We start from the raw sequence: 57,671 nt of genomic DNA, 5'->3' as shown, positions 1-57,671 counted from the left end.
GAACCGATGGCTCGGGCCCGACACCCCGGAGAGCTCCCCATGAAGATCTACGTGACCAGCGTCTTCGTCGAAGACCAGGAGAAGGCGCTGCGCTTCTACACCGACGTGCTGGGCTTCGTGAAGAAGAACGACGTGCCGCTCGGCGGCGAGGCCAGATGGCTGACGGTGGTCTCGCCCGAGGCGCCCGAGGGGACCGAGCTGCTGCTCGAACCCTCCGGGCACCCCGCGGTCGGCCCGTACAAGGCGGCGCTGGTCCAGGACGGCATCCCGGCCGCCTCCTTCGCCGTGGACGACGTGGCCGCCGAGTTCGAGCGGCTCACCGGGCTCGGCGTGGAGTTCACCCAGCAGCCGCTGGAGATGGGGCCGGTCACCACGGCGGTCCTGGACGACACCTGCGGCAACCTGATCCAGATCGTCCACAACGCCGCCGCGTAGCCCGGCCCCGAAGGACCGCTACCGGTACTGGGACGCGTCGGCGTCCTTCCCGCCCTGGACAACCTCCATGATGTACGCGATCGCGTCCGGCTGGGAGCCGTCCGCGTCGGTGAAGCCGTACTCGCGGGCCAGCTGGCCGCTGGAGAGCGACTGGCCGTTCCAGCGGGCCACGTCCGGGTCGCTGGCGAGGGCGGCGGCCGCGCGGCCGATGAGCGTCGGGGACTCGGAGATCGCGAAGTGCCGGTCCTGCCTGATCCCGTCCCGCCAGTTCTCCTCGGTCACCTTGAAGTGGGTGTCGAGCATCGCCTCGGAACGCAGCCAGCCAGGGGTCAGCGAGACGGCGGTGCAGCCCAGCTCCCGCAGCTCCTCACCCAGCGCGTACGCCATCCGGATCGGCGCGGCCTTCGCCAGGTCGTAGAAGAAGCTCTCCCGGTAGCGGCGGTTGAACTCCCTGGTCCCGTCCGTCACCTCGATCACCAGGCCACCTGGCCGCCGCGTCAGCAGCGGCAGCGCGTGGTGGGCGGTGACGATGTGGGTCTCGACGCCGAGCCGCAGCATCCGCAGCCCGCCCTCCAGGTCGAGGTCCCACATCTTGGTGGCGAACGCCAGGTCGAGCAGGTGGTCGCCGCCCCAGACGTCGTTCACCAGCACGTCGAGCCGCCCGCGCTCCCGGTCGATCCGTTCGACCAGGGCCCTGACCTGCTCCACCTCCAGGTGGTCGGTCGGCACCGCGACGCCCTCGCCGCCGGCCGCGGTGACCAGCTCGGCGGTCTCCTCGATGGTCTCGGTGGCCCGGCCCACCTCACTGACCGTCGTCCTGGTCGTACGGCCGGTCACGTAGACGGTGGCCCCGGCCACGCCGAGCTCGACCGCCATGGCGCGCCCGGCACCCCTGGTCGCCCCCGCCACCAGCGCGATCCTGCCGGTCAACGGCCCGCTCGACGGCATGGTCTGCTGCTTCACGCACGTTCCTCTCACGTCCTGGTCCGAACGGATCCCACACTCACAGGGAAACCCGACACCTCCTGTCCGGCTTTTTCGGCGTGCGTCCGGACGCCGTAACCGGGATCCTGTTGTCGTGATGGACGAAACGGGCTTCTGGGAGATCATCGACAGCACCCGGGTCGCCGCGGGCGGCGATCCCGAGGCGCACGCCGACCTGCTCGTCGAGCGGCTCGCCGAACTCGACCCCGAGGCCGTCACCGACTACGCCAGGCACTTCGAGTCGCGCTTCGGCCGCGCCTACCGCTGGGACGTGTGGGGCGCCGCCTGGGTGCTGCTCGGCGACGCGGGGGACGCCGCCTTCGAGAACTTCCGCTGCTGGCTGATCAGCCAGGGCAGACACGTCTTCGAGGGCACCCTGCACGAGCCCGACGCGCTCGCCGAACTGCTCGGCGCCGAGGGCTTCGACCGGCGGGCCGACGGCGACGCCGAGGACGTCGGGTACGCCGCCTACGACGCGTACGACCGGCTGACCGGCGCCGAACTGCCCGACCTCGGCCTGCCGGATCCGCCGCGCGATCCCGAGGGCGTGCCGGTGGACTTCGCGGACGCCGAGGCGATGGCCGCCGCCTACCCCCGGCTGTGGGCCCTGGCGCGGCCCGCCCCTGGCGGCCGGGTCGACGCGTGATCACCTGATCGACGAGGATGGGGCCATGCGGGATGAGGCCAGCGGGGAACGTTTTGCCGTCACCGGCTCTTCGGGGCTGATCGGCTCGGCGCTGGTCGCCGCGCTGCGGGCCGACGGAGTGGACGTGGTCCGGCTGGTGCGCCGGCCGCCGCGCACGGCGGACGAGGAGCGCTGGGACCCGTTGGGCCAGGAGCCCGAGGTCAACCGGGCGGCGCTGGACGGCTGCACCGCCGTCGTCCACCTGGCGGGCGCCGGCGTCGCCGACCACCGGTGGACCGCCCGCTACAAGGCGGTGCTCCGCGACAGCCGGGTCGTCGGCACGGCGTCCCTGGCCCGGGCGATCGCCTCGCTCGACCGGCCGCCGCGCGTCCTGGTCTCCGGCAGCGCCATCGGCTACTACGGCTACACGGGCGACCGCCCGGTGGACGAGCACGAGCCGGCGGGCACCGGCTTCCTCGCCGACCTCTCGGTGGCCTGGGAGGCGGCGGCCGGGCCGGCGGAACAGGCCGGGGTGCGCGTCGCGTTCGCCCGCACCGGCCTGGTGGTGGCCCGCTCTGGCGGGGCCTGGGGCCGGCTGTTCCCGATCTTCCGCGCCGGGATCGGCGGCCGGCTCGGCAGCGGCCGGCAGTACTGGAGCGCCATCTCGCTCCACGACCACATCGCCGCCCTCCGCTTCCTGCTCGACGACCGGCCGGCGCTCTCAGGACCGGTCAACCTCACAGGGCCCGAGCCGCTGACCAACCGCGAGGTGACCCGGGTGATGGGCCGGGTGCTGCACCGGCCGACGCTGTGCGCGGTGCCGGCGCCCGCGCTGCGCCTGGTGCTCGGCGAGTTCGCGCAGGACGTGCTCGGCAGCCAGCGGGTGGTGCCGCGCCGGCTGCTCGACGCCGGCTTCGCCTTCGCCCACCCGACCGTCGAGGAACAGGTCAGGGCCGCCGTGGCCGGCGCCTGAACACGGCGAACTCGACGGCGCCGGCCCACCGCGGGTGCGGCGGCGCCGATGGCGCGTGCCGCCCGGGGACCGGCGACAGATCGGCGACGGATCGGCGACAGTCGCCCGCGCCAGGATGGCCGGGCGGGGGCCACGCACGAGTGGGGTCGAGCCTCCTTCCCCACCGGCCCGCGGTGGGGCGTGCATGGGCTGGGCATGCACGTCCCATGCGGGCGTGCTCCATGGTGTCCACCGGTCCTTTCGACGATTGGCTGGTGCGATGGAGATCCGACTGCTCGGCTCGGTGCGGCTGCGGGTGGGTCCGGTGGGGGTGGACCTGGCGTCGGAGCGGGTGCGTTCGCTGCTGGCCGCGTTGGCGTGGCGGCCCGACGAGTTCGTCTCCGACGAGTTGGTGATCGACCAGATCTGGGGCGACGAGCTGCCACGGCATCCCAGGGCGGCGCTGTACACCTGCGCCAACCGGCTCCGGCGGTCGCTACCTGCCGGGCACGCCCTGGTGCTGCGGCGGCGCGGCGGCTATCTGCTCGCGGTCGACGCCGCCGCCGTCGACCTGCACCGGTTCCGCCGGCTCGTGGCCCAGGCGCGGGACGCGGCGCGGGGGCGGGACGAGCCGTCCGCGCTCGACCTGTTCGACCGGGCACTCGCGCTCTGGGGCGGCCGCCCGATGTCCGATCTGACCTCGGCGTGGGCGGCGAGCGCCCGGGTGACGCTGGAGCGGGAGCTGCTGACCGCCAGGATCGGCCGCGCCGAGCTCGGCCTGCGTCTCGAGCGGCACGCCGAGGAGACCCCGTTCCTCCACCAGCTCGCGGAACAGCATCCGCTGGACGAGACGATCGCCGGCCTGCTGATGCTGGCGCTCCACCGGAGCGGGCGGCAGGGTGAGGCGCTGGCGTCATACGACGGGATCCGCCGGCGTCTGGTGGATCAGCTGGGGGACGAACCGGGGCCGGCGCTGCGGGAGTTGCACGCCCGGATCCTGCGCCGGGACGCGGCGCCCGCCGAGGTGTGGCCGGCCGGTCAGCCCAGCAGGGTGGCCACCTCCGCGCTCTCCGGCGCCGTGCTGTCCCCGAGCCGGGCGCGCGCCGCCCGCCACGCGGAGCGCGCCCCGCGCTCGTCGCCCTGACGGCGGCGGGCGCGGCCCAGCAGCAGCAGGACGCGGCCGTGCACCAGCCGCTGCCCCGAGCCGCGGCAGAACTCCAGCGCCCTGGCGCAGTGTTCGACGGCACGCTCGGCGTCGCCGAGGTCGAGGTGGAGGGCGGCGAGCAGCGCGTGCGCCTTGCCGAGCGCGAGCCGGTTCCGCTCGCGGGCCAGCGCCAGGGCCCCGGTGGCGTGGTCGAGGCCGGTGCGGTGGGCGCCGCGGAGCAGCGCGGCCTCGGCGAGACCGAGCAGCGTCTCGGAGCGGCCGGCGGCGTACTCGGTTCGCTCGGTGATCTCCAGGGCGGCGGCGAGCCGCGACTCGCCGCGGTCGGGATCGCCCTCGCGCAGCAGGGCGACGCCGATCCCGGTCAGGCAGTCGGCCTCGCAGTTGCGGTTCTCGACCTCCCTGGCGATCTCCAGGGCCCGGCTGAAGGCGGCGATCGCCGCCCGGTGGCGGCCTGCGTCGAGGTGGACCCGGCCCGCGGTCTCCTCGACGACGGCCTCGGCGTAGCGGGAGCCGGCGTCGGTGGCCATCCCGCGGGCCCGGTCGAGCAGCGTCAGGGCCTCGTCGAAGGCGCCCTGTTCCTGCCTGACCAGGCCGCGGTTGACGAGGACGAGCGCGGCGACGGTGGGGTTCGCGGCGTCGAGCAGCGGCCACACGGCGCCCAACGCCTCGTCGGCCGCGGCCAGTTGTCCGAGGGTCAGCCGGGCGGAGGCGAGGTTCATCAGGCAGGTCAGCTCGCCCCGGGGGTCCTGGAGCCGCCGGTGGATGTCGAGTGCCCGCTGGTACTGCCGGACGGCGTGCCTGACCCGGCCGAGTTGTTTGGCCACGACGGCGGCGCCGATCAGCGCCCGGGCCTCGCCCGACGGCCAGCCGGCGCGGCCGGCCAGCTCCCCGGCCCGCCGGAAGTGCCGGCCCGCGGTCCGCAGGTCGGTCATCCGCCAGTGGATGTTGCCCAGGTTGAGGTGGGTGACGGCCAGCCACCGGGGGTCGCCGACCCGGCCCGCGGCCGCCAGGCCGAGCTCCGAGAGGCGCAGCGACTCGGAGGGCGGCCTGAGCATCAGGAAGGGGTGGGCGACCGCCACCAGCCGCCCGACGGTCTCGTGCGGGCCGTGCGCGGCCGCCCGTTCCATGGCGGCGGCCACGCCGTCCCACTCCGCGTCGACCCAGCCGGCGGCGGCCGCGCGGTCGGGGAACGTCTCGGGCGACACGTCGGGCCCGGCCGGCTCGTCGGGGGGCAGCAGGACGTCGAAGCGGTGGGCCCGCGCGGCGGCGAGCATCGAGTGCAGGTAGTAGTCGAGGAGCCGCGCGTCGGCCCGCCGTGGCTCGCCCGGGTCCTCGGCCTCGTCGGCGAGTCGGCCGGCGTACTCACGCAGCAGGTCGTGCAGCGCGTACCGGCCGCCGCCGGTCTCGGTGGCGAGGTGCACGCGGGTGATGGCCGCCAGGGCGCGCTCCGCGGCCGGCCGGGCCACGCCGGCCAGCGCGGCGGCGGCGGGGAGCGTGACGTCGGTGCCTGGCGCGCGGCCGAGCAGCCGGAACAGGTCGCGGGCCTCGGGTGGCAGCGCGGCGTGCGAGAGGTCGAGGGCGGCGCGCACCATGGCGCGTTCGTCGTCGTCCACCCGCAGCCCGGTGAGCGGCCCCCTGGCGAGGAGGTCGGCGACGTGCTCGGCGACGCCGCGCCGCGGCCGGTCGGCGAGTTGGGCGCCGGCGACGCAGAGCGCCAGCGGCAGGTGGCCGCAGACGTCGGCGAGGCGGGCCATCGCCGCGGGCTCGGCGGCGGCCAGGTCGGCGCCGGCCCGGTGCGCGATCAGCGCCACCGCGTCCCGCCGCCCCATCGCCTCGACGGTGTGGCGGCGGGCGCCGTCGAAGGCGACCAGGCCGCCGAGCCGGTGCCGGCTGGTGACCAGCAGCAGGCAGCCGGGCTCGCCTGGCACCAGGGGCCGCACCTGGGCGGGCTCGGCCACGTTGTCCAGCACGATCAGCACCCGGCGGCCGGCGAGCAGCGTGCGGTAGCGGGCGGTCTGGTCGTCCTCGCCGGCCGGCACCCGCTCGGCCTGGCAGCCGAGCGCGACCAGCAGCCTGGGCAGCGCCTCGGCCGCGGTCATGGCCCGTCCCGGCGCGAAGCCCCGCATGTCGAGGAAGAGTTGGCCGTCGGGGAAGAGGGGGGCGGCCCGGTGGGCCGCGTGCACCGCAAGGGCGGTCTTGCCGACGCCCGCCGGGCCGACCAGCAGCCCGACGCCGCCCTCGTGCAGCCCGGCCAGCCACCCGATCTCCCGCTCGCGGCCGACGAACCGGTCGACGTCCCTGGGGAGTTGGCGAGGCACCGGCGACCGGTCGCGTGGCGCCCTGGCGGCCTGGGCGGGGTTCTCGTCCCCACTCGCGGTGATCCGCCGGTGCAGCGCCCGCAGTTCGGGGCCGGGTTCGACGGCGAGTTCGGCGGCCAGCCGGTCCCTGAAGTCGCGGTACGCGCCTAACGCCTCGGACCGCCGGCCGCTCCGCCACAGGCTCGACACCAGCTGTGCGCAGAGGCGTTCGCGCAGCGGGTCCTCGGCCAGCGCGCGGCCGGCCTCGGCGGCGGCCCACTCGTGGTTGCCGAGCGCGATCAGGGCGTCCGCGCGGTGCTCCACGGCCAGCCGCCGCCGTTCGGTGAGCGCGGCGGCCTCGGCGGCGGCGAACGCGCCCCCGACGTCGGCGAGCGGGGCGCCCCGCCACAGGCCGACCGCCCGGTCGTACAGCTCGAACGCCTTCTCCTGGTCGCCGCACGCCGCGGCCCGCGCCGCCCGCCCGGTGAGCTCGTCGAACGCCTGGACGTCGGTCTGCCCTGGCAGCACCCGCAGCAGGTAGCCGGGCGGCCTGGTGACGATCATCCCCTCCGGGCCGCCGGCCCTGCGCACCTCGGAGACCAGCGCCCTGATCCGGGCGGCGGGGGCGGCCGGTTGGCGCTCGCCCCAGAGCGCGTCGGCCAGCCGGTCGACCGAGACGACGCGGTTGGCGTCGAGCAGCAGCACCGCGAGCAGCTCACGCTGGCGGGCCGTCAGCGGGGCGCGGCGACCGCCGAGGCTGAGCTCCAGCGGGCCGAGCAGCAGGAATTCGACGTCGGCCGGCGGCATGGCGGCCATGCTAGGGCCTGTCTTCCGGATCTTCGTGGGGCCGCGACGCCAGCTACGGCACCTCGCCGCGTTACCCCACGCCGCGGAGCGGCATGTCAGGCGCCGCGCGCGAATACGGCCAAGTATGAGCTGCGCCGCGGTCGATGTGCGGCTCCGCCGCGTGGGGCGCCTTGCGCGAAGCGAATGGGGGCACTCCCCCAAGCACTCCGTGCAGGGGGCACCCCCACCCGGACGAAGTCTGGGGGAGCACCGCATCTGGGGGTACTCCCCCAAGCACTCCGTGCAGGGGGCACCCCCACCCAGGCCGCCAGGCCTGGAGGAGCCAAGGCCTGATCCACGAAGACCCAAAAGACAGGCCCTAGGCCCTGACCGGGCGGTCTTGCCGGGCCCGCGGCTCCCCTGGGCCTGGCGGCCCGGGGAGCCATGGCCTGATCCGACAAGACCGACAGGACGGGACCTCACCGCGCCGTCCGAGCACCGCGCAGCGGCCGGCACGCGACCTTCGTGCCCCCGTGCCCTGGTCCGTGCGCTCTGACGCGATACGCCCGGCGTGAGAGGGTCGCATCCGGTTCGGGCATTGCTCGCGCCCCCAGCGGGCATCAGCACCGACGGACCCACACCCAGGGGTCCCAGGGCATCGACACCGCGGCAGGTCAGCCTCGTCGACAGCGTCGTCACGGGGGCGTGGTCCGCGCCGACCGACCGCCCCGCGGGCGTCCGATCCCGCCGCTCTCACGCACCGACCCCTCACCAGGAGGACACGTGCTTCAGCGCCGACCGCATCGCGACCCATCCGACGTCGTCATCATCGGCGCGGGCCCCGCCGGGCTCGCCGCCGCGTACCACCTGAGCACCGCGGGACTCACCGTGACCGTCCTGGAAGCGGCCGAGCGCGTCGGCGGGCGCATGGCCACCGAGGACCTCGACGGCTTCCGCCTCGACCGCGCCGCCCACCTCGCCCTGCCCGGCTACCCCGCGAGGGCCCAGCTTCCGGGCCCTCTGCCGACCCGCCGGCTGACCGGCGGCATCGTGCTCAAGGGCGCGACGCAGCAGCACCGGGTCGGCGAGGCCGCCGACCACGCGGTCGCCGGTTCCGGCGGCCGCTCGCTGACCTCCGCGTTCGACCAGATCTGGCTGCGGGCCAACCTGGCCAGGCTCGGCCGGCTGCCGGACGCCAGGCTGCGGGCCCGCCCCGAGCTGACGGCGGCCGCCGCCCTGAGCACCCGCGGCATACCGGCGCGCATAGCCGAGGGCGCGCTGCGCCCGCTGCTCGCCGCCCTGTTGCACGATCCCGAGCTGGCCACCTCGAGCCGGCTCGGCGACCAGGCCCTGCGGGCCTTCGCGCGCCGCGGCCTCGGCCTGCCGGTCGGCGGCGCCTCGGCGCTGCCTGAACTGCTCGCCGGGGCGCTGCCCGAGGGCTCGGTCGTGACCGGGGCGCGGGCCGTCTCGGTGTCCACGACGGCGGTGGAGACCCGGGAGCACGGCACGTTCCGCTGCCGGGCGGTGGTGCTGGCCACCGGCGCGACCGAGGCCGCCGGCCTGCTGCCAGGACTGCGGGTGCCGGACTTCCGCCCGGTGACGGTGCTGCACCACGCGGCGCCGGCCGCCTCGCCCGCCGGCCCCGCGCTGATCGTGGACGCGGCGGCGCGCGGCCCGGTCTCGCACACCGTGGACGCCTCCGCCGTCGACCCGTCGCGCGCGCCGGCCGGCCGGACGCTGATCAGCTCCGTGGTCCTCGGGCCGCCGGCGGCCGAGTCGCCAGAACTGCTCGACAAGGCGGCCAGGGCGCAGCTCGCCGAGCGGCACGGCGTGCCGGCCGACGACTGGCGGCTGCTGGCCGTGCGGCACGATCCGCGGGCGGTGCCGGTGTTCGAGCCGCCCTACCCGGGTGCCAGGTCGGCCCGGCTGCTCGACGGCCTCTACGTCTGCGGCGACCACCGCGACCTGCCAGGACCGACCGGCGACCTCGCCTCCGCCGCCCGGGCGGCGGCCGCGCTGCTGACCGACCTGGGCTTGGCCCCGGCGGCCCCGACGGTCGCCGCCGAGGCGGTCTGACGCGGGCCGCGCGGCGGGGCGTCGGTCAGTCGGCCGTGTGCGTGAGGACGGCGGCGGCCAGCTCCTCGTGGACCTCGGGGGGCAGCGTGTGCCCCATGCCCGGCACGATCAGCAGCCTGGCCCCCGGGATCCGTTCGGCGATGAGCGCGCCGTGGCCCGGCTTGGCCGGCTCGTGGCTGCCCTCGACGACCAGCGTGCGCGCCGTCACCCGGTGCAGCACGCCCACCGGCTCGAAGTCCGGCCCTGCCATCGCGGCCAGCCGGTGGTTGGCCACCGCCGACAGGTCACGGGCCCGGTCGTGGATCCGCTCCTGAAGCCGACGCGCCGCGTCCTCGTCGAACGGCAGCCCGGTACCGTGCAGCAGCCGCTGCTCGGCGATCATGCCGTCGATCCTGGCCCGCCGGTCCGCCGGCGGCGGGGCGGCCAGCAGCGACTGGTAGAAGGCCACGAACTCCGGCGTCGGTTCCGGCAGACTCCCCTCCGGCTGCGGCTCCCCCGTCAGGGCCCGCATGATCACCCGGCCCTCGCCGCCGCCGAGCGGCGAGGAACCGATGACGGTCAGCGAACGCACCCGCTCCGGCCGCTCCACCGCCACGAACTGGCCGAGCAGCCCGCCGGCCGAGTGGCAGACCAGGTGCGCGCTCACCAGGCCGTGGGCGTCCAGCACCCGGTACACGTCGTCCTTGATGTCGTCCCACGTGTAAGGGTCGGCCGCGAAGTCGACGGTGTCCGACCTGCCGGTGTCACGGTGGTCGTACCTGATCACCCGGCGGCCGCCGGCGACGAGGCGCCCGACGAACTCGTCGGGCCACAGGACGCCCTGCGACATCGACCCCATGACCAACAGGATCGGCGCGTCCGTCGCCGCGCCGAACTCCTCGCTCCAGATCTTCACTTCACCCATGACTTCACTGGTGGCTTCGCTCGTGGCTTCACTCATGGCTCAGAGCCTGCCGGGCTCCGCCACCGGTGGCTTCCGTAGAACTACCAGTCGCGCCAGTTCCGTACGGGAGCCGATGCCCAGCTTCGGATAGATCTTGTACAGGTGGTACTCGACGGTGCGCGGGCTCAGGAAGAGCCGGGCCGCGATCTCCTTGCTCGACAGGCCGTCGGCGACCAGCCCCGCGATCCGCAGCTCCTGCGGGGTCAGCGCGTCGAGCACGGCGGACGGCGGCGGCTGCCCGCTCTCGCCCGCCGCCCGCAGCTCGTCCTGCGCCCGCCTCGCCCACGGCCGCGCGCCCGCCCGCTCGAACGTCTCCCACGCCGTCCGCAGCTGCGCCCGCGCCTCGCCTGGCCGCTGCGCCCGGCGCAGCCGCTCGCCGAGCAGCAGCGCCGTCCTGGCCGCCTCGAACGGGTTGGTGTGCAGCCGCAGCGCCTCGCGGAGCGCGTCGTCCGACGATTCGGCGAGACCCCGGCAACGGGCGAGCAGCGCCCGCGACTCGGGCGTCGCGGCGTTCGCGGACCACCGGCGGTACGCGTCGAGCGCCGCCCGCGCGGCCGACTCATCGGCCGCGCCCTCGGCGGCCTCGACCCGGTCGGGCGTCGACCGCCACGCCACGGTGGGGTGGCCGGCGCCCGGGCCCGCCGCTGCGAGGGCCGTGAAGCGGTCGTGCGCCGCCGCGTGGCGCCCCAGGCAGAGGTCGAGCATTCCCAGCCCGTAGGCGGCGGTCCCCGCGCGCAGCCCCACCCGGTGCGGCACGGCGATGGCCAGCGCCTCCCGGGCCCGCCGTGCGCACTCCTCCTCGTCGCCGCGCAACGCCGCGAGCACCGCGAGATTGGCCAGGTGGGCGGCCTCGGTGTTCCGGTACCCGGCCTCGCGGGCCAGTTCGAGGCCCTCGTCGGAGACGGCCCGGCTGCTCGCCAGCCGGCCGGCGATCCGCTCGGCCGTGGCCACGAACTCCAGCACGACCGGCAGTTGCCCCGTCATGCCTGACACCCTGGCCACCCGGCCGGCCCGGTCGACCAGCTCGGTCGCCACGTCCGACTCGCCCAGATAGCTGGCCGCGGCCGTTGCCCACAGGTACTCGGCCGCGTGCCGCAGCTCGCCGACCCGCGCCAGCGCCCGCCGCAGCAGGCCAGGGCCGGCCGGGTCGCCGTCGAGCACCAGGCCGATCCCGGCCACGGTGTCCCGCAGGAACCCCTCGGGGTGCGCCGCCGCCCGCCGGCCGAGCGCGACGATGGCCGCCGGGTCGCCGACGTACGAGGCGGCCTCCGCGGCGTCGGCCAGCGTCTCGAGGTCGTCGCCGGCGGCCAGGATCCGTACGGCCTCGGCGGCGTTGCCGGAGTTCAGCTCGAACCGGCCGCGGAGCCTGGCGATCCGCCGGCTGAGGTCGGCGTCCCCGCCGGCCAGGTCGCGGGCCTCGGCCAGCAGCGACTCCGCCCTCCCCGGGCGGCCGCCGAGCCAGGCCGCGACGGCGGCGTCCATCAGCCGGACGGCACGGGCGCGCGGCTCGGGCGTCAGCTCGGCGGCCCTGGCCAGCGCGCCGGCGGCGGTGCCGTACCCGCCGCGGTCCCGCGCCCGCTCCGCGGCGGCCACCAGCTCGGCGGCGACCCGCTCGTCCTGGCCGGTGGCGGCTCCGGCCAGGTGCCAGGCCCGGCTGTCCCCCTCGGTCAGCTCCGCGAGCACGGCGTGCGCCCGGCGGACGTCCTCGGCTGAGGCCGCCTCGTGCACCGCCGAGCGGACCAGCGGATGGCGGAAGCGCACGCGCGTGCCCGCGAGCTCGGCCAGCCCCGACTCCTCGAGCTCGGCCAGCGCCAGCCCGTCGCTGGCGCGCGGCACCGGGTCGGCGTCGGCCGCCACGGCGGCGACCAGGGCGAGCCGCCGGGCGGCGGGCGACAACGCCGCCACCCGCTCGCCGAAGAGCCGGGCGCCACCTGGCAGCGGATCGGGCAGCGGCTCCCGCCCGGCGAGCTGCGCGGGGGTCAGGCGGGCGGCGATCTCACCCAGGGCGAGCGGGTTCGCGCGGGTCAGCGTGACGAGTTCCCGTGCCACGCCGGGGGCCACACCGTGGCGGGACGCCAGCAGCTCGGCCGCCGCGGCCGCGGGCAGTCCCGGCACGTCCACCGTGGCCGTGACGCCCCTGACCCGGGCGTCCCCGCGGACGGCGAACAGCATCGCGATCCGCTCCGTCGCCAGCCGCCTGGCGGCGAACAGCAACGCGTCGGCCGAGGCCGGATCCACCCACTGGAGGTCGTCGACCACGCAGATCAGCCCGCCGGGCGCGGCGGCCTCGGCCAGCAGCGACAGCACGCCGGCCCCCAGCAGATACCGGTCGCCGTGCCCGCCGGCGGTGAGCCCGAGGGCCGCCCGCACCGCGTCGCACTGCGGCTCGGGCAGCGCGTCGAGCGAGCCGACCACCGGCCACAACACCTGGTGCAGCGCCGCGAACGCGAGGTCGGACTCGGGCTCGACCCCGGTGGTCCGCAGCACCCGCATCGCACCGCCGCGCGCGGTCACCTCGTCGAGCAGCGCGGTCTTCCCCGCCCCCGCCTCCCCCCGCAACACCACGGCACCACCGAAGCCGTCACGAGCCCGCCCGATCACCTCGTCGAGCGCGCCGACCTCCACCGATCTGCCGTAGAGCACGAGGCCCCACCCTAAGCGCTCCCCGGACAGCAACCCGCGGGCCCACCGTGGCCGCCCCAGGGGGCGGCGCAGCCGCCCAGCACCGCCAACCACCGGGCGGCGCCCCGTGCACACGGCCGCGCCGCGGGGCGGCACGACCCGCCGCCTCGCGGGCGGCGCCCCGCGAACGCGGCCCCGGCGGTCGCCGGCCAGGCCGCCACAGCCGTGCCACCCACGGCGGCCAGAACCGCACACCCAGCAACGGGGCTTCGCCCCGCACGGCACCGCGAAGCAGTCTGACCGGCCCGCCGGCGGGGTGACGCGGCCCACCACGGCGGCCAGAACCGTACGCACGGCAGCGGGGCATCGCCCCACGGCGCCGTGGGGCAGGCTGCGCCCGCCATGGGTGGCACCCCGCGTACCCGGCCCGGCGAACGCCGGCCAAGTCGCCCCGGGGCACCGCGAAGCGGTCTGACCGTGCCGCGCTCGTGAACGGTGCCCCGCACTCACGGCCCCGGCTGAACGCCGGCCAGCCCCGGCCCGCCCCCGGAGAGTGGCGCCGCGCACACGGCCCCGGCGCCACGGTCGGCGCGGCCGCGGCGCTGGCCGCCCAGGGCATCGCCCGCGCACGCGCCGCGAAGCGGCCCGCGAGCCCGACGCCGGCGAACGGCGGCCGGGCGCGCCCGGCCGGGCAGCGGCCTGCGGCACCCAGCCAGCCCACTCCCCCGCACACCTCGCCACGGCGGGCGGCGACGTCGGCCCACCCGGATCGCCAGGCGGCCAGGCCCCGCCTGGGGACACGTACCGATGAGGCGCCGGACCACCCGCACCACCGTTCGCCGGAAAAGGGCGGGTGGGTGGGCAAAACCCCACCGCCCTACGTCAGCGCAGCGACCCGCTCCCGATAGCTCCGCACCGGCGCCGCGTCCCTGAACGGTTCGAGGCGGCGGTCGAAGTCCTGGATGTACTCGTGCGCCCTGGCCGACCGCATCTCCATGGCCTGCTGCGCCGCCTCCGCGGCCAGCCCGCACGCCTGCTCCACGTCGCCGAGGCCGAGCCTGGCGCTGGCCAGCACGACGCGGCAGAAGAGCCGGCTGCGGGCGAAGTTGGTCGGCCGCAGCTGGAGTGACCGCTCCGCGTGCCGCGCCGCGGCGCGGTACTGCTGGAGGTCGCGGTGGCAGTGGGCGAACTCGTCGGCCAGCTGCGCCTCGTCGAAGAAGCGGGCCCAGGCCGGGACGTCCTCGCCTGGCCGGGCGGACTCCAGGGCGCGCTCGGCCCTGGCCAGCGCCGCGGTGCAGCTGCGCACCTCGCCGAGCAGTCCGTGGCCGCGCGCCTCGACGGCGTGCAGCAGGGCCTGGACGACCGGGGCGACCGAGCTGGCCATGCCCTGCTGGGCGACCCTGGCGAGCTGGACCGCCTCGCGGCCGTGGCCGAGGTAGACGGCCTGCCTGCTCATCGAGACCAGCACGTAGCTGCCGTAGCTGCGGTCGCCCGCCGCCTGGGCGAGGCGCAGGGCCTGGACGAAGTACCGCTGGGCCAGGCCGTGGGCGGCGATGTCGTAGGCGGTCCAGCCGGCGAGCCGGGTCAGGTCGGCGGCGGCCGAGAACAGCCGGCGGCCGGTCTGCTCGCCGTAGCTGCCGCGGAGCATCGGCTCCAGCTCGTGCTCCAGGTAGCGGACCAGGGCCTGCCTGGCGTGCCCACCGCCGTACGTCTGGTCGAGTTCGCGGAAGAGGTTGGCGACCGAGCGGAGGGCCGCGATGTCGCCGGCGGTGACCCGCTGCCCGGGGCCGCGTTCGACGCGGTCGAGCGGGCCCTGCCGCTCGGGGCGGACCGGCCGGCCAGCGGCGACCTGGGGGAAGCGCACGGCGCCGGCCGCCGGCGGGTGGTGCGGGCCGTGGGGGGCGTGCGGCGGGTGCGCGCCGGCCAGCCGGTCGGGGCGTTGTGGGCCCGGCGGCCCCGAGGGGCGGACCGCCGCGCGGCCCTGCTCGGGCACCCGCACCAGCGGCCCGGACGTCTGCGTGCCGGCCGCCGGTTCGGCGGGAGCCGGCTCGCCGCGGGCCACCCGCTCGTCGGGGCGGCCGATGAGCCAGTCGCGGCTCGGCACGACGAGGCCGGCCGGCGTGAAGGCGATCTTGCGGAGCTCGGCGTAGCTGCCCGAGTCCTTGCGCCAGAGGCCGGCGACGATGTCGACGGCCTCGGCCGGGCTGGCGGCGAACTCCAGGCCGGCGTAGACGGGGGCGCAGGCTTCGAGGCCCAGGTCCTGCGCGGAGAGGCGGCGGCCGAGCCGGCGGGTGAAGACCTCGGCGATCAGGGCCGGGGTGGTGCCCCGCGGCCGCTGGCCGCGCAGCCAGCGGGTCACGGACGTCTTGTCATAGCGGAGATCGAGGCCGTGTTCGAGGCCGAGCTGGTCGACTCGTCGGGCCAACCCGGCATGGGAGAACCCGGCCTCGGCGATCAGGGCGGCGAGCTGGCGGTTCGGCGTGCGCGGTGGCGTGGACTGTGAGGAGGGCGGGCCTCCGGGTCGTTCCGTGGACATCGGCGGTGCGGTCTCCTGCCTTACGGCTGTGCGGCTGGAACGGCGCGAATGTAACGGTCCCTACCGGTTTCATCGGCTTCTGGAGCGAGGATTCATCCATATGTGTGAGCCATGGGGCGGCCCGCGCATGCCGTCGAGGCGGGCTTACAGTTGATTCGAAGCGCCCACTGGCGCCGGTACGAATGTGCGAAGGGAAAGCCGCGTGAGCGAGCTGCGCTTTGTCCATCTGGGCTTCGGATCGGAGGCCGTGGAGTATCACGCGGCCTGGCAGGAGCAGCGGCGGGTCCACACCGCACGGTTCTCGGACGAGATCCCCGACACCGTGCTGTTGCTCGAGCACCCCGCGGTCTACACGGCGGGCCGGCGCACGGCGGACAACGAGCGGCCGCTGGACGGCACGCCCGTGGTGGACGTCGACCGGGGCGGGAAGATCACCTGGCACGGTCCAGGGCAGCTGGTCGGCTATCCGATCCTGAAGCTGCCGCGCCCGGTCGACGTGGTCGCGCACGTGCGGCGGCTCGAGGAGGCCGTGATCCGGCTGTGCGCCGACTTCGGCGTGGAGACCTCCCGGGTGGAGGGCCGCAGCGGGGTGTGGGTGCTCGGCGAGGCGCAGCGGGGCGAGCACGGGGCGGCGCGGCTCGGCGGGCTCTCGCTCGACTTCGACCCGCGGCTGCACGACGAGGAGTTCGACCCGCGGCTGCACGGGCCCGAGTACGCGCCGTCCAACGCGGGTCAGCGGGGCGAGGACCGCAAGCTCTGTTCGATCGGGATCCGGGTGGCCAAGGGGGTCACCATGCACGGTTTCGCGCTCAACTGCGACCCGGACATCACGTCGTTCGACCGGATCGTGCCGTGCGGCATCAGGGACGCGGGCACCACGTCGCTCTCGCGGGAGCTCGGCAGGCCGGTGCCGGTGGCCGAGGTCGTGCCGGCGCTGGAGAAGCGTCTGCGCGAGGTGCTGGGGACCACGGTCCCGCTGCCCCGCGCGGTCTGACGGTGGAGGCGGTGGGGATGGTGGGGGCGGTGGCCGTCGGGACGGAATGTGGCCCGCCTCACCGCGTCACCCGCACAAGCCAAGGCGTAGGCTGGGATACGCCGAAGAATCGAAAGTGGTAGGGAGCCGGACGTGTCCGCTGTCGCACCCGACGGGCGCAAGATGCTGCGCCTGGAGGTTCGGAACAGCCAGACCCCCATCGAGCGCAAGCCCGAGTGGATCAAGACCCGGGCCCGCCTGGGGCCCGAGTACCAGGCGCTGCACGGCCTGGTGAAGCGCGAGGGGCTGCACACCGTCTGCCAGGAGGCCGGCTGCCCGAACATCTTCGAGTGCTGGGAGGACCGGGAGGCCACCTTCCTCGTCGGCGGCGAGCAGTGCACCAGGCGCTGCGACTTCTGCCTGATCGACACCGGCAAGCCCACCGAGGTCGACCGGGACGAGCCGCGCCGGGTCGCCGAGTCGGTGAAGCAGATGGAGCTGCGGTACGCCACGATCACCGGGGTGGCGCGGGACGACCTGCCGGACGGCGGCGCCTGGATCTACGCCGAGACGGTCCGCCAGATCCACGGCCTGATGCCGGACACCGGCGTCGAGTTGCTGATCCCGGACTTCAACGCCGTGCCCGAGCAGCTGGCCGAGGTCTTCGGCTCCCGCCCCGAGGTGCTGGCCCACAACGTGGAGACGGTGCCGCGGATCTTCAAGCGGATCAGGCCCGCGTTCCGCTACGACCGCTCGCTGCGGGTGCTGACGCTGGCCCGCGAGGACGGCCTGGTCACCAAGTCGAACCTGATCCTCGGCATGGGCGAGACCCGGGACGAGATCAGCCAGGCGCTGCGCGACCTGCACGAGGCGGGCTGCGAGCTGATCACCATCACCCAGTACCTGCGGCCGACCCCGCGCCACCACCCGGTGGAGCGCTGGGTGAAGCCCGAGGAGTTCGTCGAGCTGCGGCAGGAGGCCGAGGAGATCGGCTTCGCCGGCGTGATGTCGGGGCCGATGGTGCGCTCGTCCTACCGGGCCGGCCGCCTCTACCAGCAGGCGATCGCCCGTCGCGGGGAGACCCGGGCGGCCTGAGTCGTGCCCCGGGGTTCACCGCCGGGTCATGGCAGCGAAACACCGTTCGATAACAATAGGGGGAGTTGTGACCGACCTGCCCGGGGAGGGACTGGTCATGCGGTATGTCAGCCCGGCGCGACCGTCAGTGACGGGAACGCTGCGTCTGCTGGAGGAACGGCTGCTGCGCGGCGGCCGGCGCACCGCCCTGCGGAACGCCTGGGCCGCCGTCCAGGAGGACCGGGAGCGGGCCGCGGCCCGCTCCGAGGCGGAGCGGGTGCTCGAGGCCGTGCGGAGCCGGCCTGCCGGCCTGAGTGGTCCGAAGGGCCCCATGACCCTGCGCTGACACCGGACCGTGACCGGCCCGCCGGCCTGAGCGGCCCCGAGAACCCCTTGCCCGTGCGTTCGCGCGGGGCGTGGCCCCGTAGACTGGCGGGCATGGCGCGGAAGGACAAGGAACAGGATTCCGAAAACCCGGGGCGGCTCAAGCAGATCGCCCTGACATACAGGATGACCCGGCGGGCCGACCGCTGGATCGGTTGGGTCATCTCAGCGGTGGGCCTCGGCACCTTCGGTGTCGTCCTGGCCATTGGTTTCCTGATCGGCCACCCGATCTATCTCGGCATCCTCGGCCTCCTGGTCGCGCTGCTGACCACGGCGATCGTCTTCGGACGGCGGGCCGAGCGGGCCGCGTTCGGCCAGATGGAGGGCCAGCCGGGCGCCGCGGCCGCGGTGTTGGAGAACATGCGGCGCGGCGTGAACTTCACGCCGGCCGTCGCGATCAACCGCAACCAGGACGTGGTGCACCGCGCGGTCGGCAAGTTCGGCGTGGTGCTGGTCGGCGAGGGCAACCCGAACCGGCTCAAGACCCTGATCGCGGCCGAGAAGCGGCGGATGAACCGGGCGATCTCCGAGGTGCCGGTGCACGACGTGATCGTCGGCAACGCCGAGGGCCAGGTGGAGCTGAAGAAGCTGCGCTCCACGATCCTCAAGTTCCCGCGGGTGCTGGCCGGCCCGCGCGTCACCGAGGTCAACGACCGGCTGCGCGCCATGGGCGACCTGATGAGCAACATGCCGCTGCCGAAGGGGCCGATGCCGAAGGGCATGCGGCTGCCGAAGGGCGGCCAGCAGCGCCGGGGGCGCTGACCCCGCCCGACACGACGACGACACGGCGATGGCCCTGGTCCCCCCGAGCGGGACCAGGGCCATCGCCGTGTCGTCGTCGCCGGCCGGTCAGGCGCGGATCTGGACCGCGTGGGCGAGCTTGTCGTGGAGGCCGCGGGTGTCGCGGTCCCAGACCAGGGCGGGGATGGCCAGGGCCAGCAGCACCGTCCGCAGGGCGGCGCGGGGGAAGCTCAGCCGGCCGCCGCTCACGTGGACGACCCGCAGCCCGAGCAGCCGCTTGCCCGGCGTGCGGCCGAGGGTGCCCACCAGCAGGATCGACATCACGACGAAGACCGGCAGCGTCCAGCTGTTGGCGGCCCGCGGCTGACCGTCGGCGAGCAGACCGTATGCGATCAGCCCACAAAGCGCCCAGTCGACAAAGATGGCCGCCAGCCGGCGCCCCGTCGAAGCGAGGGATCCGGGGCCCTCCCTCGGCAGCCCGAGACGCTCCCCGCGGTACCCGAAGTCGACGCCCATGTCGTCGGCGGCCGCACGCGGTCCCGAAGGCCGCGAGCCCGTTGCCTGACTCTTGTCCACCACTCCACCGTAGCGCGCGTGCCCACCGGACCCGTCACCGGTATCAGGGGAGAAGTCCGGTTAACATCGGCGAAACGAATGAGTCATGCCCGAGAAATGGCACGTCCTTAGGGTCGACCCCGGCAGGCCCACGTACCGGGCCATTCCCCGAGCTGCACACTCCCCGACCCCGCAGGGCCGGGGGTAGGAGGACACCGGATGTTCCAGAACGCCGACGAGATCAACAAGTACCTCGCGGAAAAGGACGTCAAGTTCATCGACGTCCGCTTCTGCGACCTGCCGGGCATCATGCAGCACGTGACCGTTCCGGTCGGCAGCTTCGACCCGAACGAGAGCCTGATGTTCGACGGATCGTCGATCCGAGGCTTCCAGGCCATCCACGAGTCCGACATGGCGCTGGTCCCCGACCTGACCACGGCGCGGGTCGACCCGTTCCGCAAGGACCTGACGGTCAACATCAACTTCTTCATCCACGACCCGATCACGGGTGAGGCGTACAGCCGCGACCCGCGGAACGTGGCGAAGAAGGCCGAGGCGTACCTGGCCTCCTCCGGCATCGCGGACACCGCCTTCTTCGGCCCCGAGGCCGAGTTCTACGTGTTCGACGACGTCCGCTTCGAGACCAAGTCGAACGCCGGCTACTACTACATCGACTCCGTGGCCGGCGCCTGGAACACCGGCGCCATCGAGGAGGGCGGCAACCGCGGCTACAAGGTCCGCTACAAGGGCGGCTACTTCCCGGCCCCGCCGGTCGACCACTTCGCCGACCTGCGCGCCGAGATCTCCCTCGAACTGATCAAGGCCGGCCTGGAGGTCGAGCGCCAGCACCACGAGGTGGGCACCGCGGGCCAGGCCGAGATCAACTACAAGTACAACACGCTGCTCGCCGCCGCCGACGACCTGATGCTGTTCAAGTACATCGTCAAGAACGTCGCCTGGCGCAACAACAAGACCGCCACCTTCATGCCCAAGCCGATCTTCGGCGACAACGGCTCCGGCATGCACGTCCACCAGTCCCTGTGGGCCGGCGGCAACCCGCTGTTCTACGACGAGCAGGGCTACGCGGGCCTCTCGGACACCGCCCGCTACTACATCGGCGGCATCCTCAAGCACGCCCCGTCGCTGCTCGCCTTCACCAACCCGACGGTGAACTCCTACCACCGCCTGGTCCCGGGCTTCGAGGCGCCGGTCAACCTGGTCTACTCGCAGCGGAACCGCTCCGCCGCGATGCGGATCCCGATCACCGGCTCCAACCCCAAGGCGAAGCGCGTCGAGTTCCGCGCCCCCGACCCGTCGTCCAACCCGTACCTGGCGTTCTCGGCGCTGCTGCTCGCCGGCCTCGACGGCATCAAGAACAAGATCGAGCCGGCCGAGCCGATCGACAAGGACCTGTACGAGCTGGCCCCCGAGGAGCACGCCGAGCTCCCCCAGGTCCCGACCTCGCTGCCCGCGGTCCTGGAGGCCCTGGAGGCCGACAACGAGTACCTACAGGCCGGCGGCGTCTTCACGGCCGACCTGATCGAGACCTGGATCGACTTCAAGCGCGAGAAGGAGATCGCCCCGATGCAGCTCCGGCCGCACCCGCACGAGTTCGAGCTCTACTTCGACGTGTAGGTCGACGTGTTGCTCGACGTGTAGGGCGCGAGCCTTCAGGCACGCGAGAAGGGCCCGGTCCTCGCCCCCTTCGGGGGCGGCGGCCGGGCCCGTCGCGTGTGGTGGCTCAGGGGGCGCAGAGCTCGTCGGCCACCTCGTCCATGTGCCGGGATCCTGGCGGATGGCCGGTGGCGGTGAGGGCCGCGAGGAAGTGCTCAGGGTGCCGTAACAGGCGGCGGCGGTGGGGGTGGGTGGCGGCGGTGGCGAGCAGCCAGCCGGCGAGGGCGTGGCGGTCGTCCGGGGTGCCGCGTAACTGTGCGGCGTAGCCGGCAGTGGCGGCATGGGGGTGGCCGGTGGTCAGGAACTCGTCTGGGGTCGTCGGGGCGCGGGGTGGCTCGCGGTAGAGCCGGAGGCGGTCGTCGGCCCAGCCGACCGGCGCCACATCGCCTGATATTCGCGGGTGGAGGTTGCGCAGCCGCCACTCGACGGCGTGGCTGACGGCGGCCGCGGCTGCCCGGTGCGCGGCCGGGTGCGGCACGGGCTCCCTGCGCCATGCGCGTAGCGTGCCGGCGAGGCCGTCGACCAGCCGGCGGCCGACGGGGGTAAGCCGGGCCCGGCCGCGGAGGGTGTATACGGCCCGGCTGCTCTGGGCGCGGTAGAGGGCGAACTGGAAGGCCGCGAAGTCCCGTGCTGGACCGGGTGATTGGGCCATCCGGTCGCGCCAGAAGCCGGTGACGCCGACGAAGGCGTAGGCGCCGTGCAGCAGTCCGGTGAGCGGGCGCGGGTCGGGGCGCCAGGGTGCGTAGTGGACCTCGGCCTGGTCGTCGTCGAGCAGCGGGAAGAGGTGCGAAAGGGCGTCGAGCTTGCTGTGCTGGAACTCGTGCACCATGGCCTCGGCGAGGGCCACGCCGTCGCTCGGTCGGGAGATGACCATGGAGCCGAAGGCGTCGGCGGTGGTGGCGCTGAGCACCCCGGCACGCGGCCGGTCCGTTCCGCCTGGCCAGGGGACGATGCGGCGGACGTCCTCGGCACGCAGCCGCCCGGGCCCGGGACGCGCGGACCGCAGGTTGGCCGTGGCTTCCCCGAACAGCCTTCGCCAGGCGTCGACTTCGGCCTCGTCGAGGCGCGCGGGGGCGACGGGGTCCGCCAGGTCGCGATAGGGGTCGATGTCGTCGAGCACGGCGCCCCCGGCACCCAGCCGGCGGAGTGGCTGCCAGTCGGTCGTCTCCCGGTCGTCGAGCGGTTGGACGGTGACGGTGCGGCCGTGGGGTTGGGTGAGCGTCAGCTCGCCGCCACGCAGCCGGGCCGTGGCGGCCGCGAACTCGGGGCCGTAGCCCGGCTTTTCGAGCCGGGCCAGGCCGAGTGTGGGCAACACGACGGCGCCGTCGATGACGGGGACGGTGAGCTCGGCGTCGAGCCCGGCCAGGGCGCGGGCGGCCAGGCAGACAGCGAACAGGTGGCCGATGTCCACCCAGAGCGGCGGCCCGCCGACCACGCCCCGCAGGCGGCGCAGCAGATGGGCCGTCCAGCAACCGACCTGCGGGCTCAGCAGCAACGCCTCGACAGGCGCGGCGCGTTGGCCGGCCGCATCGGTGATCAGCCGCCAGGCAGCTTGGATCCGCTCCGCTTCGGCACCTGGCTCCTGCCACTCCTCGACGCGGTCGAGCACTTCGACAAGCAACATCAGGGCACGCGTGCGTTCCCCGTTGGCGAGAAAGCCGAGCGCCTCGGGGGATCCGCCCCCGGCGGCGAGTTCGTCGAACCACTGGACCGGCATGCGCAACCGCTGACTTGGCTGGTCCACCGCGGCTCTCCCGCCTTGTTACGGTCAGTTCTCGCCAGGGGGTTCACCGGGCTCCGGACTGCCACCACCGCCCAGGGCCTGGCTCCTGCCCCGCCGTACCTCGTCCAGCAGACGCCGGGACCGCGTGGAGGCTGGGACGCCGCGCAGCCCGGCGAGGGTCACCTCAGTCAGGTCAACCACATCGGATGCGATGTGTGCCATCGCCGGCTCGTCCAATCCGGGAAACCCCCTTCACCCACGGCTGACAGGGTGCCTAAACGGATCCGGGCCTACCGGATCTCTTTCCATGATGACGAACCGGGGGCATGCTGGGAAGCCCGTATCACGTCCGAGTCGATCAGGCGCGCGGCCCCGCGAGATCCCGAATCGCCGTCGCGAGTGCGACGGCCCGGGTCTCGTCGTTGTCGAGCACCGTGACCGCGTCGTGAAGCGACCAGAGTTCGGCGGGGCGACGGCGCAGTTCGGTGACGATCGCGACCAGGTCCGCGCGCGGTAGGGAATGTCTCCGCATGCGCTCCACGCTCTGCGCGGGCAGCAGGGTGACCATGGTCTGCCGCTCGGCCGGGTCGATCATGAAGGGATAGTCGAGCAGCACCTTGATCAGCGGGGCTGTAGGGAGGCCCGGCCCTGGCAGTGCCTGCGAAGGTGGCGCAGGCGGATCCTGGTGGATGTCGATCCGCCCTCGCAGGGTGAGGGTGGGAAGCTGGTCCGTCATGCCCTGGGCCCGCAGCGGGACGAGGCGGGCCTCCACCTCCCGGTAGAGGGCCTCACCGTCCGGGGGCCACGGCTGGTCAGGCGTGCCGTCGAGGACGTCGAGGAGCAGGTCGGAGAAGATGCCGGCGCGGCGCAGTGGGTCGTTGGCGGCGCGCTGGCCCCGGGTGGCGGCGAGCAGTTGGAGCTGCTCGTGCACGGAGGTGCGCCGGCCGGAGGGCAGGGTCTCGGTGGGGAGAGTGTTGCGAAAGCGATGCTCCTCGACGAAGGTGCGGCAGGAGTCGATCAGCCAGAGCTGCCGGGTGCGGCCGGGCAGCAGATCGCTGGCCAGGGTGGCGCGCGCCGACTCCAGGTGCAGGTTGCGCTTGTCGGCGACGGTCGCGTCGGAGCAGAACAGCCGATTGTTCTCCTGCTCGTCGAGCACGCCGTGGCCGCCCCACCAGATCCACAGCGTCTCGGGCTCCAGGGCTCGGAGTTCGGTGAGCAGCGCGTGCCTGATGGCCGCCAGGGTGGCCGGCCGGTGGGCGACGGCGGGCTCTTCGCCCGGCTCCGTGGCGAGGTGCAGGAGGATATTGCGCTCGGGCACGCCGACGCGAAGCAACCAGGAGCGGAACCGGACCGCGTCGCGGGCGGGTCCCGGCAGCCGCCAGTCGGGGCCGGCGGCGTAGCGCTCGATGCCGACCACAAGGGCGGCGGTGCGCTCGGGAGTCATGGGCCTCCTGGTGGTCGCCTTGGCGCACCGTCACCGTTACCGAGGGGGGGCATGCCATGGCCGGGGCTGGGGCGCGAACGCCCCGCGCATCCCGGCCGGTTGGCGCCGCGACGAGCGCCAAGCGCTACAGCGGCATGGGCGCGATGTCGCACTCGATCCGCTGGTGCAGCCGGGCGGCGATCAGCCACGGGTGATCGGGGCTGAGGGTGGCGGAGAAGCCGTCCACCGCCCGGGAGTTGTGGGCGTCCGCCTCCTCGATCCGGCCGAGGCCGCGCAGGTCGAGGGCCAGGTTGGCGCGGCAGAGGTGGGTGACGGGGTGGTTGGGCCCCGACACCTCCTCGAGCGTGGCGAGGGTGGGCTCGTCCAGGGCCAGGGCCCGGGCGAAGTCGAGCCGGGCGTAGTGGCTATTGGCCTGGCCAATAGCGGCGACGAGTGACGAGGGATGCCGGTCGCCGAGAACCTCGTGGAACAGCGGGGTCGCCGCGGTGTGCAGCCGGTCGGCCCCGGCCAGGTCCCCCTGGGCGCGCAGCGTCGCCGCGTGGTTGATCATGGCGACCAGGGCATAGGTGTGCCGCTCGCCGATCGTCCTCCGATAACGGGCCAGCACGCGCTCGCCGAGCTCGTGAGCGCCCGTGAGGTCCCCACGCAGCCGGCGGTCGATGCTCGCCTGCATCGCGGCGTTCATCACCTCCGGGTAGTCGGCGCCGTAGCGGCTGACGAACCGCTCCAGGGTCTCCTCCATCAGGGCGCTCGCGTCGGCATAGAGACCGTCCCTGCGCCGGCAGACGGCCAGGTTGCGGGCGGCCAGGATGGTGCCCGCGTTGTCCTCGCCGAAGACGTTGCGGTAGATGCGGTAGATCTCCTCCTGCAACTCCCGCGCCTCGCCGTAGTCACCGGACTCCCGAATGTCGATGGCCAGCGCGCTCATGGTGTTGAGCGTCCGCGCGTTGGCCGGGCCGTACAGCAGCTCCCACTGCCTGACCGTCTCCTCGTCGAGCTCGCGGGCCGCCGCGAAGTTTCCGAGCAGTCGCAGGGAGACACCCAGGCTCTGGGCCGCCGAAAGGGTCGCGGGGTCGTCGGGGCCGAACAGGTCGCGGGCGCGGTCGTATGCCTCGGAGTCCAGTGCCAGGGCCTCCTGGAACGCGGCGCGATACCGCAGCGAGCCGGCCATCTGCCCCATGGTGTCGATGAGTTCCTCGTCGGGCACGCTGGTCTGGCGGCAGATCTCCAGAGCCCGGCTGTTCAGCGCGAACGCCTCCTCCGTCTGCCCGAGCAGGCGCAGCACGAAAGCCAGCCACTTGGACATCTGGATGACGGCCAGGTTCTCCTCGCCGGACTGCGCCTGCCAGGTGGTCCACGCCTCGCGGGCCATCTCGGCCGAGGCGTCGTGCGCGCCCCAGTAGTAGAGATAGCGCACGCAGCCGTCCACCAGCTGCCGCACCCAGGGGTCCGAGCTGCGCACCGCGCCGGAGGCGATCACGTGGGGCAGCAGCGCCTGGTAGGCGGGCCACTGGTCCGCGTTTTGCGAGGCGCCCGGCTTGGCGCTGGCCAGCAGCACCTGGGCGGCGGTCAGCCGCTTCTCGGCCTCGGCGGGGGTGAGACCGGCCAGCAGCACGGCCTGCATCAGGCGGTGCAGTTGCAGGGTGCGGTTCTTGTGGTCGAGCTTGATCAGCGAGAGCTTGCTGAGGTCCCTGGTGGCCCTGGCGACCAACACCGGGTCGCGGAGGATGGGATCGAGCTCGGGCGTGATCTCAACGTTGCGACTGCCGCGGAAGATGCTCAGCGGAATCGGCTCCGGCGCCATGCAGGCGCAGACCTCGAGGAGTTGGCGGGCGGCCGGGTTGCCTTCGGAGAGCCGGTCGAGCGAGATGTTCCAGGCGGCGGCGACCGACACGGGGTAGTCGGGCGAGGGGTCGAGCTCCAGGATGCCGGGGCTGCGTTCGTTGAGCAGGGTGAGGTACTCGGCCACCGGCATGCCGGTGGCCGCGTGCCAGGCACCGGCCTGCTCGATGGCCAGCGGCAGGTCGCCAAGGGCCTCGGCCAGTTCGTTGGCCTCCTCGGCGCTCAGGTCACGCGAGCGACGCTGGAGGAGCGCGACGCTCTCGTGGCGCTCGAAGACGTTCACCGTGAGGGGGTTGGCGACGCGCTCCCAGTCCCGGTTGCGCGAGGTGACGATGATCTTGCCGGGCCCGCCGGTGGGGAAGTAGCCGCGGACGGTCTCGATGTCCTCGGCGTTATCGAAGACCAGCAGCCAGTTGTCGTAGGGCTTGCCGCTGCGCAGCGCCTCCCGGACGGCCGGCACGGCGGTGTTGGCCTGGGGTCCGACGTCCAGGTTGAGGGCGCGGGCCAGGTCGGCGAGGGCACCGAGGATCAGGCTGTCCTGCTCGGCGGGGATCCACCAGATGACGTTGTACTCGTGGCTGTGCCGGTAGACGTACTCGATGGCGATCTGCGACTTGCCGACGCCCCCCATGCCGTGCAGCGCGTGTGGCAGCACCGCGGCCGTCTCGTCGCTGCGCAGCTGCTGCTCAACCGCGGTCAACAGGCCCTCGCGCCCGGTGAAGTTGGGGTTCTTCGGCGGCACGTTACCCATGATCCTCGGCTGACCGATGCGGGGATAACGGGTTGCTGACGTGTTGGGCGCCATGTTCTGGTCGGCCTTCCGAGCTGTGGTTTCCTGAGTAACGGGCGGGGCGGAGGAATGTCGCTGTTCTTCCCCCAGTAGCTTTATGCCCGGATTCGCCTCGTCGCTACCGTAGGGAGCGGGATCCGCACTTCGCGTGGGCTCACCGCTGGCGAGTCCTGCGACCCGGGCGGCGCGCCGGGCATAGGGTCCGGAGAGCGCCTTCAGCACGGCGATCTCGATGGGCAGCCAGGTCCGGTTCTCCTCGGTCAGCTCGGGCAGCGCGGCGCCCTCCGGGTCTCTGAGGGCCGCCTTGAGGCTGGCGCCGCGGCCCCTGCCGCCGCTCAGCTCGGCGAAGAGGCTGACGGTCCTGGCGAGTTGGGTGCGGCTGCTGGTGGCGAGCAGGGCCTCGCGGATGCCGGTCACGAAGTCGGGGGCGCCGCCCCGCTTGGGGCGGCTCCAGTCGAGCAGCCCACCCATCATGATCTCGGCGACATGGACCGGCCCCGCCTCCGGGAACGCGCGCTGGCGCAGCTCCTCGATCAGGTCGAACTCAAAGGGGATCGCCGCGAGTTGGGACACCAGTCGGCGGGCGGTCGGGCTGGCGAGCGAGCCGAACCTGGCGACGGCGGCCGCCGCGGTGCGCGGGCTGGTGACGCGCGGGGCGCGCAGCCCGGGAGTTGGCGTGCCCTGGGCCAGGGTGCCGACCAGCACGAAGGGCAGGGCCCGCCGGACACCGCTCTCGCCGGCGACCACCTCGGCCCAGGCGGTGAAGGACTCGGGCTTGAGGCTGAGCACCGGGATGGGCACCGGGTCGCCGGACGGCGTGGGCAGCGGCCGTAACGGGTCGGTTCCCGCCGGCGTGGGGCGGTGGCCGACCCGGCCGTTGGGCGCGGCGAAGCCGCCGGCGGCCAGCTCGGCGCGGAAGGGGTTGAGCGAGGTGCGGTGCCACAGGTAGGTGGGCAGCAGGTGGACGAGCGCGGTGGGGCCGCCGGCGGCGAGGCGGCCGAGCAGGGCGTCGGCGGCGGGGTCCGCCCAGCCGTGGCCGAGGCCGTCGGTGACGACGAGGTGGATCCGGTTGCCGCGGGCGTCGATCAGCTCGGCCGGGTCCCCGGCGCGGCCGCCCGGCCACCGCAGGGTGGCCTCACCCTGACGTGGTAACGCGAGGCGCACCACGCGCACGTCGCGAAAGGCGCCGCTGCGCTCGGCCTCGGTGGCGAGCCGGGCCACCGTGTCGTCCCAGATCCGCATGGTCGGGCCGTCGTCGGCGAGCACCACCAGGTCGAGGGCGGTCTCGCCGGCCGGTCGCAGATAGGGGATCCACAGGTCGTCGGTGACGCCGTGCCGGGCGGTGCGCTCCTCGTCGAGGACGACGCGGCTGTGGGACGGCACCCGGCGACGCAGCCCGTGCAGGGCCTTGGCGAGGCGGACGGGCGCGGCGGACGGTGACCCGGCTGACCTCGGCGGCGGGCCAGGCACGCCAGCGGGCTCGACCGGCAGCTCGGCGGTCAACTGGGGCGCGTCGGGGGCGCGTCGGAGCACGCCGGTGGCGGGCTCGCCCGGCTGCGCGGGGGCGCCGACGTGCCCGGCCGGTGGCTCGGCCGAGCTGGGGGCGGTGTTCGAACTGTCGGGAGCGTCTGCTGAGGGGTCGGCCATGGTCGGCGTGTCGGGCGCCATACGCGGATGGCCGGTCACGCGCTGGTGGCGTGCTGGCCGGTCACCGCCTGGTTCCGCCTCGGCAGCCAGCCGGACTGCCGCAAGCCAGGCCGCGTCGGCGATCTCCCGCCAGTCCGGATCGCCTGCGGGGGTCTCCCGCGCCTGATCGCGGTCGGCAGGTGCACGCTCCCGGGGAAAGCCGTTCATCAGCGGCCTTTCGCGAGATCGCGGAGGAGCATCTCGATCAGCTTACGCCCGTCGTCATCCCTCTGGAAACCACCCGCTGTGGTCAATTGGACCGCGTTGAGCAACTGGTCCACCGACTGGGTTCCCCCGTCCCGCACCCGCCGCTCAAAATCGTCGACGAGGGCGCTGACGCCCTCGGGGCGGCGGCGCAGGTGGCTGGCGACGATGGCGAGCAGCTGCTCGCGGCTGGGTGGCAGCATCTCGAGCGGGAGGCAGCGGCGGCGGAACGCGGCGGGGAACTCGCGTTCGCCGTTGCTGGTGATGACGACCAGCGGGAACTCGCGGCACTCGACGCGGCCGCCGACGATCTCGGCGCGCCGCTGGGGGTCGTCGGTGAAGACGCTGGCGGTGGGCAGGGCGCCACGGATCAGCTCCGGGACGTCGTAGCTGCCGTTCTCCAGGGCGTGCAGGAGGTCGTTGGGAAGGTCGATGTCGCTCTTGTCGAGCTCGTCGATCAGCAGCACCCGGGGCCGCGCGTAGCCGAGCAGGGCGGTGCCCAGCGGGCCGAGGGTGATGAAGTCCCCCAGATAGGGCGGCTGTTCGGCAGGGGTGCCATCGGGTTCAGCGAGGCCGCCGGCCCGCCAGGCCGCGATCGCCTGGGCCCGGCCGATGGAGTCGTACTCGTAGAGGCCGTCGCGCAGCGTGGTACGGCTGACGATGCTCCACTGGAGGACACGGCCGAGGCCGAGTTCGCGAGCGGCCAGGTAGGCGAGAGTCGACTTGCCGACCCCGGGCGGCCCGGTGACCAGGAGCGGGCGGCGCAGGAGCAGGGCCGCGTTGACCGTGTCGATCTCCTCGTCGCGCAGGTTGGGTCTGGCGATCTCGGCGCCGCCGAGCCGACGTCGGGTGGCCCGGTCGTCCTCGGGGGGTGCCGGTTGCAGCGGCTCGCCGCTGAACTCGCGCCAGGGCGGGGGGCCCGGGATGGCAGCCGGACCTTCCTGGGGGGTCACGCCGGTGCCGTGGAAGATCCGCCAGGAGTGGCGGCCTTCCGGGCCGGTCGCGTCGTGTGCCGCTGCGGCTTCGGGCTCCGTCACCCCGGGACCTCCCTAGCAGTTGATGGGTCGGGAGGGATCATCCCAGAAGAACGCGATGTGGCGGCCCACTTGGAGAAGACCGTCGCCGTCATGTTCGGCTTCGCTACGCAATTTACGGACGGCAGCCGGCAGTTGGGTGTGGGCGTGGGGCCAGGCAACCAGCATGCGCAGGAGCTCCCGAGACCCCGAGTCGCGCTGGGGCCTGCGGTCCCAGAGAGCGAGGCCGATGCCTTCGGCGATGGCGGCCTTCAGCGCCTCGAGGCCCTGCCCCTCGACGGCCGGCGCGTCCATGGTGACCGCGGTCAACCGGGGGTTCTGGATCAGCTCGTGGCGCCAGCGCGGCAGTTCGGCCAGATCCCTGGCCGGCCAGTGGTGGGCCTCCGTGACCTGGCCTTCGCGGAAGGTCTTCCAGCGGTCGCGCCAACGGTCGTGGAGCTCCCTGGCCCGCATCCGCTCAAGGCTGCGCAGGTGGACGAGGAAGCTGGAGCCGATGGGTATCGAATCGCCGAAGTCCGCGTCCGATTCGAGCCGCGCCACGTCATGGTTGAGGAGAGAGAACGGCAGCACGAACTCCACGTGGGCGTCGGTGCCGTCCTGTTCCGGCGTGCCGGCCCACAGCCGCCTGCTCTGCCTGATGGCGCGCCGCACAGCGTCCGACAGACCGTCCATGGTGGTGGTCTCGGGATCGCGAGGTTCAGGGGCCCAGCGCCCGGCGAGCGCGTTGATCCAGTGCCGGACGACGACGTCAGGTGAGCCGTCGTCGGCCGGATCGATCACGACGACCAGGCACTTCGGAATCGAGGGATCGAGCGCCTCGGGCGCGGCGGCGATGTGCCGTCGGCGCTCACGCAGCGCGTCGAGGGCGCCGACGCCACGGGCCCAGTCCTCGCACCAGACACGCAGTCGCTCGGCCTGTTCGGAAACCGCGGCGAGTCGGGCGGCGCATTCCAGCAGCAGCACGGCGGGTGGCAGGCCGTCCGGTTGGTCCGCGATGGTCAGCACATGGTCGAACAGGGCGCCGGACGACAGGTCTTGAGGCAGTTCCAGCGGGTTGAGTTCACGGGTGACGGCTGAGTGGAGCGCCTGGTCGGGAACGGCCGCGGCCCGCAGCAGGTCGCGGGCCACTCTCATGTCCCGCTCGGGCAGCGCGGGAGCCAGCCCCTGGTCGCCGTCCTCCTCGGGGAACGCGGCGTCAAGCAGTCGCTCGACGCTGTGCTGGATCCGCGCCGCGTCCTCTCTGCCTCCGTGTAGCTCCACCGCGTAGATGACGGCCTCGACGCCCCGACCGCGCTGGGGCAGGGCGACGTTCACCAGATCGACCATGTCACTCCGCGCGTCCCTGCCGCGCAGGTCCACACGTCTGCCAAGGGATTCACTGACGGTCTGGCCGAAGCCGAAGCGCTGCATTGGGTCCAGGACGCAATCCACCCCGCAGAGCATGTCGACCAACACGAGCTTCAGTCGCAGGTACGCATGATGGTGCGGCCCCCGTGGCGTTCCCATGATCACCGACCAATCCCCCAGAAAGCCGGTTCACCTACCAGATAACGTTGCGTGAAGTTACCACGTAGTTTTACCTGCTTCCAGGGCCACATGAAACACCGCCAGGCATACACCGACCGGGGAGGACGGAATCCGACGACCCGTCGCTCCCCGGCCGGGACCCCCGTGGTGACCCGCCGTCAGGCCCGCCGTGCCGCGGCCGCCTCCCGCCGGCCGCGCCCCCGCTTCAGCAGCCCGATTCCGGCGCTGGCCAGCCCGAGCAGGAGGATCACGGACCCGACCACGATGTTGCTGATCATCATGCCCGCGTCAGGATGTCTGCCGACGGCCCACGGGGAAATGGCGAGCCATATGCCGATTCCGGCGATGGCCAGGCTGAGCCCGCGCATGTTCTCGGCCCGGCTGAGACCCAACGCGAGCACCGCGACGGCGATGCCCGCGATGAGGTTGTTGGTCGCCAACGACGACGCGGTGGTGTTGAAGTGGAGCGTGTATGCCGACACCGCGGCATAGAGCCCGGCCAGCACCAACGGGGCGTCCACGAGGGCCACGTCCCGCCCACCCATTACCCGGTTATACCGCTGCCGCATTTCCCGCTCGTCGGGGTGTCCCGTGAGGTCCCCCCGGTGGCGGCGTGAGACGTCGGACATTGCGACGCGCCTCCTTCGTTCGTCCTCTTCCGCCCTTCTCAGGCATGTCCAGTATGACCTGAATGGCCGATTTGAGGTAATCGAGCGAGCGCATTGGCGACAAGACCACGTCACCCGACTGGCGCACAGCCGGCCAGCTGAGTAACGTTGATTACATGATTACGGAGAAGGGGCGGCAGGAGCTGCGCGGCTGGATCGCGGGGCGGCTGCCCGAGGGGTGGTTCACGGAGCTCGCCGAGATCACGGTCGACCGCGAGGAGATCACGGTCATCGGCCGGATAACGGAGCCCGAGCTGGCGCCCGGCGTGCCGGAGGCGGAGTACGAGGCGGCGATCGAGGGGCGGATCACGGAGTTCCGTGAGCGCACCAGGATGAGCAGGGTGGAGATCGCCAGGGAGGCCAACGTCAGGTTCCGCAGGCAGCTCTCCTGGGGCGTGCGCTGCGGCGACGACCTGACGATGTTCACCCACCTGTCGGCGCCGGTGATGAGCCGGCTGCGGCAGTCGGAGCGGATGGTGCTCGACACGCTGATCGCCAGCGGGGTGGCGCGCAGCCGGAGCGACGCGCTGTCCTGGTGCGTGCGGCTGGTCGCCCAGAACACCGACGAATGGCTGACGGACCTGCGGAGTTCGCTGATCGAGGTGCAGCGGGTGCGGGAGGCCGGGCCCGACGCGGGGCTCCATGCGACGTCCGACCTCACGCTCGAACTCCAGCTGGAGGACCAGAAGTAGCGGAGCGGCGGCAGCCGAGCGGAGGTGGCGGAGCCGACGGAGCGACGGCGGGCCCCGGGCGGGGCCCCTGATCCCGCGCCCGGCGCCCGCCGCCGCCCGCCGCCGCTGGGCAACCGCTCGCTGGCCGAATGCGGCGAGTGCCCGGATCCCGCCCCGGCAAACCCGGCCCGCCCGTGTCGGCCGGCCGCCACCGGGTACCCGGAGCGCCCCGAGGCTAGGAGGTACAGCCATGCAGCAACGGGGCAGCAACCGTCTCAACGTCATCCGTGACGACCTGATGAAGCACGACCTCCAGGGCCTGCTGCGCTCCGAGCACCCCACCAGGGCCGAGGAGTGGCGGGACCAGGAGCCGGCGGCCGAGGACGACCCCGCGCTGCTGGACGGCCCGGTCCCGCGCACGAGCGCGGGCGGCCCGCAGGAGGCCGAGGACGAGGCGTTCCGTTTCGAGCTTGCCCGCCATCTGCGGCGCAGCGAGTTCCCGGCCGACCGCCGGGCGCTGCTGCGGACGCTCGCCGAGACGTACGCCCCCGACGATCTGGTGGAGACGGTGCGGCGGCTGCCGACCGATCGGACCTTCGTCAACGTGCAGGAGGTCACCGCGGCCCTGGGTCGGCGTCCGGCTGCTTGAATGCCCATCATCCGACGGCCCGCGCGCAGGCGCGCGGGCCGTCTTTGGCGTACCGACCCGCCGGCGCGGTCAGCCGGGCGGCAGCACCGGTTGGTAGCCGCGGTCGAGCAGCCGTGGCAGGCAGGCGCGGAGCGCGGCGACGGTCTGTTCGCGGTCGCCGCCGGCGTCGTGGGCCAACATGACGGCGCCCGGGTGGGCCCCGTCGAGCAGGGTGGCCGCGATCCGGCCGGCGCCCGGCCGGGTCCAGTCGTCGCTGTCCACGGACCAGCCGAGCGGCCGCATCCCGAGTTCGGCGCAGACCCGCAGGCTGCGCTCGTCCCAGACCCCGTAGGGGGCGCGGGCCAGCCGCGGGGCGCGGCCGACGGCGCGGGCCACCACGTCACTCGTACGGCCCAGTTCGTCGCGGACCTCGGCCTCGCTCAGCAGGTCGAGCTGCCGGTGGCTCCAGGTGTGGTTGGCGATCAGGTGCCCCTCGTCCCTGACGGCCCGCAGCAGGTCGGGCTGCCACTCCGCGTTCTCGCCGCAGACGAAGAAGGTGGCCGGCGCGTGGTGTTCGCGCAGCACCCGGAGGATCTTGGGGGTGTACGTGGGGTCGGGGCCGTCGTCGAAGGTGAGCGCGATCCGGCGGCCGACGCCGGCCAGTGTGCGGGGGACGTCGGCGACGCGCCGGGGCGTGGCGGGTGCCGGGGCGGCGGCGCCGGTGAACGGCCGCAGGCGGGAGGCGGAGCCCTCGGCGTCCGCGGCGGCGCCGGCCGCGTCGCCCGCCTCGGGCCGGGAGGCGGGGGCGTCCTCGGAGTGGAGCAGCATCCGGTTGAGGGCGATCAGACCGACGCCGGCGGCCAGCCCGATCACGGTGCGGCGCGGAACCCGGGACCACCCACCACCCGACTTATCAGATGAATATGATGAATCTGATGACATGATCAACTGTTCTCACGGTCCACCGCTCCGGCCGGCCGGCCACACCGGATCCCCGGCAAGCGACACCCGTTCACCGCACCCGGCACACCACCGTTGACGCGGCACGCCGGCTTACGTTTGACTGAGTCAATGATCGAGTCAAAGACCGGTTCGGCGGACACCTCGCCGACGACCGAAGTCGTCCGGCGCATCAGGGAGTTCAACCGCGACTACGTCAAGCTCGTCGGCGCCTACGACTACGCGCACCGCCTCGGCACCCCCCACTCGCTGCCCGAGGCCCGCGTCATCTGGGAGCTGGCCGGCCGCGAGCACACCCGGGTCACCGACCTCAGGCGAGCGGTCGACATGGACGCCGGCCAGCTGAGCCGGCTGCTCACCCAGGCCGAGGCCACCGGGCTCGTCGAACGCCAGCGCGACCCGGCGGACTCGCGGCGCCAGCTGATCCGGCTCACCCCCGCCGGCCGGGACGCCGTCGCCCTGCTCGACACCCGCTCCAACTCGGTGATCGGCGAGCAGATCCACCGGCTGACCACCGCCGAACGCGAGCGGCTGCTCGCCGCGCTCGACACCGTCGCCCGGCTGCTCGGCCTGGACCACGGCCGGCCGGCCGAGCCCGGCTTCCTGCTGCGCCCGCCGAGGACCGGCGAGTTCGGCTGGGTCGTCCAGCGCCACGCCGTCCGCTACGCCGAGGGCTACGGCTGGCACACCGGATTCGAGGCGCTGGTCGCGCGGGCCGTCGGCCGGTTCGCCGCCGAACACGACCCGGCGCGGGAGTCCTGCTGGATCGCCGAGCACGCCGGCGAACCCGTCGGCTCCGTGTTCTGCGTGGACGAGGGCGACACGGTGGCCGGGCTGCCCGCCGCCCGGCTGCGGCTGCTCCTCGTCGAGCCGGCCGCCCGCGGCCTGGGCATCGGCGGGGCGCTGGTCGCCGAGGCCGTGCGGTTCGCCCGCGAGGCCGGCCACCACGGGATGGTGCTGTGGACCAACGACGTCCTCACCAGCGCCCGCCGCATCTACCGGGCCGCCGGCTTCACCCTGGTGGCCACCACCCCGCACACCAGGTTCGGCCCCCCGGCCAACGGCGAGGACTGGGAACTGCGGTTCTGAGGCGCCCGGGCCGAAGCAGTGCCTACCGGTGCTGCGGGGGAAGCTTCGCCTCGACGGCGGCCAGGATCTCCGTGACCCGCAGCCCGAAGGCGGCGTCGCACGGGTGCGGCACGCCGGTCCTGGCCGACTCGACGAGCGCGTCGACCGCCCGCAGGAACGGCCGCACGGCGCCGCCGTCCGCGCGCTCCGGCAGCGTGGTCACGCCGGCCGCGCCGCGCAGCTCGGCGGTGACCGCGGACGCCTGCGGCGGCACGGTGTGCGAGAGGGTCAGCGTGCTGGAGGCGCCCGAGACGTGCCGCAGCGCTACGTGCACCATGTCCCCCGGGCCGCGCGCCGCCACCACGCCCTCGGGTCCCACGATGTCGCCGAGCGGCGGCAGCAGCAGCGAGAGGGCGTGCGGGCCGACGTCCCACAGCGCGCCGCGCTCCTTGCGCCACGCCGAGTCCGAGTAGGGCGTGTCGGCGCCGCCGAAGACCGGCGAGAACCAGTCGACGCGCCCGGTCAGCCAGCCGTCGGCGCCGCTCTGCGCGGCCACCCAGGCCGCCGTCTCGGGCGCGAACCGCAGCGTGAAGAACACCACCGAGGCCACCCCGGCCGCCCGGGTCGCGGCCGCCAGCTCGCGCGCCGCCTCGACCGTGGTGGCCACCGGCTTGTCGAGCAGCAGGTGGCAGCCGGCCGCCGCGGCTCGCACCGCGAGCGGCGCCTGCACGTCGGGCGGCAGCGCGATGGCCACCGCCTCGCAGTCCGCGAGGAGTTCGTCGGCACTGTCGTAGGCGCGGGTGCCGAGCCGGCCGGCGAGCTCGGCCGCCGCCTGCGGCCTGCGGCCCCAGACCCCCACCAGCTCCGCCTCCGGGTGCTCCGCGAGCGCTGGCCCCTGGGTCAGCCTCGCCCAGGGCCCGGTACCGAGCAGTCCGATTCTCATGGCGGTGCCTCTCTTCCGATCGCGACGGCGATCAGCGTAGGCGGCCCGGGGATCACACGGTGCCGGTATTCCCGCCGAAACGTAGTTCACAGCTCCTTAACAGTCGGGCAACTGGCGGGAAATGCCAGGTGGTGAGGGTTTGACCGAGCGCCGTGCGAAGTCCGGTGCGGTACCCGGGCCCCGCCGGCCCGCCGTCGACCGGCCGTGTTTCCCGCGGAGCGCTCAGCGCTGTGACGCACCCGCGATGACCTCCCGGAGGAGCACGAAACCGTGAGCTACAAGGCCGAGTACATCTGGATCGACGGCACCTCGCCGACCGCCAAGCTGCGCTCGAAGACCAAGATCGTGGCCGACGGTGTCGAGCCGCCGGAGTGGGGCTTCGACGGGTCCAGCACCAACCAGGCCGAGGGTCACGCCTCCGACTGCATCCTCAAGCCCGTCGCCAGCTACCCGGACCCGATCCGCGGCGGCGACCACGTGCTGGTGCTCAACGAGGTCTACAACGTCGCCGACGGCGCCCCGCACGTCTCCAACACCCGCGCCCAACTGCGCCCGCTCGCCGAGCGGTTCGCCGCCCAGGAGCCGATCTTCGGCATCGAGCAGGAGTACACCTTCTTCAAGGGCTCCCGCCCGCTCGGCTTCCCGGAGAACGGCTTCCCCGCCCCGCAGGGCGGCTACTACTGCGGCGTCGGCGCGGACGAGATCTACGGCCGCGACATCGTCGAGGCGCACCTGGAGAACTGCCTCAAGGCCGGCCTCGGGATCTCCGGCATCAACGCCGAGGTCATGCCGGGCCAGTGGGAGTTCCAGGTCGGCCCGCTCTCCCCGCTGGAGGTCTCCGACCAGCTGTGGATCGCGCGCTGGCTGCTCTACCGCACCGCCGAGGACTTCGGCGTCTCCGCCACCCTCGACCCGAAGCCGGCCAAGGGCGACTGGAACGGCGCGGGCGCGCACACCAACTTCTCCACCAAGGCCATGCGCGAGGGCTACGACGCGATCATCGCCGCCTGCGAGTCGCTGGGCAAGGACGGCAAGCCGCTCGAGCACATCAAGAACTACGGCGTCGGCGTCGAGGACCGCCTCACCGGCGCCCACGAGACGGCCCCCTGGGACCAGTACAGCTACGGCGTCTCCAACCGCGGCGCCTCGGTCCGCATCCCGTGGCAGGTCGAGCGGGACAAGAAGGGCTACATCGAGGACCGCCGCCCCAACGCCAACTGCGACCCCTACGTGGTGACCAGGCTGCTGGTCGACACCGCCTGCACCGAGCTGGCGGCCGCCGGCCTGGTCTGAGGCAGGCCCGGAGCCCACGGGCTCCCCAAGACGCCTCCCCGGCCCACGGCCAGCAGCTCGGGCGCGGGTCCGGGGAGGCACCACACACGAGGGCGCGCCCGCCGACTCCCGGCGGGCGCGCCCTCGGCCGTTCCCACCGCCGGGTGTATCCAGGTACACCCAGGGGTCGGGCGGCTGCCCCCCGTGACGCGTGCCGGGCCCGACCAGCAGACTGTGATCACGGACGACACGGGCACGGAAGAGGTCGAAGAAACACATGGACAGGCGACGGCTGCGCGAAGCCCTGCTGGCGAGCGCTCAGGGGCTGCTCCTCATCCCGCTGACGATCATGGCGTCCACGCTGCTGTTCGTGCTCTTCGCGGTCTCGGTCGCGCTGATCCCGATCGGCGTCGGCGTCCTCACCACCCCGCTGGTCGTCGACGCCGTCCGCGCCCACGCCAACCACCGCCGGCGGCTGGCCGCCGACTGGTTCGGGATCACCATCACCGCCGGCTACCGGTCGCCGGCCGGCCGCCGGGGCGGCATCGCGGGGCAGGTCGAGCGCTGCATGGTGATGCTGCGGGACCAGACCACCTGGCGCGAGGCGGGCTGGCTGCTCGTCGACGCCGTCGCCGGCCTGACGCTCGCCCTGATCCCGTTCACGCTCCAGGGCTACGCCGTCTGGGGCCTGGTGCTGCTCGCCGGCGTCTGGATCCCCATCGTGAACGCGGGCGGCACCCACTGGTTCGCCTTCGTGCCCGTGAGCTCCTGGTTCACCGCCGTCCTCGCGGCCCTCGTCGGCCTCGGCTTCGGCGTGCTCGCCCAGTACGTCGGCCGCCAGATGATCCGCGGCCACTTCCTGATGACCAGGGCGCTGATCGGCCTCTCCGAGCGGCAGCTGCTCGCCCAGCGGGTGGAGCGGCTCGCGGAGACCCGGCACGACGCGGTGGACGGGGCGGCCGCCGAGCTGCGCCGGATCGAGCGCGACCTGCACGACGGCGCCCAGGCCAGGCTGGTGGCCATGGGCATGAGCCTCGGCACCGTCGAGGCGCTGATCGAGCGCGACCCCGAGCAGGCCAAGCAGCTGCTCGCGCAGGCCCGCGCCAGCTCCGCCGAGGCGCTGACCGAGCTGCGCGACCTGGTCCGCGGCATCCACCCGCCGGTGCTGGCCGAGCGGGGCCTGGGCGACGCGGCCAAGGCGCTCGCGCTGCGCATGCAGCTGCCGGTCGAGGTGGACGTGGAACTGCCGGGGCGGCTCGACGAGTCGGTCGAGTCGGCCGCCTACTTCGCCATCAGCGAGGTACTGACCAACGCGGCCAAGCACTCGGGCGCGAGCAACGCCTGGCTGGACATCTACTACAGCGGGCGCGAGCGCACCCTCAGGATCGCCATCACGGACAACGGGCGGGGCGGCGCCGACCTGGACGCCGGCACCGGGCTCCGCGGCCTGGAGCGCCGGCTCGGCCCCTTCGACGGCACGCTCGCCCTGAGCAGCCCGGCCGGCGGCCCGACCCTGGTCACCATCGAGATCCCCTGCGCCCCGCGCGGATAGCGCCTGTTCCCGGCGGGCCCGTTGGCCCGCCGTTCGCTCACGCATCACCAAGTCGAACGCCAACTCGCATACGCTGGCGGCGCGTTGATCTGACGGCCCCCACCGAAGCGAAGGCGGCGACTCCATGCGAAGAATACGGTTGCTGGCCCGCGCGGCGATCCTGCTCGGCGCCGCGCTGGCCCTGACCGCCCCCCTCTCGGCCCAGGCCGCCGACCCGGCGCCGAGTGCCACCGCGTACTCCGCGACCACCTCGGTCGGCGTGCACAACGCCTACCTCCAGGGCACCTTCCCCTACTTCGCCGACGCCCTCGACTCCGGCGCCGGGATGCTGGAGCTCGATGTCTGGACCAACTTCTTCGGGAGCGGCTGGCGCGTCGCCCACGACAACCCGTTCGGCAACGCCAACAACTGCGAGAACGCCTCGTCGGCCGACCAGTTCAGGACCGGCGCCAGGAACCAGTCGCTCGCCGGCTGCCTGAACGACCTCCGCGCCTGGCACGACGCCAACCCGGGCCACCGGCCGATCCTCCTGAAGATCGAGCTGAAGGACGGCTTCGCCGCCAACCTGGGCCGCGGCCCGGCACAGTTCGACGCGCTGGTCAACGGCGCCCTGGGCGACGCCGTCTTCGGCCCGGGCGACCTGACCGGCGACCACGCGACCCTCGACGAGGCCGTTCGGGCTGGCGGTTGGCCGAGCCGGGACGAGCTGGCCGGGAAGTTCCTGATCCACCTGATCCCCGGCACCGTCGAGGAGGGCAACCCGTTCGACTCGCTCTGGACGGACGTCGAGTACGGCCGCCACCTCCGCGACTCGGCCGCCGCCGGCACCCTGGGCACCACCACCGCCTTCCCCGCCGTGCACGGCGCCGAGGCCGGCGACCCGCGCGTCGCCCGCTACGCGGACGCCACGCTGCGCCCCTGGTTCGTGGTCTTCGACGGCGACGCCACCGCCTACACCGACGGCGTCGACCTCGACTGGTACGCCGACCGCGGCTACCTGGTCGTGATGACCGACGCCCACAACGTGCCGCCGGCCATCAGCGCCACCACCCCGACCGAGGCCCAGGCCGCCGCCCGCACCGCCGAGTTGGCCGCCGCCGGCGCCAGCGTCGTCAGCTCCGACTGGCACTCGCTGCCGTCCGTGCTCGGCACGGTCCTCCCCCGCGGCTGACAGCCGCCGCCCGGGCGCCCCACGGCGCCCGGGCGCCGATAGGGTGGTGGGCCGGAACCCGTCGTCCCCCACTCCGGAGAGCCCCGTGCGCGTAGTCCTCGCCGAAGACCTGTTCCTGTTGCGGGACGGTCTGGTCCGGCTCCTGGAGGCGCACGAGTTCGAGATCGCCGCCGCCGTCGACAACGGGCCAGAGCTCACCCGCGCCCTGGCGGAACTGCGGCCCGACGTCGCCGTGGTGGACGTCCGGCTGCCGCCCTCCTTCACCGACGAGGGCCTGCAGTGCGCCCTCACGGCCCGCCGCGAACAGCCTGGGCTGCCGGTCCTGGTGCTCTCCCAGCACGTCGAACAGCTCTACGCCCGCGAGTTGCTCGCCGACGGCAACGGCGGCGTCGGCTACCTGCTCAAGGACCGGGTCTTCGACGCCGACCAGTTCGTGGACGCCGTCCGCCGGGTCGCCGGCGGCGGCACCGCGATGGACCCGCAGGTGATCCAGCAGCTGTTGGCCCGCCGCACCCAGAACTCGCCGCTGGAGAAGCTGACTCCGCGTGAGCTGGAGGTCATGGAGCTGATGGCGCAGGGCCGTTCGAACGCGGCGATCGCCGAGCGGCTGGTCGTCACCGAGCGCGCGGTGGCCAAGCACACCTCCAACATCTTCGCCAAGCTGGGGCTTCCGCCGTCCGACGACGACAACCGCCGGGTGCTCGCGGTGCTCGCGTACCTGGAGCGCTGACCGCGCCGCGCCGCTCTGTCGCGCCGCGTAACCGGCGGCGGGGGCCGCTCGTTCTGCCGGTGTGGCTGCCAGCGATGTGACCTCCCCCGACACCCCCACCGACACCACCCACGAGCCCGTCGGCCTCGACCGGGCCGAGGCGGCGCTGGTCGAGCACTATCCGCGGCTCGTGCGGCTCGGCTACCTCGTCCTCCCGCACTCGCTGGGCCGCCAGCGGCGGGTGCTCACCGCGCACGCGCTCGCCCAACGCGCCCTCCCCCGCGGCAGATCCGCCCAGGACGAGCCGGCCCCGCCCCCGCAGCGGGACGGCGCCGACGCCGGCTACACCTACCTGCGGCACCGGGTGCTGCGGGCCGCGCTCGACGCGGCCAGGACGAGGCGCCGGGTGCCGCGCCCGCCGTGGTCGCTGCCCCAGGTGGTGGGCCTGCGGCTGTTCCCGCGCGCCGGCGAGCCCGAGGAACTCACCCTCGACCAGCGGCTCGCCGAGCTCACCCCGGCCGGCCGCGCCGCCTACGCCCTGCGCCGCGTCGACGGGCTCGACGAGCCGGCCGTCCGCCGGCTGCTCGCCGCCACCGGCCCCCCGGCGGACGACGCGGCGGCCGCCGTGGCGGCGGCCGCCGGGCTGCCGGCCGCGGTCGAGCTGGCCGACCCGTGCGCGCTCCAGGCCAGGGCCACCGACCTGCTGCGCCGCCGCCAGCACGCCAGGGGCGCGCTGTTCGGCGCCGCGGCGCTCACCCTCGTGGTCGCCGGCGGTCTCGCACTGCTGCCGGACGGCTGGGGCCCGGACGGCGCGGCCGCCCCCAGCTACAGCCGGAACGAGGCGGCGGAGGCCGCGCTCGACCCGAACGGGCTGCGGCGCGTCCCGGCCGACACCTGGAAGCGCTCGGCCCGGCTCGACTTCTCCGTCTGGCCGGCCCGCGGCGAGGCGGTGGACGACACCGGGCTGCTGCGCCGGGCCCTGGCGGTGTGGGCCAGGCCGGGCGAGAGCGTGGCCGTCTCGGCGACCCCAGGCACCCAGACGGGCCCCGCGCCGGGCCCCGCCCAGCTGCTCTACGCCGGCGAGTCCGGCGGCACGTCGGTGGTGCTGCTCCACGACGGGCTGCGGCTCGTCAGGTACGCCGAGCAGGACGGCGCCGACGGCGGTCGGGTGGCGCTGGACTTCGCCCGGGTGGACGGCGCCGACCTGGTCTCCTCGGCCGCCGCGGTGGTCAGCCGCGGCGACGGCAACACCCGCTATCTGCTGGCCCCCTGGGTCGCCGAGGCCGGCACCCTCCAGCTGCTCGACCCCACCGCGGCCACCGCCGAGCTGGCCGTGGACGACCACGGCGTCACCGACCCGCTGCGCACCGCCGCCGGCGAGCCGGGCGAACGTCCGGGCGAGTGCGCCTCGTTCGCCGCCCTCGCGGTCACCCCACAGGGGGCCGCCGAGCCGTATCTGCTGGCGGATCTGGGCGAGTTGGCGCCCGCGGTGCTGACCGGCGGCGCCCCGGCGGAGCCGCGCAACTGGATCGGCTCGACCGAGGAGCGGGCCCAGTGGGCGCGGATGGCCTGCCAGTTGCCGCTGGTGAGCGGGGCCGGGATGCGCACGCTCAACGCCTGGGACTTCGCCGAGCAGCAGCTGCCGGAAGCCGCCGGCACCGCCCGGTGGGTGTGCCTGCGGGGCGACACCTGGCGGGGCACCGGCAGCCGGTCCCTGGCCGTCTTCCTGCCGCCGGCCGAGCGCGCCACCGAGCCGGCCGCGGTGACGGCCAGCGCGGAGGACAGCGCCTCCTGCGGCGAGCGGCGGCCCGCCGTGCTCAGCGGGGCGCTGTGGATGTCACCCGCGGAGAACTGGTATCTGCTGGCGGCCGCGAGCGAGGGGGTCACGGAGATCACCGCCGAGGGCGCGGTCAGCGGCGACGGCGCCGGCCGCACCCTGGCCCTGCCGGCCGAGCAGGGCACGAGCACCGAGCTGACCGCCCGGCTCGAGGGCGGCGGCGAGTTGTCGATGCTCGGTTCCTGACGGGAACCGATCCGCCGGTGTCCGCATCAGATCGGCATGAGGGGTGCGCTGAGGTATTCGGGCTCGCTGGTGGTCGTCCCGCTGATCGTGCTGACCGGTTGCGGCAGCGAGACGCCGCCGGCCGACGCGGCCGACGCGCCGGGGACCGAGCCGCTGGTCTACGAGGGAACCGACGTCACGGTGTTGGAGAGCGGCGACGAGGGGCCGCTGATGTGCTGGGGGTTGCAGGAGTCGTATCCGCCGCAGTGCTCGGGCGGTATCGAGGTGGTCGGCTGGAGCTGGACGGACCTGACCGCCGAGTCGGCCCTCGGCACCACCTGGGGCAGCTACGACGTGGTCGGCACCTGGGACGGCGAGCGGCTGACGCTCGCCCAGCCGCCGACCGACGCCGTCCAGGAGGCGGACGCGGACGCGGACGCGGAACAGGCCGAAGAGCCGCTCTTCGATGAGGAGTTCGAGACGCCGTGCCCCGAGCCGGAGGGCGGCTGGGAGCCGGTGGACCGGACCCTGGTGGAGGACGGCACGGCGGGCGAGGCGATCGCCGGCGCCTCGATCTTCGACACCTACGCGGGCGGCTGGATCGACCAGCGGGACGACACCGCCATCGTCACCGTCCGCTTCACGGACGACCCGGCCGCCTACGAGGAGCGGCTGCGCGAGCTGTGGGACGGCCCGCTCTGCCTGACCACGGCCGAGCACGACTACGCCGAGCTCCTGGACATCCAGGCCGAAGTGATGACGGAGTTCCCCGAGACCCAGGGCTCCTACGTCGACGACGTCCACAACGTGGTCAGGGCCGATGTGCCGGTCGCCACCCCCGAGTTGGCGGCGGCCCTCGCCGAACGGTTCGGCGAGGGCACCGTTGTCCTGGATGGCTGGCTCGCCCCGGTCGACTGACGGGCTCCCCTGGCGGGGGCATGGCCCGGAAAGGGCAGCGGCTCACGGAAAGGGCACGCTCCCGGGGCCCGGGGCGAAGCCCCGGCCCTTTCGGGAGCGCACCGGTTCCTTCGGAGCGTTCAGCCCGCCAGGGCGGTCACGACCGCCAGGTGTCGTTGAGAGTCACCAGGCCGCCGCTCGGCACGGTGGCGGTGCGGTTGGCGCCGGACTCCCAGGTGACGCCGGTCCCGCCGTCCCAGCGGCGCACGTACTTGTACTGGAAGGTGGTGCCGGCCGGCAGGGCGAGGTTGAGCCGCCAGAGCGGGTAGCCGTCGGCGCTCAGCCGGATCGCCCTGGCCGGGTCCCAGCCGCCGAGCTGCGGGATGTCGCCCACCACGTAGATGTTCTCGCCTGGCTGCGTGGTGGCGTTCACCTGGAACGCGGCGCCCGCCGCGACCGGGCTGTCACAGGTGCGGGCGCCGGTGTGCAGGGCGAGCGCCGTGTTGCTGCCCAGCGTCGCGGTGAACTGTCCCGAGCCGTTGACGGTCACCTGGTTGCCGGTCTGGACGTCGCAGTAGCTGCCGGCGGCCAGCGAGGTCTGGTAGGTGCGGGTGAGGGCCAAGGTCTCGTGGTTGATGGCGACGAAGCCGGCCGAGCCGCGGCCGAAGGCGATCGCGTCGTTGCCGTTGTCCCACCAGTTGGTGACGGCCTGGCCGTTGGTCGCGTTGCGGAAGCCCACCATGGACTCGATCTCGGGCCAGGCGTGCTGGCACTCCCAGCCGCCCTGCCAACAGGCGCTCACCGCACCGTTGTTGGGCGGCCCCGCGTCGTGGTCGGTGAACTCGTAGCCGGAGTGCACGTCGGGCGAGCCGTAGGGCCAGGCCAGCATGAAGACGTTGGCCAGCGTGTAGTTCACGCCGTCGCGGTAGGTGAGGGTGGAGCCGTTGCGCTCGGTGTCGTGGTTGTCGACGAAGACGGCGGCCCGGTCGTCCGACAGGTAGCCCCAGCCCTCGCCGAAGTTGGCGAGGTAGGCCAGGTTCTCGTTCTGGAAGACCCGCTTGAGGTCGCGGCCGTAGCGGAACTCCTGGACGTCGCCGTTGCCCAGGTACTCGCCCGGCTGCACGGCCTCGCCGGCCCCGTGGATGACCTCCTGCTTCCAGTAGGCGTTCGGGTCGTCGAGCCGGGAGCGGATGGCCGCCAGGTCGGCGGCCGCCATGTGCTTGGCCGCGTCGATCCGGAAGCCGGCGACGCCGAGGGACAGCAGGTCGTTCATGTAGTCGGCGATGCGCTGCCTGACGTAGTCCTTGCCGGTGTCCAGGTCGGAGAGGCCGACCAGTTCGCAGTTCTGGACGTCGCCGCGGTCGGCGTAGTTGGCGATGTTCCGCCGGCAGGTGTGGAAGTCGCCATCGCTGTACGGGGCCGCCGGATAGTCGTACTTGGTGTAGGAGGAGCCGCCGGTGCCGGTGCCGGAACCGGCGGACATGTGGTTGATGACGGTGTCGACGACCACGCCGACGCCGGCCGCGGCGCAGCGGTCCACCATGTTCTCGAACTGGGCGCGGTCGCCGAGCCGGCTCTGGATGCGGTAGCTGACGGGCTGGTAGGCGGTCCACCACTGGCCGCCCTGGATCTGCTCCTGGGGCGGGGAGACCTGGACGTAGCCGTAGCCGGCCGGCCCGAGCCGCTGCTGGCACTCGCGGCCGATGGAGTCGAAGTTCCAGTTGAAGAGGACCGCGGTGACATCCCGGGCACCGGGTGGTGCGGCCTGGGCGGGGGTCGCGGCGGTGAGCGAGACCACGGAGCCGGCGACGGCCAACAGGCCGGCCAGCACGGTGCTCGCGAGTTGTCGGATGTGCATGAACGCCTCCCGGAGGACGGAGGGCCTGCAAGGGAAAGAAAGAACTGCAAGAACTTGCGGAGACCGTAGGGGCGACAGCCAGGTCGGTCAAGGCATCGCGCACGACTCCCGTAACCTCCGCGCCACGACTCCGCAATTTCTTGCGAAGCGCGGCGCGTTCGCGCACCCGACGAGCGGTCAGCCGCGCGGCGCCACCGCGGTCGAGCCGCGCAGCACGAGCTCCGGTTGGAAGACGAACTCGGTGTGCTGCACGAGGTTGCCGCCGATCTCCTCGAGCAGGGCGTCGACCGCCGCGCTCGCCATGGCCCGCACCGGCTGGCGGAGCGTGGTCAACGGCGGGTCGGTGAAGGCGAACAGGTCGGAGTCGTCGTAGCCGACGACCGACACGTCGGTCGGTACGTCGAGCCCGCGCTGCCGCACCGCCCGGATGGCGCCGAGCGCCATCATGTCGCTGCCGCAGACGACGGCGGTGCAGCCGGCGTCCAGCAGGGAGGAGGTGGCGGCCTGGCCGCCCTCGACGCTGAACAGCGTGTGCTGCACGACGCCCCGCCCGTTCAGCTCGGCCTCGAAGCCGGCGACCTTGCGCCGCACCGGCACGAACCGGTGCGGCCCCACGGCCAGGCCGATCCGCTCGTGGCCGAGCGCCCGCAGATGCCGCACCGCGATCCGCGTCGCGGCGGCGTCGTCCGGGGAGACGAACGGCGCGTTGATCCGCTCGTTGAAGCCGTTGATCAACACGAACGGCACGCCGCGCCCGGCCAGCCTGGCGTAGCGGGCCGGGTCGGCCGTGGTGTCGGCGTGCAGCCCGGAGAGGAACACGATGCCGGTGACGCCGCGTTCGACGAGCTGGTCCACGAGGTCGTCCTCGGTGGCGCCGCCCGGCGACTGGGTGCACAGCACCGGGGTGTAGCCGTGGCCGGCCAGCACCTGCTCTATCACCTGGGCGAAGGCCGGGAAGATGGGGTTGGTCAACTCGGGGATGACCAGACCGATCAGCCCCGCGCTGCGCTGCCGTAGGCGCAGCGGGCGCTCGTAGCCGAGGACGTCGAGGGCGGCGAGCACCCGCTGCCGGGTGGCCGCCGCCACCCCCGACTTGCCGTTGAGCACCCGGCTGACCGTGGCCTCGCTGACCCGGGCCTGCTGGGCGAGGTCGGCGAGCCGGGGGCTCCTGGCGTCCGAGCCCGGATCGCTCACTCCCCCCACCAGACGGTGGTGTCGGCCGGCAGCGCGGTGCCCTCCGGCCAGGGGCCGCTGGCCAGCAGCCGGCTGCCGCCCGGGGTGAGGACGTCGGGCAACTCGACGGGCTTGTCGGTGGTGTTGACGGCGCAGACCACCGCGGGCCCGTTTTCCCCGGACCGCCGCCGGAAGGCCAGCACGCCCGGCGGGGTGGCCAGCCACTCCACCTCGTCGCCCGCGCCGAGCGCCGGCTGCTCGCGGCGGATCGCCAGCGCCGCCCGGTACAGCTCCAGGGTGGCGGTGGGGTCGCCGGTCTGGGCGGCGACGGAGAGCTTGCCCCAGGCCGGCGGCTGCGGCAGCCAGCTGCCGCCGCTGCCGAACCCGAACGAACTGCCCTGCGCCGTCCAGGGGATGGGCACCCGGCAGCCGTCCCGCAGCCCGTCCTGCCCGTCCTCGGCGTCCGTCGCGTCGGCGGTGTGGTTGGCGCGCCGGAAGAACGCCGGGTCCTGGCGCACCTCGTCCGGCAGGTCGACGACCTCGGGCAGGCCGAGCTCCTCGCCCTGGTAGAGGTAGGCAGAGCCGGGCAGCGCCAGCATCAGCAGGGTGGCGGCCCTGGCGCGGGCGAGGCTGTCGCCGAGCCGGGTGCGGTGCCTGACCACGTCGTGGTTGGAGAGCACCCAGGTGGTGGGGGCGCCGACCGGCCGCATGGAGTCGAGCGAGCTGTCGATGACCTCGCGCAGCTCGTCGGCGCCCCAGGGGGTGGTCAGGTAGTGGAAGTTGAACGCCTGGTGCAGCTCGTCGGGGCGGACGTAGAGCGCGGTGCGCTCGGCGGTCGGGGTCCACGCCTCGGCGACGGCGATGCGCTGCTGCGGGTACTCGTCGAGGATCTTGCGCCAGGAGCGGTAGATCTCGTGGACGCCGTCCTGGTCGAAGAACGGCAGCACGTCGGTGCCGAGCATCCTGAGCTGGCCCGACTGGCCCATGTCGGGCAGTCCAGCCTCCTTGATCAGGCCGTGCGCGACGTCGATCCGGAAGCCGTCGACGCCCATGTCCAGCCAGAACCGCAGCACGGAGCGGAACTCGTCGTGGACGGCCTGGTTGTCCCAGTTGAGGTCGGGCTGTTCGGGGGCGAAGAGGTGGAGGTACCACTCGCCCGGGGTGCCGTCCGGGTTGGTGGTGCGGGTCCAGGCGGGGCCGCCGAAGATGGACTCCCAGTCGTTGGGCGGGAGTTCGCCGTCGGCGCCCTTGCCAGGCCGGAAGTGGTAGCGGTCCCGCAGCGGGGATCCCGGGCCCTGGCGGAGCGCGCGCTGGAACCACTCGTGCCGGTCGGACGAGTGGTTGGGCACCAGGTCGACGATGATCCGCAGGCCCAGGTCGTGGGCGTCGCGGATGAGGGCGTCGGCGTCGTGCAGGTCGCCGAACATGGGGTCGATGGCCCGGTAGTCGGCGACGTCGTAGCCGGCGTCCGCCTGGGGCGAGGCGTAGAACGGGCTCAGCCACACGGCGTCCACGCCGAGTTCGGCGAGGTAGGGCAGCCGGCTGCGGATGCCGGGCAGGTCGCCCATGCCGTCCCCGTCGCCGTCGGCGAAGGAGCGCGGGTAGACCTGGTAGATGACCGCGTCGCGCCACCAGTCCGGCCGGCTTTCGGTGCCGGGGCCGTTCGGCTCGGTGCGGTCGGCGAGGTGCTGGGTCATGTCATCCCTGGGTGGTTGGGGCCGGTCGGGAGGGTCGGGGTCCGGTGGTCGGCGCTCAGGACTTCGTCGCGCCGGCCGTGAGACCTGACTGCAGATGGCGCTGCGCGTAGCCGAAGACGAGCGTGGCGGGCACCGCGATCAGCACGGCGGCCGCCGTCATCAGGTGCCAGTCCTGGGTGTGCTGGTTGACGAAGGTCTGGAGGCCGCCGGCGAGCGTGAGGTTGGTCTCGCCGGTCAGGAAGGCGGTGGCGTAGGCGACCTCGGCCCAGGCGGTGACGAAGGTGTAGAAGCCGGTCACGGCGAGGCCCGGCCTGGCCAGCGGCATGACGAGCCGCCAGAAGGTGCCGAACGGGGAGAGCCCGTCGACCCGGCCCGACTCGTCGATGGAGACCGGGATGGTGTCGAAGAAGCCCTTCATCATCCAGGCGCAGAACGGCACGGCGATCGTCAGGTAGGTGACGATCAGCGCGACGGGCTGGTTGAGCAGGCCGTAGCGCGACATCAGGTTGTAGAGCGGCACGATCAGCACCGCCATCGGGAACATCTGGGTGATCAGCAGGGTCCACATCAGCGGGCGCATGCCGGGGAAGCGGAAGCGGCTGAGCGCGTACCCGGTGGTGGCGGAGATCAGCACGCCGACCACGGTGGTGACGAGCACGATCAGCACCGAGTTACCGAACCAGGTGAGGAACTCGGTGTCGTTGATGACGTGGTCGTAGTTGTCCAGCGTGAAGTCGGAGAGGAAGGAGAGCGTGAAGGTGTCGCTCTTCGGCTTGAAGGAGGTGACCAGCAGCCAGAAGGGCGGGAAGACCGCGATCACCGCGGCGAGCAGCAGCGCCAGGTGCAGGCCGACGGAGGCGCGCCGGGAGCGCTCCCCACGCTGCCGGCGGTGCCGGCTGCGGTGGGCGACGGAGCGGCCGGAGCCTGAATCGTCTCGCTGTGCCGTCTCAGTGGAGGCCATCACTCTCCTAGTGAGCCGATCACGGGTTTGGGCAGATGGGGGAATAGCCCCCTTCGCCTGTGGTAGCTTCTCTTCGTCCCGAAAGGGGTCGGTTCGGGCTGGACCGCAACCTTCGGGTTGGAAGCCCTCGTTCTTCGGATCGGGGTGCGGAGTCACGGTCACCACACCTCTCCTTGCTTGCGGAGAGCCCTGCGGTAACCCATCGCGAACAGCACCAGGAGCAGCAGGATGAGCACGCCCCAGGTAGCGGAGTTCGCGAAATCCCGAGGACTGGAGACGAAGGCCAATCGGAAGGCCTCGGTCACCAGGATGTCGGTCGATCCTGCTGGCCCGCCGCGGGTCAGCAGGAAGATCACCGGGAACATGTTGAAGGTCCAGATGGTGCTGAGCAGCACCACGGTCATGCTGACCGAACGGACGCCGGGGAGCGTGATGTTCCAGAACCGCTGCCAGGCGTTGGCGCCGTCCATCTCGGCGGCCTCGTACTGCTCGCCGGGTATGGACTGGAGGGCGCCGAGCATCGCGATCAGCATGAAGGGGACGCCGAGCCAGACGTTGACGGCGATGACGGCGACCTTGGCCCAGGTGGGGTCGGAGAGCCAGGCGATGCCGTCGATGCCGCCCTTGTCGAGCAGGCCGTTGAGGATGCCGTTGCGCTCGTTGTAGAGCATCCGCCAGGCGAAGACGGAGACGAAGGCCGGGATGGCCCAGGGCAGGATGAGCGCCATCCGGTAGAGGGTGCGGCCGCGGAAGGCGCGGTTGAGCATCACGGCGAGGCCGAGGCCGAGCAGGAAGGTGATGCCGACGCAGGCGACCGTCCAGACGACGGTCCAGCCGAGCCGGTCCCAGAAGTCGCCGTCCCTGAGGATCCTCGAGTAGTTCTCGAGGCCGACGAACTCGTAGGTCGCCTCGATCTTGTTGACGCCGATCTGCCGCTCGACGTTGGCCTCGTCGGCGTCGGTGAGCGAGAGGTAGACGCCGCGGACCAGGGGCCAGCCGATGATCACCCCGATCACGGCGACCACCGGCGCGATCATGGCCCAGGCGTACCAGTAGGTGGCGAGCCGGCGGCGCAGCGGCCCGGCGGGCCGGTCGGCGCGCCGCCCGCGGCGGGGGCCGCGGGCGCGCTCGGCGCCCGCGGCCAGGACCGGGGCCGTGCCCGGTGCGTTCACGGTGTCAGCGGCCATCGTGTCGGCCCTCCCCGCCCATCGCTCACTGCCAGTCTTCGAGGAGGTCGCGGTAGGCGTCGCCGGTGTCGGCGGCCGCCTGCTCGGGCGACGCGGAGCCGGTGAGCATGGCCTCGATGGAGATCTGCAGCGGCTCGAAGAGCGACTGGGCCTGCGGGATCCAGGGGCGCTCGTGCGCCACGTCCACGGCGGGCTTGAAGAACTGCACCATCTCGTTGTCCACGACGGACTGTTCGGCGTAGACGGACTCGCGGGTGGGGAGCAGGCTCAGCTCCTCGGTGATCCGCTGCTGGGTGGCGGCCGAGCTCATGTAGCGGACGAACTCGAAGGAGGCGTCGGCGTCCGGGGTGCCGGCGTACACGCCGTAGTTCCAGCCGCCGAGCGGGGAGCCCTGCGCCTGGCCGCCGGCGGGGACGGGGGCGACGCCGAGGTCCTCGCCGAGGGCCGCGGTGGCGTCGGCGATGGCCCAGGGGCCGTTGATCATCATCGCGACCTCGCCAGCGGCGAAGCCGGACATCATGTTCTCCCAGCCGTCGGTGGTGTCCGTGATGCCGGCGCCTGACGCGATCAGCTCGTTCATCCGGGCGAACGCCGCGGTGCCGGCCTCGTCGTCGACGGTGACCCGCTGCGCCTCGTCGTCCACCAGGTCGCCGCCCTCGCCGTAGAGGAAGGGCAGGAACCAGTAGGGGTCGTCGCCGCGGACGTAGAGCGGGGTGACGCCCTGTTCCTGGAAGGCGGGGAGGGACGCCTCGACGTCGTCGAGCGACTCGGGCACCTCGACGCCGGCCTCCTCGAGCAGGCTCCGGTTGTAGAAGAGCGCGAGGGTGTCGGTGACCTGCGGGACGGCGTACGTCTGGTCCGCGTACTGGGTGCTCGCCCAGGCCGTCTCCAGGAAGTCGTCCTCGTTCTCCAGCGCGGCGGTGCCGTCGAGCGGGTAGAGGTAGCCGAGGCTGGCGAAGTCCGCCACCCAGGCGACCTCGGTGCGCATCACGTCCGGCGCCTCGTTGGCGCCGGCCGCGTTCTTGAACCGGTTCTGCGCGTCGTCGAAGCCGATGTTGACGTACTCGACGGTGACACCCGGGTTCTCGGCCTCGAAGTCCTCGGCGACCGCCTGGAAGACCTCGGCCTCGGTCTCGTTCGAGGTGTCCCAGAAGGTGACGGTGCCGCTCAACTCGCCGCCGGCGCCGTCGTCCCCGCTGGAGTCGTCGTCGCTGCCGCAAGCCGTTGCGGCAAGAGCCAGCGCCGCCACCACGGCTGTCGTCCCTATGCTGCGCCGCATGTGAACTCCTTCAAAGCGTTACGCCCGGTTCGGGGCGAGGCTGATTCGCCCCGCTGCGTCGCGCCACTGCGGCGCCGGGCTGGCAGGAACGTAACAGTGGGGCAATGCTTTGGAAAGACCTTGCGGCAATTTTCTGCAAGGAAGATTATGGTGCCAATCCGCCGGAATCCGCCCCGCGCCGGCGCACGCTGAGTGGGCGTCAGCGAACGAACTCCCACAATCCGGTGCACTCCGCCCCGCCCGGTGGGCATGCCGACCCCCGGCCGGTACAGTCCGGATCCATGACCGCACGGCTTGCCGACATCGCAGCCCAGGCGGGGGTCAGCGAAGCGACGGTCAGCCGGGTGCTCAACGGCAAGCCGGGCGTCGCCGCCGCCACCCGCGACTCCGTGTTGACCGCGCTCGACCTGCTGGGCTACGAGCGCCCGGCCCGGCTCCAGAAACGGAGCGCGGGCCTGGTGGGGCTGATCACCCCCGAGTTGGAGAACCCGATCTTCCCCGCGTTCGCCCAGGTCATCTGCCAGGCGCTCACCCGCCAGGGCTACACGCCGGTGCTCGCGACCCAGACCCCCGGCGGTTCCACGGAGGACGAGCTCACCGGCATGCTGGTGGAGCGCGGCGTGGCCGGCATCATCTTCATCTCCGGGCTGCACGCCGACACCAGCGCCGACATGGAGCGCTACGAGCGACTGCGCGCGCACGGGGTGCCGTTCGTGCTGATCAACGGCTACTCGCCCAAGGTGCGGGCGCCCGCCGTGTCCCCCGACGACCGGGCGGCGATGCGGCTCGCCGTCACCCATCTGGCCTCGCTCGGCCACCGCCGGATCGGCCTGGCCCTCGGCCCTGCCCGCTTCGTTCCGGTGCGCCGCAAGATCGAGGGCTACCTCCAGGCGATGCGGGAGGAGTTGGGCCTCCAGGCCGCGGAGGCCGAGCGCTTCGTTGAGCACTCCCTCTTCACCCTGGAGGGCGGCCAGGCCGCGGCCGCCGCGCTGCTGGAGCGCGGCTGCACGGCGGTGATCTGCGCCAGCGACATGATGGCGCTCGGCGCGATCCGCGCGGCGCGCCAGCGCGGCCTGCCGGTCCCCGAGGGCTGCTCGGTCATCGGCTTCGACGACTCGCCGCTGATCGCCTTCACCGACCCGCCGCTGACGACGATCCGCCAACCGGTCCCGGCCATGGGCCAGGCCGCGGTCCGCGCCCTCCTCGAGGAGGTCGGCGGCACCCCGGCGCCGCCCAGCGAGTTCGTCTTCATGCCGGAGCTGGTGGTGCGGGGATCGACGACGGCGGCGCCGACGGCGGGAGGAACGTGACGGCCGCACGGCGCATGCGGGGGCCCGGGGGTCGCCCCCCGGAAGAACGCAGCATGCCGGAGCTGGTGGTGCGGGGATCGACGACGGCGGCGCCGACGGCGGGAGGAACGTGACGGCCGCACGGCGCATGCGGGGGCCCGGGGGTCGCCCCCCCGGAAGAACGCAGCATGCCGGAGCTGGTAGTGCGGGGATCGACGACGGCGGCGCCGGCCGTGGCTTGAGGAGCCCGGTTCCGGCGCCGGCCCGTGGGGTGGCCGGTCGAAGACCACACCATGGGTTGACCTCCTCCCCACCAATCGGCGGGGAGTCCTCCCCTCACAGGTTGGGCTTTCTGCTTCATCGCTGACAGCCTCCGTGGGCGGAACCACAGGCCGGGTCTTACACCAGCTCCACAGACCTCACTTCCCGCCAGCCCGGCGGTAGGTCCAAGGACGGGAGCAATCCAGCGTATCCGGACGACTTTCCCAATTGCGATGATCAGCTCGCCGTCAGTCTTCTGGCAGACTGTGTATCTATGGGGGCAGGCGGCGTCACGGTGAAAGAAGAAGAGCAAGTGGAAGCGGCTGAGCCCGTGACCAACCGGTCAGAATCGGCTTCGGCCGCCCGCCCGAGACACCTGGCCAGGCTCCGCGCCCCGCACCGGCCCAAGCTCTGGTTCGAGCTGCTGCTGATCGCCGTCAGCTACGGCGTCTACTCGCTCATCCGCAACGCCGCACCCGAGCGCATCGAGACCGCCCAGCGGCACGCCCGCTGGATCTGGGACCTCCAGGGCCACCTCAGCCTCGACTTCGAGCTGGCCGTCAACCACGCCATCGCCGGCGTCACGTGGCTCATCGTCCCGATGAACTACTACTACGCCACGCTGCACTTCGTGGTGACCATCGGGGTGCTGGTCTGGCTCTTCCGCCACCACCCCGGGCGCTACGGCGCGACCCGCCTGGTGCTGTTCGCCACCACCGGGGTGGCGCTGCTCGGCTACTACTTCTTCCCGCTGGCGCCGCCCCGGCTGATGGCCGGCATGGACTTCATCGACACGGCGGCGGTGCACCGCACCTGGGGCTCGCTCTCCAACCAGGGCACCGCCATGGCGGACGTCTCCAACCAGTACGCGGCGATGCCCTCGATGCACATCGGCTGGTCCCTGTGGTGCGGGATCACCATCGCCGTGCTGGCCAGGCCGCTGTGGCTGCGGATCCTCGGCGCGCTCTACCCGGCGCTCACCCTGCTGGTCATCGTGGCCACCGCCAACCACTTCTGGCTCGACGCGATCGGCGGCGCGATCTGCCTCGCCTTCGGCTACCTCGTCGCCCGCCTCTGGTTCGGCCGGTGGTGCTACCGGCTGCCGCGCCAGGTGCCGGAGCCGGAACCCGCGCCGGCCACGGCCCAGCCCACGTAACACCTCAACCCTCGTAGCCCCTCACCCCTCATAAAACAGCCGCTCCACGACGACCCTGGCGCGCCGGGTGGTGCGCCGGTAGTCGTCCAGCATCCGGCCCACCTCGCCAGGCTCGTAGCCCAGATAGCGGGCCACCGCGGCCGCCTCGCGCGGGTCGCCGGGGAAGGAGTCGAGCGGCCGACCGCGCACCAGCAGCGCCGCGTTGCGCGCCCGGGAAGCCAGCACCCACGCCTCGTCGAGCACCCCCGCGTCCTCCTCGTCGAGCAGCCCGGCCGCCGCGGCGGCGGCCAGCGCGGCCCGGGTCCTGGTGGTGCGCAGCGCCGGCACCTCGGCGCCGTGCCGCAGCTGGAGGAGTTGCGCGGTCCATTCGACGTCCGACAGCCCGCCACGGCCCAGCTTGGTGTGCAGGGTGGGGTCGGCGCCGCGTGGCAGCCGCTCCGCCTCCATCCGGGCCTTGAGGCGGCGGATCTCCCGCACCGACTCGTCGCTCAGCCCGTCGGCCGGATAGCGCAGCGGGTCGATCAGCTCCACGAAGCGGGCGCCGAGCTCCACGTCCCCGGCCACCGGTTCGGCGCGCAGCAGCGCCTGGCTCTCCCAGACCAGCGACCAGCGGCGGTAGTAGGCGGCGTAGCTGGTGAGGGAGCGGACCAGCGGGCCGTTCCTGCCCTCCGGGCGCAGCCCGGCGTCGATCAGCAGCGGCGGGTCGATGCTCGGCAGTTGCAGCAGCCGGATCATCTCGTTGGCGATGGCGAACGCGGCCCGCGCGGCCGGCTGTTCCTCGACGCCCTCGCGCGGCTCGTGGACCAGGATCACGTCGGCGTCCGAGCCGTAGCCCAGCTCGTGGCCGCCGAACCGGCCCATGGCGATGACGGCCAGCCTGATCGGCGGCTCCGCGCCGTCCGGCGTGGTGGCGTCGGTCGCCGCCCGCAGCGCGGCGGCGATGGCGGCGGCGTTGATGTCGGTGAGGGCGTGGCCGACCCGGTCGAGCACCGCCGCCGGGGGCCGGGCGGCCGGGCTGTCCTCGGGCGTGTACGCGTCGATGATGTCGGCGGCCGCGGTGCGGAACAGCTCGCGGCGGCGGACGCCGCGCACCGCGGCGACGGCCGCCTCTGGGCTCCCGGCCCGACGCACCGCGGCCAGCGCCTCCTGGCTGAGCGCCGCCCGTTCGCGGGGGCGAAGCCCGGCCGGGTCGCCGAGCAACGCGACGGCCTCGGGGGCCCGCAGCAGCAGGTCGGGGGCGAAGCGGCCGGCCGACAGCACCCGGGCCAGGTTCTCGGCGGCCGCGCCCTCGTCCCGCAGCAGCCGCAGGTACCAGGGGCTGGTGCCGAGCGCGTCCGACACCTTGCGGAAGCCGAGCAGCCCGGAGTCCGGGTCGGCCGAGTCGGCGAACCGGTCGAGCAGCACCGGCAGCAGCGTCCGTTGGATCGCGGCCTTCCTGCTGACCCCGGAGGCCAGCGCCGTCAGGTGCCGCAGCGCGGCGACCGGGTCGGCGTAGCCGAGCGCCTCGAGGCGCTCGCGGGCCGCGGCCTGGCCGAGCCTGACGACCTGCCCCTCGCCGCCGAGCCTGGCCACGGCGTCCAGCAGCGGCCGGTAGAACAGCTTCTCGTGCAGCCGCCTGACGGCCGCGGTGTGCCGGCGCCAGGCCGCCGTCAGCTCCTCGACCGGCTCGCCGAGGAAGCCGAGCGACCGGCCGAGGCGGCGCAGGTCCACGTCGTCGACCGGCATCAGATGGGTGCGCCGCAGCCGGTGCAGCTGGATGCGGTGCTCGACGGTGCGGAGGAAACGGTAGGAGGCGTCGAGGGACTTGGCGTCCTGCCGGCCGACGTAGCCACCGGCGGCCAGCGCGTCGAGTGCGTCGAGGGTGGTGACGTGCCGCAGCTCGGGATCGGTGCGGCCGTGCACGAGTTGCAGCAGCTGGACGGCGAACTCGACGTCACGCAGCCCGCCCGGCCCGAGCTTCAGCTCCCGCTCGGCCTGGGCCGCCGGGATGGACTCCTCGACGCGGCGCCTCATCTGCTGCACGTCGGAGACGAAGTTCTCCCGCTCGGCGGCCCGCCAGACCAGCGGCGCCACGGCGGCGTGGTACTCGGCACCGAGGTCGGCGTCGCCGGCGACCGGGCGGGCCTTCAGCAACGCCTGGAACTCCCAGGTCTTGGCCCAGCGGCGGTAGTAGGCGAGATGGCTGGAGAGGGTGCGGACGAGCGGCCCGTTCCGGCCCTCGGGCCTGAGGTTGGCGTCCACCGGCCAGATGGTGCCCTCGGCGGTGGTGTCGGAGCAGATCCGCATCATGTGGGCGGCGAGCCGGGTGGCGGCCTGGAGCGCCGGGCCCTCCTCGGTGCCCTCGGCCGGCTCGGCCACGAAGATCACGTCGACGTCCGACACGTAGTTGAGCTCCCGGCCGCCGCACTTGCCCATTCCGATGACGGCCAGCCGGCAGGCCGCGGCGTCGGCCGGCGCCTCGCGCTGCGCGATCCGCAGTGCGGCGCGCAGCGTCGCGGTGGCGAGGTCGGCCAGCTCGGCGGCGGTCTCGGCGAACCCCGTGGTGCCGGTGATGTCCCGGGCGGCGATGGTGAGCAGCGCTCGGTAGTAGCGGACCCGGAGCCCGTCCGGGTCGGTGGCCGGCGCCAGCGCCGTCTCGAACTCGACGGTCCCCGGGTGCAGGTCGGCGGTCTCGAACGCGACCAGCGCCTGCCAGTCGGCGGGATACCTGGCCAGCCGGTCGGCGAGCCCCTCCGACGCGCCGAGCACCCCGAGCAGCCGGTCGCGCAGCGGCTTCGCCGCCAGCAGCGTGTCCAGCAGCAGCGCGAGTTCGTCGGCCGGCTGGGCCTCGGCGAGCCTGGCCAGCGAGCGGAGCGCCAGATCGGGGTCGGCGGTGGCGCCGAGCGCGTCGAGCAACACCCCGTCGCCGGCGGCCGGGCGCAACACCGGACCGTCCAACAGCACCTCGGCGGCCCGCGGGTCGCTGAACCCCCGACGCAGCAGTTGCCCGAAACGGCTGTCCCGTCGCCCCTCGACCGGCACGGTTCGTCCCCTCTGCGGTGTCTGACACGGCCTGGGGGTGAGCGTACGCCTGCCGCGCGATGCGCGGCGTGTGGCCGGGAGGTGGGGTTTTGCCCACCCACCCGCCCTTTCGTCCGCGCTCCGCGCGGGGGTGGGCCGCTGCGCGGAGCGCCGGGGGGCGCCCCGCGGTCGGCGCG

General features: G+C 73.5%; 43 protein-coding genes (1 of these 43 running past the window's edge). 22 read left to right on the top strand and 21 right to left on the bottom strand.

All coding sequences use genetic code 11. The features are described from left to right. Positions 1 to 43: the end of an ArsR/SmtB family transcription factor gene (locus tag ACYVPE_RS17940; protein ID WP_461034624.1), read on the top strand. 251 nt of this gene lie to the left of the window's left edge; 43 of the gene's 294 nt are visible here — the last part of the coding sequence; the start codon falls outside the window, past its left edge; it ends in the stop codon at positions 41 to 43. Further along, positions 40 to 435 carry a VOC family protein gene (locus ACYVPE_RS17935; RefSeq protein WP_461034623.1) on the top strand — a complete coding sequence of 132 codons (396 nt, stop codon included), beginning with the start codon at positions 40 to 42 and terminating at the stop codon, positions 433 to 435. Before ACYVPE_RS17940 ends, ACYVPE_RS17935 begins: the two co-directional genes overlap by 4 nt. A gap of 18 nt (positions 436 to 453) precedes the next feature. On the opposite strand, the gene ACYVPE_RS17930 is transcribed toward ACYVPE_RS17935, so the two are convergent. After that, positions 454 to 1,383 (bottom strand): SDR family oxidoreductase, encoded by a 930-nt coding sequence (locus ACYVPE_RS17930; protein WP_461034634.1) that lies wholly within the window; start codon positions 1,381 to 1,383, stop codon positions 454 to 456. A 133-nt stretch (positions 1,384 to 1,516) separates the two neighbouring features. Between ACYVPE_RS17930 and ACYVPE_RS17925 the strand changes: the two genes are divergently transcribed. The 3 genes from ACYVPE_RS17925 (at position 1,517) to ACYVPE_RS17915 (ending at position 4,140) form a co-directional block, all read left to right on the top strand. Continuing rightward, a complete protein-coding gene (locus ACYVPE_RS17925; protein WP_461034633.1) occupies positions 1,517 to 2,065 on the top strand; it encodes a DUF4240 domain-containing protein in 549 nt (182 codons plus the stop codon). Between the two features lie 25 nt (positions 2,066 to 2,090). Continuing rightward, complete coding sequence (locus ACYVPE_RS17920; RefSeq protein ID WP_461034622.1) at positions 2,091 to 3,017, top strand: TIGR01777 family oxidoreductase; 927 nt, start codon at positions 2,091 to 2,093, stop codon at positions 3,015 to 3,017. 259 nt (positions 3,018 to 3,276) lie between these two features. Further along, entirely contained in the window at positions 3,277 to 4,140 is an 864-nt protein-coding gene (locus ACYVPE_RS17915) for an AfsR/SARP family transcriptional regulator (RefSeq protein ID WP_461034621.1), read from the top strand. On the opposite strand, the gene ACYVPE_RS17910 is transcribed toward ACYVPE_RS17915, so the two are convergent. Beyond that, complete coding sequence (locus ACYVPE_RS17910; protein ID WP_461034620.1) at positions 4,035 to 7,265, bottom strand: AfsR/SARP family transcriptional regulator; 3,231 nt, start codon at positions 7,263 to 7,265, stop codon at positions 4,035 to 4,037. The two genes, ACYVPE_RS17915 and ACYVPE_RS17910, sit on opposite strands and share 106 nt — an antisense overlap. A 762-nt stretch (positions 7,266 to 8,027) precedes the next feature. Here ACYVPE_RS17910 and ACYVPE_RS17905 point away from each other — a divergent pair. Further along, entirely contained in the window at positions 8,028 to 9,320 is a 1,293-nt protein-coding gene (locus ACYVPE_RS17905; protein WP_461034619.1) for an FAD-dependent oxidoreductase, read from the top strand. A gap of 25 nt (positions 9,321 to 9,345) precedes the next feature. Here ACYVPE_RS17905 and ACYVPE_RS17900 read toward each other — a convergent pair whose 3' ends face one another. The 3 genes from ACYVPE_RS17900 to ACYVPE_RS17890 form a co-directional block, all read right to left on the bottom strand. Continuing rightward, positions 9,346 to 10,260 (bottom strand): alpha/beta fold hydrolase, encoded by a 915-nt coding sequence (locus ACYVPE_RS17900; protein ID WP_461034618.1) that lies wholly within the window; start codon positions 10,258 to 10,260, stop codon positions 9,346 to 9,348. Between the two features lie 3 nt (positions 10,261 to 10,263). After that, positions 10,264 to 12,906 (bottom strand): AAA family ATPase, encoded by a 2,643-nt coding sequence (locus ACYVPE_RS17895; RefSeq protein WP_461034617.1) that lies wholly within the window; start codon positions 12,904 to 12,906, stop codon positions 10,264 to 10,266. An 856-nt stretch (positions 12,907 to 13,762) separates the two neighbouring features. Continuing rightward, the gene (locus tag ACYVPE_RS17890; protein ID WP_461034616.1) at positions 13,763 to 15,421 is read right to left on the bottom strand and encodes a regulator; all 1,659 of its coding nucleotides are present in this window, start codon (positions 15,419 to 15,421) and stop codon (positions 13,763 to 13,765) included. Between the two features lie 202 nt (positions 15,422 to 15,623). On the opposite strand from ACYVPE_RS17890, the gene lipB reads away from it, so the two are divergent. From lipB to ACYVPE_RS17870, 4 genes are all read left to right on the top strand, one after another. Beyond that, positions 15,624 to 16,415, top strand: coding sequence for a lipoyl(octanoyl) transferase LipB (lipB, locus tag ACYVPE_RS17885; RefSeq protein WP_461034615.1), 792 nt, complete (start codon positions 15,624 to 15,626; stop codon positions 16,413 to 16,415). A gap of 132 nt (positions 16,416 to 16,547) precedes the next feature. Further along, a complete protein-coding gene (lipA, locus tag ACYVPE_RS17880; protein WP_461034614.1) occupies positions 16,548 to 17,489 on the top strand; it encodes a lipoyl synthase in 942 nt (313 codons plus the stop codon). 67 nt (positions 17,490 to 17,556) lie between these two features. Further along, positions 17,557 to 17,814, top strand: a complete 258-nt coding sequence (locus ACYVPE_RS17875) for a hypothetical protein (RefSeq protein ID WP_461034613.1) — start codon at positions 17,557 to 17,559, stop codon at positions 17,812 to 17,814. Between the two features lie 92 nt (positions 17,815 to 17,906). Continuing rightward, positions 17,907 to 18,614 (top strand): DUF4191 domain-containing protein, encoded by a 708-nt coding sequence (locus ACYVPE_RS17870; RefSeq protein WP_461034612.1) that lies wholly within the window; start codon positions 17,907 to 17,909, stop codon positions 18,612 to 18,614. A gap of 87 nt (positions 18,615 to 18,701) precedes the next feature. Here the strand turns inward: ACYVPE_RS17870 and ACYVPE_RS17865 are convergent, their stop codons facing one another. Beyond that, entirely contained in the window at positions 18,702 to 19,169 is a 468-nt protein-coding gene (locus tag ACYVPE_RS17865; RefSeq protein WP_461034611.1) for an RDD family protein, read from the bottom strand. A 198-nt stretch (positions 19,170 to 19,367) separates the two neighbouring features. On the opposite strand from ACYVPE_RS17865, the gene glnA reads away from it, so the two are divergent. Continuing rightward, the gene (gene glnA / locus ACYVPE_RS17860; RefSeq protein ID WP_132819091.1) at positions 19,368 to 20,783 is read left to right on the top strand and encodes a type I glutamate--ammonia ligase; all 1,416 of its coding nucleotides are present in this window, start codon (positions 19,368 to 19,370) and stop codon (positions 20,781 to 20,783) included. A 106-nt stretch (positions 20,784 to 20,889) separates the two neighbouring features. Here the strand turns inward: glnA and ACYVPE_RS17855 are convergent, their stop codons facing one another. The 6 genes from ACYVPE_RS17855 to ACYVPE_RS17830 all read right to left on the bottom strand — a co-directional run bounded on the left by ACYVPE_RS17855 (position 20,890) and on the right by ACYVPE_RS17830 (position 31,701). Next, on the bottom strand, positions 20,890 to 22,566 hold the full coding sequence (locus ACYVPE_RS17855; RefSeq protein ID WP_461034610.1) for an HEXXH motif domain-containing protein: 1,677 nt from the start codon (positions 22,564 to 22,566) through the stop codon (positions 20,890 to 20,892). A gap of 337 nt (positions 22,567 to 22,903) precedes the next feature. Further along, positions 22,904 to 23,989, bottom strand: coding sequence for an effector-associated domain 2-containing protein (locus ACYVPE_RS17850; protein ID WP_461034609.1), 1,086 nt, complete (start codon positions 23,987 to 23,989; stop codon positions 22,904 to 22,906). Positions 23,990 to 24,113: 124 nt separating this feature from the next. Continuing rightward, on the bottom strand, positions 24,114 to 28,475 hold the full coding sequence (fxsT, locus tag ACYVPE_RS17845) for an FxSxx-COOH system tetratricopeptide repeat protein (RefSeq protein WP_461034608.1): 4,362 nt from the start codon (positions 28,473 to 28,475) through the stop codon (positions 24,114 to 24,116). Next, on the bottom strand, positions 28,475 to 29,548 hold the full coding sequence (locus ACYVPE_RS17840) for an AAA family ATPase (RefSeq protein WP_461034607.1): 1,074 nt from the start codon (positions 29,546 to 29,548) through the stop codon (positions 28,475 to 28,477). Before ACYVPE_RS17840 ends, fxsT begins: the two co-directional genes overlap by 1 nt. 12 nt (positions 29,549 to 29,560) lie before the next feature. Further along, the gene (locus ACYVPE_RS17835) at positions 29,561 to 31,051 is read right to left on the bottom strand and encodes a VMAP-C domain-containing protein (RefSeq protein WP_461034632.1); all 1,491 of its coding nucleotides are present in this window, start codon (positions 31,049 to 31,051) and stop codon (positions 29,561 to 29,563) included. Between the two features lie 179 nt (positions 31,052 to 31,230). Continuing rightward, on the bottom strand, positions 31,231 to 31,701 hold the full coding sequence (locus tag ACYVPE_RS17830; RefSeq protein ID WP_461034606.1) for an SPW repeat protein: 471 nt from the start codon (positions 31,699 to 31,701) through the stop codon (positions 31,231 to 31,233). A gap of 155 nt (positions 31,702 to 31,856) precedes the next feature. Between ACYVPE_RS17830 and ACYVPE_RS17825 the strand changes: the two genes are divergently transcribed. Together ACYVPE_RS17825 and ACYVPE_RS17820 are read left to right on the top strand one after the other, a co-directional pair. Next, positions 31,857 to 32,432, top strand: coding sequence for a hypothetical protein (locus ACYVPE_RS17825; RefSeq protein ID WP_461034605.1), 576 nt, complete (start codon positions 31,857 to 31,859; stop codon positions 32,430 to 32,432). A gap of 229 nt (positions 32,433 to 32,661) precedes the next feature. Next, positions 32,662 to 33,060, top strand: a complete 399-nt coding sequence (locus ACYVPE_RS17820) for a DUF2795 domain-containing protein (protein ID WP_461034604.1) — start codon at positions 32,662 to 32,664, stop codon at positions 33,058 to 33,060. 69 nt (positions 33,061 to 33,129) lie between these two features. Here ACYVPE_RS17820 and ACYVPE_RS17815 read toward each other — a convergent pair whose 3' ends face one another. Continuing rightward, positions 33,130 to 33,912: a polysaccharide deacetylase family protein gene (locus ACYVPE_RS17815; RefSeq protein ID WP_461034603.1), complete on the bottom strand. Its 783-nt coding sequence runs from the start codon at positions 33,910 to 33,912 to the stop codon at positions 33,130 to 33,132. Positions 33,913 to 34,110: 198 nt separating this feature from the next. Here ACYVPE_RS17815 and ACYVPE_RS17810 point away from each other — a divergent pair, with 198 nt between their 5' ends. Beyond that, positions 34,111 to 35,088: a GNAT family N-acetyltransferase gene (locus ACYVPE_RS17810; protein ID WP_461034602.1), complete on the top strand. Its 978-nt coding sequence runs from the start codon at positions 34,111 to 34,113 to the stop codon at positions 35,086 to 35,088. Positions 35,089 to 35,110: 22 nt separating this feature from the next. Here the strand turns inward: ACYVPE_RS17810 and ACYVPE_RS17805 are convergent, their stop codons facing one another. Continuing rightward, positions 35,111 to 36,010 carry a Gfo/Idh/MocA family protein gene (locus tag ACYVPE_RS17805; protein ID WP_461034601.1) on the bottom strand — a complete coding sequence of 300 codons (900 nt, stop codon included), beginning with the start codon at positions 36,008 to 36,010 and terminating at the stop codon, positions 35,111 to 35,113. A 270-nt stretch (positions 36,011 to 36,280) separates the two neighbouring features. Here ACYVPE_RS17805 and glnII point away from each other — a divergent pair, with 270 nt between their 5' ends. From glnII to ACYVPE_RS17775, 6 genes are all read left to right on the top strand, one after another. Next, positions 36,281 to 37,303 (top strand): glutamine synthetase, encoded by a 1,023-nt coding sequence (gene glnII / locus ACYVPE_RS17800; RefSeq protein ID WP_461034600.1) that lies wholly within the window; start codon positions 36,281 to 36,283, stop codon positions 37,301 to 37,303. Positions 37,304 to 37,559: 256 nt separating this feature from the next. After that, the gene (locus ACYVPE_RS17795; RefSeq protein ID WP_461034599.1) at positions 37,560 to 38,834 is read left to right on the top strand and encodes a sensor histidine kinase; all 1,275 of its coding nucleotides are present in this window, start codon (positions 37,560 to 37,562) and stop codon (positions 38,832 to 38,834) included. A gap of 124 nt (positions 38,835 to 38,958) precedes the next feature. Beyond that, on the top strand, positions 38,959 to 40,005 hold the full coding sequence (locus ACYVPE_RS17790) for a phosphatidylinositol-specific phospholipase C domain-containing protein (RefSeq protein ID WP_461034598.1): 1,047 nt from the start codon (positions 38,959 to 38,961) through the stop codon (positions 40,003 to 40,005). Between the two features lie 85 nt (positions 40,006 to 40,090). Next, positions 40,091 to 40,735, top strand: a complete 645-nt coding sequence (locus ACYVPE_RS17785) for a response regulator transcription factor (RefSeq protein ID WP_461034597.1) — start codon at positions 40,091 to 40,093, stop codon at positions 40,733 to 40,735. A 61-nt stretch (positions 40,736 to 40,796) separates the two neighbouring features. Beyond that, on the top strand, positions 40,797 to 42,737 hold the full coding sequence (locus ACYVPE_RS17780; RefSeq protein WP_461034596.1) for a hypothetical protein: 1,941 nt from the start codon (positions 40,797 to 40,799) through the stop codon (positions 42,735 to 42,737). 36 nt (positions 42,738 to 42,773) lie between these two features. Then, positions 42,774 to 43,634: a hypothetical protein gene (locus ACYVPE_RS17775; protein ID WP_461034595.1), complete on the top strand. Its 861-nt coding sequence runs from the start codon at positions 42,774 to 42,776 to the stop codon at positions 43,632 to 43,634. Between the two features lie 136 nt (positions 43,635 to 43,770). Here ACYVPE_RS17775 and ACYVPE_RS17770 read toward each other — a convergent pair whose 3' ends face one another. The 6 genes from ACYVPE_RS17770 to ACYVPE_RS17745 all read right to left on the bottom strand — a co-directional run bounded on the left by ACYVPE_RS17770 (position 43,771) and on the right by ACYVPE_RS17745 (position 51,768). Beyond that, positions 43,771 to 45,471, bottom strand: coding sequence for a carbohydrate-binding module family 20 domain-containing protein (locus tag ACYVPE_RS17770; protein ID WP_461034594.1), 1,701 nt, complete (start codon positions 45,469 to 45,471; stop codon positions 43,771 to 43,773). A 177-nt stretch (positions 45,472 to 45,648) separates the two neighbouring features. Next, positions 45,649 to 46,674, bottom strand: a complete 1,026-nt coding sequence (locus ACYVPE_RS17765) for a LacI family DNA-binding transcriptional regulator (RefSeq protein WP_461034593.1) — start codon at positions 46,672 to 46,674, stop codon at positions 45,649 to 45,651. Beyond that, the gene (locus tag ACYVPE_RS17760) at positions 46,662 to 48,341 is read right to left on the bottom strand and encodes a glycoside hydrolase family 13 protein (protein ID WP_461034592.1); all 1,680 of its coding nucleotides are present in this window, start codon (positions 48,339 to 48,341) and stop codon (positions 46,662 to 46,664) included. The genes ACYVPE_RS17765 and ACYVPE_RS17760 overlap by 13 nt, the downstream gene beginning before the upstream one ends. A gap of 55 nt (positions 48,342 to 48,396) precedes the next feature. Further along, positions 48,397 to 49,305: a sugar ABC transporter permease gene (locus tag ACYVPE_RS17755; RefSeq protein ID WP_461034591.1), complete on the bottom strand. Its 909-nt coding sequence runs from the start codon at positions 49,303 to 49,305 to the stop codon at positions 48,397 to 48,399. Positions 49,306 to 49,460: 155 nt separating this feature from the next. Then, positions 49,461 to 50,489: a carbohydrate ABC transporter permease gene (locus ACYVPE_RS17750; protein ID WP_461034590.1), complete on the bottom strand. Its 1,029-nt coding sequence runs from the start codon at positions 50,487 to 50,489 to the stop codon at positions 49,461 to 49,463. 25 nt (positions 50,490 to 50,514) lie between these two features. After that, the gene (locus ACYVPE_RS17745) at positions 50,515 to 51,768 is read right to left on the bottom strand and encodes an extracellular solute-binding protein (RefSeq protein ID WP_461034589.1); all 1,254 of its coding nucleotides are present in this window, start codon (positions 51,766 to 51,768) and stop codon (positions 50,515 to 50,517) included. Positions 51,769 to 52,049: 281 nt separating this feature from the next. On the opposite strand from ACYVPE_RS17745, the gene ACYVPE_RS17740 reads away from it, so the two are divergent. Together ACYVPE_RS17740 and ACYVPE_RS17735 are read left to right on the top strand one after the other, a co-directional pair. Then, a complete protein-coding gene (locus ACYVPE_RS17740; protein WP_461034588.1) occupies positions 52,050 to 53,078 on the top strand; it encodes a LacI family DNA-binding transcriptional regulator in 1,029 nt (342 codons plus the stop codon). A 514-nt stretch (positions 53,079 to 53,592) separates the two neighbouring features. Next, complete coding sequence (locus tag ACYVPE_RS17735; protein ID WP_461034587.1) at positions 53,593 to 54,474, top strand: phosphatase PAP2 family protein; 882 nt, start codon at positions 53,593 to 53,595, stop codon at positions 54,472 to 54,474. 21 nt (positions 54,475 to 54,495) lie between these two features. Here the strand turns inward: ACYVPE_RS17735 and ACYVPE_RS17730 are convergent, their stop codons facing one another. Further along, positions 54,496 to 57,495 carry a bifunctional [glutamine synthetase] adenylyltransferase/[glutamine synthetase]-adenylyl-L-tyrosine phosphorylase gene (locus ACYVPE_RS17730; RefSeq protein WP_461034586.1) on the bottom strand — a complete coding sequence of 1,000 codons (3,000 nt, stop codon included), beginning with the start codon at positions 57,493 to 57,495 and terminating at the stop codon, positions 54,496 to 54,498. Positions 57,496 to 57,671 lie beyond the last annotated feature (176 nt).

This window comes from Streptomyces mayteni, from assembly GCF_054783955.1.
This window is presented reverse-complemented; position numbering and strand designations above follow the sequence as displayed.

Excerpts from the sequence above, each read along its gene's own strand:
- ACYVPE_RS17935 (WP_461034623.1), top strand. The coding sequence starts at position 40 with ATGAAGATCTACGTGACCAGCGTCTTCGTCGAAGACCAGGAGAAGGCG.
- ACYVPE_RS17930 (WP_461034634.1), bottom strand. The coding sequence starts at position 1,383 with ATGCCGTCGAGCGGGCCGTTGACCGGCAGGATCGCGCTGGTGGCGGGG.
- ACYVPE_RS17925 (WP_461034633.1), top strand. The coding sequence starts at position 1,517 with ATGGACGAAACGGGCTTCTGGGAGATCATCGACAGCACCCGGGTCGCC.
- ACYVPE_RS17920 (WP_461034622.1), top strand. The coding sequence starts at position 2,091 with ATGCGGGATGAGGCCAGCGGGGAACGTTTTGCCGTCACCGGCTCTTCG.
- ACYVPE_RS17915 (WP_461034621.1), top strand. The coding sequence starts at position 3,277 with ATGGAGATCCGACTGCTCGGCTCGGTGCGGCTGCGGGTGGGTCCGGTG.
- ACYVPE_RS17910 (WP_461034620.1), bottom strand. The coding sequence starts at position 7,265 with ATGCCGCCGGCCGACGTCGAATTCCTGCTGCTCGGCCCGCTGGAGCTC.
- ACYVPE_RS17900 (WP_461034618.1), bottom strand. The coding sequence starts at position 10,260 with ATGAGTGAAGCCACGAGCGAAGCCACCAGTGAAGTCATGGGTGAAGTG.
- ACYVPE_RS17890 (WP_461034616.1), bottom strand. The coding sequence starts at position 15,421 with ATGTCCACGGAACGACCCGGAGGCCCGCCCTCCTCACAGTCCACGCCA.
- ACYVPE_RS17870 (WP_461034612.1), top strand. The coding sequence starts at position 17,907 with ATGGCGCGGAAGGACAAGGAACAGGATTCCGAAAACCCGGGGCGGCTC.
- glnA (WP_132819091.1), top strand. The coding sequence starts at position 19,368 with ATGTTCCAGAACGCCGACGAGATCAACAAGTACCTCGCGGAAAAGGAC.
- ACYVPE_RS17850 (WP_461034609.1), bottom strand. The coding sequence starts at position 23,989 with ATGACTCCCGAGCGCACCGCCGCCCTTGTGGTCGGCATCGAGCGCTAC.
- fxsT (WP_461034608.1), bottom strand. The coding sequence starts at position 28,475 with ATGAACGGCTTTCCCCGGGAGCGTGCACCTGCCGACCGCGATCAGGCG.
- ACYVPE_RS17835 (WP_461034632.1), bottom strand. The coding sequence starts at position 31,051 with ATGGGAACGCCACGGGGGCCGCACCATCATGCGTACCTGCGACTGAAG.
- ACYVPE_RS17830 (WP_461034606.1), bottom strand. The coding sequence starts at position 31,701 with ATGTCCGACGTCTCACGCCGCCACCGGGGGGACCTCACGGGACACCCC.
- ACYVPE_RS17825 (WP_461034605.1), top strand. The coding sequence starts at position 31,857 with ATGATTACGGAGAAGGGGCGGCAGGAGCTGCGCGGCTGGATCGCGGGG.
- ACYVPE_RS17820 (WP_461034604.1), top strand. The coding sequence starts at position 32,662 with ATGCAGCAACGGGGCAGCAACCGTCTCAACGTCATCCGTGACGACCTG.
- ACYVPE_RS17810 (WP_461034602.1), top strand. The coding sequence starts at position 34,111 with ATGATCGAGTCAAAGACCGGTTCGGCGGACACCTCGCCGACGACCGAA.
- ACYVPE_RS17805 (WP_461034601.1), bottom strand. The coding sequence starts at position 36,010 with ATGAGAATCGGACTGCTCGGTACCGGGCCCTGGGCGAGGCTGACCCAG.
- ACYVPE_RS17795 (WP_461034599.1), top strand. The coding sequence starts at position 37,560 with ATGGACAGGCGACGGCTGCGCGAAGCCCTGCTGGCGAGCGCTCAGGGG.
- ACYVPE_RS17790 (WP_461034598.1), top strand. The coding sequence starts at position 38,959 with ATGCGAAGAATACGGTTGCTGGCCCGCGCGGCGATCCTGCTCGGCGCC.
- ACYVPE_RS17775 (WP_461034595.1), top strand. The coding sequence starts at position 42,774 with ATGAGGGGTGCGCTGAGGTATTCGGGCTCGCTGGTGGTCGTCCCGCTG.
- ACYVPE_RS17770 (WP_461034594.1), bottom strand. The coding sequence starts at position 45,471 with ATGCACATCCGACAACTCGCGAGCACCGTGCTGGCCGGCCTGTTGGCC.
- ACYVPE_RS17760 (WP_461034592.1), bottom strand. The coding sequence starts at position 48,341 with ATGACCCAGCACCTCGCCGACCGCACCGAGCCGAACGGCCCCGGCACC.
- ACYVPE_RS17750 (WP_461034590.1), bottom strand. The coding sequence starts at position 50,489 with ATGGCCGCTGACACCGTGAACGCACCGGGCACGGCCCCGGTCCTGGCC.
- ACYVPE_RS17745 (WP_461034589.1), bottom strand. The coding sequence starts at position 51,768 with ATGCGGCGCAGCATAGGGACGACAGCCGTGGTGGCGGCGCTGGCTCTT.
- ACYVPE_RS17740 (WP_461034588.1), top strand. The coding sequence starts at position 52,050 with ATGACCGCACGGCTTGCCGACATCGCAGCCCAGGCGGGGGTCAGCGAA.
- ACYVPE_RS17735 (WP_461034587.1), top strand. The coding sequence starts at position 53,593 with ATGGGGGCAGGCGGCGTCACGGTGAAAGAAGAAGAGCAAGTGGAAGCG.